The organism is Citrobacter sp. Igbk 17, from assembly GCF_028069775.1.
In the GTDB taxonomy this organism is placed as follows: domain Bacteria; phylum Pseudomonadota; class Gammaproteobacteria; order Enterobacterales; family Enterobacteriaceae; genus Citrobacter.
This window is the reverse complement of sequence record NZ_JANEWI010000002.1, coordinates 115,344-173,014: the sequence shown is the minus strand read 5'-3', so window position 1 is coordinate 173,014 and position 57,671 is coordinate 115,344. Positions and strand designations below refer to the sequence as shown.

The 57,671-nt window shown below is 51.6% G+C and carries 47 protein-coding genes (2 of these 47 cut by a window edge); 28 read left to right on the top strand and 19 right to left on the bottom strand.

Translation table 11 applies throughout. The features are described 5' to 3' along the window. From dppC to NNO08_RS01930, 4 genes are all read left to right on the top strand, one after another. A protein-coding gene (dppC, locus tag NNO08_RS01945) for a dipeptide ABC transporter permease DppC (protein WP_137382040.1) crosses the window boundary here: on the top strand, positions 1-377 show its 3' portion. It extends 526 nt beyond the left edge of the window; only the last 377 of its 903 coding nucleotides appear in the window; its start codon lies beyond the left edge, outside the window; it ends in the stop codon at positions 375-377. Positions 378-387: 10 nt separating this feature from the next. Next, positions 388-1,371, top strand: coding sequence for a dipeptide ABC transporter ATP-binding protein (dppD, locus tag NNO08_RS01940; protein WP_137382039.1), 984 nt, complete (start codon positions 388-390; stop codon positions 1,369-1,371). Beyond that, positions 1,368-2,372, top strand: a complete 1,005-nt coding sequence (gene dppF / locus NNO08_RS01935) for a dipeptide ABC transporter ATP-binding subunit DppF (protein WP_043018667.1) — start codon at positions 1,368-1,370, stop codon at positions 2,370-2,372. Before dppD ends, dppF begins: the two co-directional genes overlap by 4 nt. Before the next feature lie 176 nt (positions 2,373-2,548). After that, positions 2,549-3,751: a sigma-54 interaction domain-containing protein gene (locus tag NNO08_RS01930; protein WP_271456069.1), complete on the top strand. Its 1,203-nt coding sequence runs from the start codon at positions 2,549-2,551 to the stop codon at positions 3,749-3,751. Between the two features lie 33 nt (positions 3,752-3,784). On the opposite strand, the gene NNO08_RS01925 is transcribed toward NNO08_RS01930, so the two are convergent. Continuing rightward, complete coding sequence (locus NNO08_RS01925) at positions 3,785-5,083, bottom strand: transporter (protein WP_271454429.1); 1,299 nt, start codon at positions 5,081-5,083, stop codon at positions 3,785-3,787. 117 nt (positions 5,084-5,200) lie between these two features. Next, complete coding sequence (gene megL / locus NNO08_RS01920) at positions 5,201-6,397, bottom strand: methionine gamma-lyase (protein WP_271440395.1); 1,197 nt, start codon at positions 6,395-6,397, stop codon at positions 5,201-5,203. A 426-nt stretch (positions 6,398-6,823) separates the two neighbouring features. Here megL and NNO08_RS01915 point away from each other — a divergent pair, with 426 nt between their 5' ends. The 4 genes from NNO08_RS01915 (at position 6,824) to NNO08_RS01900 (ending at position 12,324) form a co-directional block, all read left to right on the top strand. Then, entirely contained in the window at positions 6,824-6,931 is a 108-nt protein-coding gene (locus NNO08_RS01915; protein WP_202037470.1) for a type I toxin-antitoxin system toxin Ldr family protein, read from the top strand. Positions 6,932-7,157: 226 nt separating this feature from the next. Then, positions 7,158-9,164 carry a biofilm formation regulator HmsP gene (gene hmsP, locus NNO08_RS01910; protein WP_271456068.1) on the top strand — a complete coding sequence of 669 codons (2,007 nt, stop codon included), beginning with the start codon at positions 7,158-7,160 and terminating at the stop codon, positions 9,162-9,164. Positions 9,165-9,321: 157 nt separating this feature from the next. Beyond that, on the top strand, positions 9,322-10,608 hold the full coding sequence (gene dctA / locus NNO08_RS01905; RefSeq protein WP_048213643.1) for a C4-dicarboxylate transporter DctC: 1,287 nt from the start codon (positions 9,322-9,324) through the stop codon (positions 10,606-10,608). A 222-nt stretch (positions 10,609-10,830) separates the two neighbouring features. Continuing rightward, positions 10,831-12,324, top strand: a complete 1,494-nt coding sequence (locus NNO08_RS01900; protein WP_271440397.1) for a M16 family metallopeptidase — start codon at positions 10,831-10,833, stop codon at positions 12,322-12,324. Positions 12,325-12,382: 58 nt separating this feature from the next. Here the strand turns inward: NNO08_RS01900 and NNO08_RS01895 are convergent, their stop codons facing one another. Beyond that, on the bottom strand, positions 12,383-13,312 hold the full coding sequence (locus NNO08_RS01895) for a sugar kinase (RefSeq protein WP_271456067.1): 930 nt from the start codon (positions 13,310-13,312) through the stop codon (positions 12,383-12,385). Positions 13,313-13,540: 228 nt separating this feature from the next. Between NNO08_RS01895 and pdeH the strand changes: the two genes are divergently transcribed. Together pdeH and NNO08_RS01885 are read left to right on the top strand one after the other, a co-directional pair. Then, positions 13,541-14,308 (top strand): cyclic-guanylate-specific phosphodiesterase, encoded by a 768-nt coding sequence (pdeH, locus tag NNO08_RS01890; protein ID WP_271440399.1) that lies wholly within the window; start codon positions 13,541-13,543, stop codon positions 14,306-14,308. Between the two features lie 77 nt (positions 14,309-14,385). Beyond that, on the top strand, positions 14,386-16,446 hold the full coding sequence (locus tag NNO08_RS01885; RefSeq protein WP_271456066.1) for an AsmA family protein: 2,061 nt from the start codon (positions 14,386-14,388) through the stop codon (positions 16,444-16,446). An 82-nt stretch (positions 16,447-16,528) separates the two neighbouring features. Here NNO08_RS01885 and NNO08_RS01880 read toward each other — a convergent pair whose 3' ends face one another. The 3 genes from NNO08_RS01880 to NNO08_RS01870 form a co-directional block, all read right to left on the bottom strand. Then, on the bottom strand, positions 16,529-17,851 hold the full coding sequence (locus NNO08_RS01880; RefSeq protein WP_137382029.1) for an MFS transporter: 1,323 nt from the start codon (positions 17,849-17,851) through the stop codon (positions 16,529-16,531). Positions 17,852-18,201: 350 nt separating this feature from the next. Beyond that, positions 18,202-19,200, bottom strand: coding sequence for an inner membrane protein YhjD (yhjD, locus tag NNO08_RS01875; RefSeq protein ID WP_202037475.1), 999 nt, complete (start codon positions 19,198-19,200; stop codon positions 18,202-18,204). 70 nt (positions 19,201-19,270) lie between these two features. Next, positions 19,271-20,170, bottom strand: a complete 900-nt coding sequence (locus tag NNO08_RS01870; RefSeq protein WP_271448724.1) for a LysR family transcriptional regulator — start codon at positions 20,168-20,170, stop codon at positions 19,271-19,273. A gap of 119 nt (positions 20,171-20,289) precedes the next feature. Between NNO08_RS01870 and NNO08_RS01865 the strand changes: the two genes are divergently transcribed. Both NNO08_RS01865 and NNO08_RS01860 read left to right on the top strand, forming a co-directional pair. Then, complete coding sequence (locus NNO08_RS01865; RefSeq protein ID WP_271456065.1) at positions 20,290-21,048, top strand: SDR family NAD(P)-dependent oxidoreductase; 759 nt, start codon at positions 20,290-20,292, stop codon at positions 21,046-21,048. Between the two features lie 367 nt (positions 21,049-21,415). Further along, a complete protein-coding gene (locus NNO08_RS01860) occupies positions 21,416-22,018 on the top strand; it encodes a helix-turn-helix transcriptional regulator (protein ID WP_271456064.1) in 603 nt (200 codons plus the stop codon). Positions 22,019-22,036: 18 nt separating this feature from the next. Here the strand turns inward: NNO08_RS01860 and NNO08_RS01855 are convergent, their stop codons facing one another. Next, the gene (locus NNO08_RS01855; RefSeq protein ID WP_271456105.1) at positions 22,037-22,387 is read right to left on the bottom strand and encodes a glycoside hydrolase family protein; all 351 of its coding nucleotides are present in this window, start codon (positions 22,385-22,387) and stop codon (positions 22,037-22,039) included. Positions 22,388-22,798: 411 nt separating this feature from the next. Between NNO08_RS01855 and NNO08_RS01850 the strand changes: the two genes are divergently transcribed. Beyond that, positions 22,799-24,388: an STY4199 family HEPN domain-containing protein gene (locus NNO08_RS01850; protein ID WP_271456063.1), complete on the top strand. Its 1,590-nt coding sequence runs from the start codon at positions 22,799-22,801 to the stop codon at positions 24,386-24,388. Between the two features lie 38 nt (positions 24,389-24,426). Here NNO08_RS01850 and NNO08_RS01845 read toward each other — a convergent pair whose 3' ends face one another. Next, positions 24,427-26,076, bottom strand: a complete 1,650-nt coding sequence (locus tag NNO08_RS01845) for an alpha,alpha-trehalase (RefSeq protein ID WP_271454422.1) — start codon at positions 26,074-26,076, stop codon at positions 24,427-24,429. Between the two features lie 426 nt (positions 26,077-26,502). Here NNO08_RS01845 and NNO08_RS01840 point away from each other — a divergent pair, with 426 nt between their 5' ends. Beyond that, entirely contained in the window at positions 26,503-27,897 is a 1,395-nt protein-coding gene (locus NNO08_RS01840) for a cytochrome-c peroxidase (RefSeq protein ID WP_271456062.1), read from the top strand. Between the two features lie 110 nt (positions 27,898-28,007). Here NNO08_RS01840 and NNO08_RS01835 read toward each other — a convergent pair whose 3' ends face one another. Next, complete coding sequence (locus tag NNO08_RS01835) at positions 28,008-28,730, bottom strand: hypothetical protein (protein WP_271456061.1); 723 nt, start codon at positions 28,728-28,730, stop codon at positions 28,008-28,010. 191 nt (positions 28,731-28,921) lie between these two features. Here NNO08_RS01835 and NNO08_RS01830 point away from each other — a divergent pair, with 191 nt between their 5' ends. Beyond that, a complete protein-coding gene (locus NNO08_RS01830) occupies positions 28,922-29,350 on the top strand; it encodes a hypothetical protein (RefSeq protein ID WP_271441279.1) in 429 nt (142 codons plus the stop codon). A gap of 18 nt (positions 29,351-29,368) precedes the next feature. On the opposite strand, the gene gorA is transcribed toward NNO08_RS01830, so the two are convergent. Then, entirely contained in the window at positions 29,369-30,721 is a 1,353-nt protein-coding gene (gorA, locus tag NNO08_RS01825) for a glutathione-disulfide reductase (RefSeq protein ID WP_271441280.1), read from the bottom strand. Between the two features lie 104 nt (positions 30,722-30,825). After that, positions 30,826-31,668 carry a 23S rRNA (adenine(2030)-N(6))-methyltransferase RlmJ gene (locus NNO08_RS01820; RefSeq protein WP_271441281.1) on the bottom strand — a complete coding sequence of 281 codons (843 nt, stop codon included), beginning with the start codon at positions 31,666-31,668 and terminating at the stop codon, positions 30,826-30,828. A gap of 207 nt (positions 31,669-31,875) precedes the next feature. Here NNO08_RS01820 and prlC point away from each other — a divergent pair, with 207 nt between their 5' ends. Further along, positions 31,876-33,918, top strand: coding sequence for an oligopeptidase A (gene prlC, locus NNO08_RS01815; protein WP_271456060.1), 2,043 nt, complete (start codon positions 31,876-31,878; stop codon positions 33,916-33,918). Between the two features lie 8 nt (positions 33,919-33,926). Next, positions 33,927-34,676, top strand: coding sequence for a 16S rRNA (guanine(1516)-N(2))-methyltransferase RsmJ (rsmJ, locus tag NNO08_RS01810; protein WP_271456059.1), 750 nt, complete (start codon positions 33,927-33,929; stop codon positions 34,674-34,676). A gap of 274 nt (positions 34,677-34,950) precedes the next feature. Here the strand turns inward: rsmJ and NNO08_RS01805 are convergent, their stop codons facing one another. Further along, positions 34,951-36,150: an NAD(P)/FAD-dependent oxidoreductase gene (locus NNO08_RS01805; protein WP_271441284.1), complete on the bottom strand. Its 1,200-nt coding sequence runs from the start codon at positions 36,148-36,150 to the stop codon at positions 34,951-34,953. Positions 36,151-36,381: 231 nt separating this feature from the next. Between NNO08_RS01805 and NNO08_RS01800 the strand changes: the two genes are divergently transcribed. Next, on the top strand, positions 36,382-36,885 hold the full coding sequence (locus tag NNO08_RS01800) for an RrF2 family transcriptional regulator (protein ID WP_271456058.1): 504 nt from the start codon (positions 36,382-36,384) through the stop codon (positions 36,883-36,885). Between the two features lie 86 nt (positions 36,886-36,971). On the opposite strand, the gene dtpB is transcribed toward NNO08_RS01800, so the two are convergent. Together dtpB and uspA are read right to left on the bottom strand one after the other, a co-directional pair. Continuing rightward, a complete protein-coding gene (gene dtpB / locus NNO08_RS01795; RefSeq protein ID WP_271456057.1) occupies positions 36,972-38,444 on the bottom strand; it encodes a dipeptide/tripeptide permease DtpB in 1,473 nt (490 codons plus the stop codon). A 281-nt stretch (positions 38,445-38,725) separates the two neighbouring features. After that, positions 38,726-39,163, bottom strand: coding sequence for a universal stress protein UspA (uspA, locus tag NNO08_RS01790; RefSeq protein WP_137382013.1), 438 nt, complete (start codon positions 39,161-39,163; stop codon positions 38,726-38,728). Between the two features lie 393 nt (positions 39,164-39,556). Here uspA and uspB point away from each other — a divergent pair, with 393 nt between their 5' ends. Beyond that, positions 39,557-39,892 carry a universal stress protein UspB gene (gene uspB, locus NNO08_RS01785; protein WP_003023371.1) on the top strand — a complete coding sequence of 112 codons (336 nt, stop codon included), beginning with the start codon at positions 39,557-39,559 and terminating at the stop codon, positions 39,890-39,892. Positions 39,893-39,956: 64 nt separating this feature from the next. Here uspB and pitA read toward each other — a convergent pair whose 3' ends face one another. Beyond that, positions 39,957-41,456 (bottom strand): inorganic phosphate transporter PitA, encoded by a 1,500-nt coding sequence (gene pitA / locus NNO08_RS01780; RefSeq protein WP_271454587.1) that lies wholly within the window; start codon positions 41,454-41,456, stop codon positions 39,957-39,959. Positions 41,457-41,685: 229 nt separating this feature from the next. Between pitA and NNO08_RS01775 the strand changes: the two genes are divergently transcribed. After that, entirely contained in the window at positions 41,686-42,879 is a 1,194-nt protein-coding gene (locus NNO08_RS01775) for an NAD(P)/FAD-dependent oxidoreductase (protein ID WP_271456056.1), read from the top strand. Positions 42,880-43,022: 143 nt separating this feature from the next. Further along, on the top strand, positions 43,023-43,694 hold the full coding sequence (locus tag NNO08_RS01770; protein ID WP_271456055.1) for a FadR/GntR family transcriptional regulator: 672 nt from the start codon (positions 43,023-43,025) through the stop codon (positions 43,692-43,694). 10 nt (positions 43,695-43,704) lie between these two features. Here the strand turns inward: NNO08_RS01770 and NNO08_RS01765 are convergent, their stop codons facing one another. The 4 genes from NNO08_RS01765 to NNO08_RS01750 form a co-directional block, all read right to left on the bottom strand. Further along, a complete protein-coding gene (locus tag NNO08_RS01765) occupies positions 43,705-45,177 on the bottom strand; it encodes a fructuronate reductase (protein ID WP_271456054.1) in 1,473 nt (490 codons plus the stop codon). A 105-nt stretch (positions 45,178-45,282) separates the two neighbouring features. Then, complete coding sequence (gene uxuA, locus NNO08_RS01760) at positions 45,283-46,467, bottom strand: mannonate dehydratase (RefSeq protein WP_271441289.1); 1,185 nt, start codon at positions 46,465-46,467, stop codon at positions 45,283-45,285. Between the two features lie 20 nt (positions 46,468-46,487). Beyond that, positions 46,488-47,513, bottom strand: a complete 1,026-nt coding sequence (locus tag NNO08_RS01755) for a zinc-binding dehydrogenase (RefSeq protein ID WP_271456053.1) — start codon at positions 47,511-47,513, stop codon at positions 46,488-46,490. Beyond that, on the bottom strand, positions 47,485-48,774 hold the full coding sequence (locus tag NNO08_RS01750) for an MFS transporter (RefSeq protein WP_048213619.1): 1,290 nt from the start codon (positions 48,772-48,774) through the stop codon (positions 47,485-47,487). The genes NNO08_RS01755 and NNO08_RS01750 overlap by 29 nt, the downstream gene beginning before the upstream one ends. A 548-nt stretch (positions 48,775-49,322) precedes the next feature. Between NNO08_RS01750 and NNO08_RS01745 the strand changes: the two genes are divergently transcribed. The 7 genes in view from NNO08_RS01745 to NNO08_RS01715 are tightly spaced (at most 33 nt apart) and all read left to right on the top strand, a layout consistent with a single transcriptional unit that may run on beyond the window. Beyond that, a complete protein-coding gene (locus NNO08_RS01745) occupies positions 49,323-50,813 on the top strand; it encodes an MFS transporter (protein ID WP_333908947.1) in 1,491 nt (496 codons plus the stop codon). After that, positions 50,810-52,354, top strand: a complete 1,545-nt coding sequence (locus NNO08_RS01740) for an FGGY family carbohydrate kinase (RefSeq protein WP_271448704.1) — start codon at positions 50,810-50,812, stop codon at positions 52,352-52,354. The genes NNO08_RS01745 and NNO08_RS01740 overlap by 4 nt, the downstream gene beginning before the upstream one ends. Next, positions 52,351-54,030 carry a glycerol-3-phosphate dehydrogenase/oxidase gene (locus NNO08_RS01735; protein WP_271456052.1) on the top strand — a complete coding sequence of 560 codons (1,680 nt, stop codon included), beginning with the start codon at positions 52,351-52,353 and terminating at the stop codon, positions 54,028-54,030. The genes NNO08_RS01740 and NNO08_RS01735 overlap by 4 nt, the downstream gene beginning before the upstream one ends. After that, positions 54,027-55,583: an FAD-binding oxidoreductase gene (locus NNO08_RS01730; RefSeq protein WP_271456051.1), complete on the top strand. Its 1,557-nt coding sequence runs from the start codon at positions 54,027-54,029 to the stop codon at positions 55,581-55,583. Before NNO08_RS01735 ends, NNO08_RS01730 begins: the two co-directional genes overlap by 4 nt. After that, on the top strand, positions 55,583-56,158 hold the full coding sequence (locus NNO08_RS01725; RefSeq protein ID WP_271448701.1) for a glycerol-3-phosphate responsive antiterminator: 576 nt from the start codon (positions 55,583-55,585) through the stop codon (positions 56,156-56,158). Before NNO08_RS01730 ends, NNO08_RS01725 begins: the two co-directional genes overlap by 1 nt. An 18-nt stretch (positions 56,159-56,176) precedes the next feature. Continuing rightward, positions 56,177-56,491 (top strand): putative quinol monooxygenase, encoded by a 315-nt coding sequence (locus NNO08_RS01720; protein ID WP_271456050.1) that lies wholly within the window; start codon positions 56,177-56,179, stop codon positions 56,489-56,491. Positions 56,492-56,524: 33 nt separating this feature from the next. After that, positions 56,525-57,671, top strand: the 5' portion of a protein-coding gene (locus NNO08_RS01715; protein WP_271456049.1) for an iron-containing alcohol dehydrogenase. 20 nt of this gene lie beyond the right edge of the window; only the first 1,147 of its 1,167 coding nucleotides appear in the window; the start codon lies at positions 56,525-56,527; its stop codon lies off the right edge, out of view.

Here is a 57,671-nt window from a genome sequence, read left to right as displayed (position 1 = left end):
ATGTCCGTCTGACGCGTGCCGCAGTTCTGGTGGAAGTGAACCGCGATTACGTTACCGCTTCCCGCGTAGCGGGTGCAGGTGCGATGCGTCAGATGTTCGTTAATATTCTTCCTAACTGTCTTGCGCCGCTGATCGTTCAGGCGTCGCTCGGTTTCTCTAACGCTATTCTCGATATGGCCGCGCTTGGCTTCCTGGGTATGGGTGCGCAACCACCAACACCGGAATGGGGAACCATGCTCTCCGACGTGTTGCAGTTTGCGCAGAGTGCCTGGTGGGTCGTGACCTTCCCAGGTCTGGCGATCCTGCTGACGGTGCTGGCATTTAACCTGATGGGTGACGGTCTGCGTGACGCGCTCGATCCCAAACTGAAGCAGTAAGAGGTTCGAGATGGCGTTATTAAATGTAGATAAATTATCGGTGCACTTCGGCGATGTTGGTTCCGAATTCCGCGCCGTAGACCGTATTAGTTACAGTGTGAACCAGGGTGAAGTGGTTGGCATTGTGGGCGAATCCGGCTCCGGTAAATCGGTCAGTTCGCTGGCGATTATGGGGCTGATTGACTACCCCGGCCGCGTGATGGCCGAAAATCTGGAGTTTAACGGTCGCGATCTGAAGCGTATCTCTGAGAAAGAGCGTCGTCAGTTGGTGGGCGCGGAAGTGGCGATGATCTTCCAGGACCCGATGACCAGCCTTAACCCGTGCTATACCGTGGGTTACCAGATCATGGAAGCCATTAAGGTGCACCAGGGCGGAAATAAAAAAACGCGTGTTCAGCGGGCAATTGACCTGCTAACGCTGGTGGGTATCCCTGACCCGGCCTCGCGTCTGGATGTGTATCCGCACCAGCTGTCCGGTGGGATGAGCCAGCGTGTGATGATCGCGATGGCGATCGCCTGTCGTCCGAAGCTGCTCATTGCCGACGAACCGACAACAGCGCTGGATGTGACCATTCAGGCACAGATCATTGAGCTGCTGTTGGAACTGCAACAGAAAGAGAATATGGCGCTGGTTCTGATCACTCATGACCTGGCGCTGGTGGCCGAGGCTGCGCATAAAATTATCGTGATGTATGCCGGTCAGGTGGTGGAAACCGGAGCCGCGCACGACATTTTCCGCGCGCCGCGTCATCCGTATACCCAGGCGTTGTTGCGTGCGCTGCCGGAGTTTGCTCAGGATAAAGCGCGTCTGGCATCGTTGCCGGGTGTGGTGCCAGGCAAATATGACCGCCCGAACGGTTGTCTGTTGAATCCTCGCTGCCCCTATGCAACCGACAAATGCCGCGCTGAAGAACCTGAACTGAACCTGCTGGAAGGCGGTCGTCAGTCGAAATGCCACTACCCACTTGATGATGCCGGGAGGCCTGGGCTATGAGTACGCAAAAGGCCGCTTTGCCACAGCCGCTGTTACAGGCCATTGATCTGAAAAAACACTATCCGGTGAAGAAGGGTATGTTCGCCCCGGAACGCCTGGTGAAAGCGCTGGATGGTGTTTCGTTCACCTTAGAGCGCGGTAAAACATTGGCGGTAGTCGGTGAGTCGGGTTGTGGGAAATCCACTCTTGGACGCCTGCTGACGATGATTGAAGTCCCGACCGGCGGTGAACTGTATTACCAGGGACAGGATCTGCTGAAGCACGATCCGCAGGCGCAGAAGCTGCGTCGGCAGAAAATCCAGATTGTGTTCCAGAACCCGTACGGTTCTCTGAACCCGCGTAAGAAAGTGGGGCAGATTCTGGAAGAGCCGTTGCTGATCAACTCCACGCTCAGCAAAGAGCAGCGCCGTGAAAAAGCGCTGGCGATGATGGCGAAAGTGGGGCTGAAAACCGAGCACTACGACCGCTATCCGCATATGTTCTCCGGCGGTCAGCGTCAGCGTATTGCGATTGCCCGTGGCCTGATGCTTGACCCGGACGTAGTGATTGCCGACGAACCCGTTTCCGCGCTGGATGTATCCGTGCGCGCGCAGGTGTTGAACCTGATGATGGATCTGCAGCAGGAACTGGGGCTGTCCTACGTCTTTATCTCGCACGACCTGTCGGTAGTGGAACATATTGCGGATGAAGTGATGGTGATGTACCTGGGCCGTTGTGTGGAGAAGGGCACCAAGGATCAGATCTTCAATAATCCGCGCCATCCGTATACGCAGGCGCTGCTTTCTGCGACACCACGTCTGAACCCGGATGACCGCCGCGAGCGCATTAAGCTGACCGGCGAGCTGCCAAGCCCGCTGAATCCGCCACCGGGCTGTGCGTTCAATGCCCGTTGCCGTCGTCGCTTTGGTCCTTGTACCCAGCTACAGCCACAGCTGAAAGACTACGGCGGCCAACTGGTTGCGTGCTTTGCCGTTGACCAGGATGAAAATCCGCAGCAATAAACGTGGGTTATGACCCAATAACCGGAGCCTTGTGCTCCGGTTTTTTTATAATTCGTTTTTACTCCCACAATGTGAGTCCATTGGCAGAACATTATTCCATAGTGTCTAGAATGTAGTCAGGTTGGCTTTCGTCACAGAAATATCTACTTCGCAGTTGCTAACTACCAGGAGCAAATGTGGTCACGATACGCTGGGATATTAAAACAATTGATCGTCTGTCGATGGTTGAGGATGTCCTGAAGGAATTTTCCTGCTGTGATATCAATATCATCTCCATGAAAGTTACGCCTGGACGCATTCTGATTAAATCCTGGTGTCGACAGTTGCAGGATATTTCCTGCGTACAATCCAGCTTAAGCCAACGCGCTGATATTATTAACGTTGCTTATCTGTGTGAAGAGATAAGCGAACTGTCGATGTCTGAACCGGAACGTCCGCGTTATTTTTCTGACATTATTTGCAGCAGCCAGAGTATGCAACTGCTGATAGAAAAAGCGATCAGAATAGCGGATAGCAAATATACCGTTTTGGTTCGTGGTGAAACCGGAACCGGTAAGGAGCTGCTGGCCCGGGCCATCCATAATTCCGGGTCACGGCGTTTTTATCCGTTTATTCCGGTTAACTGTTCAGCACTTCCCGAGTCGCTGATGGAAAGTGAGTTTTTTGGCTATGAGAAAGGGGCCTTCAGTGGCGCGGATTGTAAAGGCAAAAAAGGGCTGTTTGAAATGGCTGATAAAGGCACCCTTTTTCTGGATGAATTTGGTGAAATGTCGCTGAGCTTACAGGCCAAATTGTTGCGTGTCCTCCAGGATGGGGGGATCCGTCGCGTTGGCGGGGCGCAAACCATTCCGGTTAATGCGCGTATTATTGTGGCGACGAACGCAAATCTGGAAGAGATGGTGGAGCAACGTCTGCTGCGCGCCGATCTCTATTACCGCATCAACGTACTTTCACTCACCATTCCACCGTTACGCGAGCGCCCGCAGGATATCAGTCTGCTGATCCGCCACTTTGTGCAGAAATACGCGAAGGAGTTCCAACGGCGAATTATTCTGGATAAAGCCTGTTTTGACGCTTTGCACCAGCACAGCTGGCCGGGGAACGTACGCGAGCTGGAAAACACGATTATTCGTCTGATGCTGATGGCCGAATCTGATGTTATTACCCGGGAAGACCTGGGGATGGCAAATCTGTCGGCAGGCGAATTGCGCCACACTCAACGTCCGTTTAAAGAACAGGTCCAGTGCGCTGAGCGTCAGTTAATTGAGCAGATGGTGGAAGAGAATGTGTCGTCGCGGCATATTGCTAAGGCGCTGGGCGTATCGCATACCACGGTATTGAATAAAATTCGGAGTTACCAGCTTGAGAGCGTGAGTTAAGCGCCGCCAGACATTGACGGCGCTGTCATCGGATTATTCAATCAGTTTTAACAGTGGCGACAGGCACAGCAAAATCCCGTAGATCAGGATTAGCCAGGTTTTTAGCCCGCGCAGTTTTTCCAGTTGCGCCACTTTATAGATCAAGAAAAACGGAATAATACACGACACAATTCCATATAGCGGACTGCCTAACTGGAAGAATACCAGCACTGAGACGCGGAACGAAACCCAAATAACCAGCGTAATAACGATAAACGTGCAAATACCCAATGTAAGCACTAGTGGGTTTATTTTATCAACATCAATTACGCGGCTAAGCACGTTAAGGATAATTCCTTTAATCGCTTCATGGAAGCCCAGGTAAATACCGAAGAATGCGGTCAGGACAGCAAAAATATTCAATATCGTGGAGGTGATATGAATAATCTGACCAGGAATGACCTGCGCCGCCAGAGCCAGTGCAGAAATATTCTGTTCGAAGGCTGAAACCGCCTCTTCGTGGCTAATCGAAAAGGTAAATGAGAATGAGAAAAACAGGATGACTGCAATCAACGTAATGTAGCTGATGCGGTGGGTACGAATGGCCATGCGCGTTGCCAGTACCCGATCAGCCACCCGTTTGCGGTAGGCGATATTCATGGGGTTGAGCACCTGAATAAACACCGCAGAGAAGAAGCAGAATGGGATGGTCAACAGAACGTCACGAAAGAAGACCGATGCTTCAGGAAAGGCGCTGATATTGCTGAAGTTCCAGTGTGGGACCATCGCGAAGCCGAAGATAATGATAATGCCGACTTTTACCACCACCATCGGGCCGGAGATTTTGAACAGCAGCTTTTCTCCACCGGAAGCAATGGCGACCAGTACCGCAAAAATAGCCACTTTATAGATGATTGATTGCGAAAGGTCGGTGTCGGTTAGCCCGAAGGTTTTTATATATGAGGCACTGTCAAAAACAACGGATAATGAATAGATGAATATTCCATGAATAATCATCAAAAAGTAAATTACACCGAGAAATACACCCCAGTTTTTCCCAAGGTAATGACTTATAATATCGGTGTAGTCATTGCAGGTTTCACTTTCGGATAATGTTTTTAAATAAATGTCCTGCACAATATACGTTGCCGGGTAAGCGATAATAAAGGCGACAATAAAAACCCAAATGCCGGTTAAGCCAATTTGTACCGGCATCAGAACTGTACCAGCACCAATTGCCATGCCGATGCAGAGTAATACCCAGCCAAAATCGTATTTTGTAAATGGTATTTTCTTTGAGAATGGTACGGCGGTTGCTGTATTGTTGCTTAATTGTAATGTGTTGTCCTGCATAGAACCCCCTGCCCAAAATACCCGTTCTCCCCAAAAAAGGAGTGCGCGTATAGCCAGACTGTTGTGCCTTGATTCTCAACGACCTGAACCGATCGTCGTCGGTTCAGGTCGTAATGGTCAGAATGTTGCCTTTCTGATGGCGTGTTCAAGGTCGTTAATAATATCTTCTGGATCTTCAAGACCTACAGAAAGACGGATAAGTCCGTCGGTAATACCTGCTTTAAGCCGTTCCTCTGGCGCAACGGGCGAATGTGTCATAGACGCTGGGTGCTGAATGAGGGTTTCGGTATCACCGAGACTGACCGCGAGGAGGCACAATTCTACAGAATTGATCATCCGTCTGCCAGCATCGAGGCCACCGGCAATTTCAAAGCTGATAATTCCCCCGGGCAGGCTCATCTGCCGTTGGCCCAGCTCATACTGCGGGTGCGAAGTCAGACCTGGATAATACACGCGGGTAATGGAGGGATGTCCTTCCAGGAAACGGGCAATTTTCAGCGCGTTTTCACAGTGACGTTCCATACGAATGCCCAATGTTTTAACGCCACGTAGGGTTAGCCAGGCGTTGAAAGGGCTCATACAGCCACCGGTAATATCCTTCAAACCGACAAACCGCGCCTGGTCGATAAACTCCTGCTTCCCGACAATGATGCCGCCAATCACATCACCGTGTCCGTTAATGTACTTGGTTACACTGTGGACCACGATGTCTGCGCCCAATTGCAGAGGCTGCTGACAATATGGCGACATAAAGGTGTTATCCACGACCAGCAAAGCGCCCTGCTGGTGGGCAATGCCCGCCACTGTTTCGATATCGACCAATGAGAGCGTCGGGTTGGCGGGCGTTTCGATATACACCACTTTAGTTTCCGGCCGCATTGCGGCGCGGATTTCTTCCGGTTTCGCGGCGTCGACAAAACTCACGTTAATGCCGAACTTCGGCATGCTGTGCGACAGAAATGCGTGAGTACAACCATAAATTGCGCTGGCAGAAACGATATGGTCACCTTGTTGACACAGCGTCAGCAGAGTTGTGGTGATGGCGGAAATGCCGGATGCCGTTGCCAGCGCGGCTTCACCCCTTTCCAGAACTGCCAGCTTTTTCTCCAGCGCATCGGTGGTGGGGTTACCCAAACGGGTATAAATGTACCCGGACTCTTCGAGCGCAAAGCGGGCGGCACCCTGTTCGGCGCTGTCAAAAACAAACGTTGAAGTCTGGAAGATAGGCGTACTGAGCGCGCCGGTTGAAGGGTCGGGTTGTTGCCCCGCGTGAACGATCTGGGTATTGAATCCGTAAGTACGACAGTCAGACATGATATCTCCTTTAATTCGGAACAGAACAGCTCACATTCAAATAGCAATTGCTGTGCCAGAAAATTAATATTTAAATATCAATGAATTAGATAATTTTTGTTTCAGGAGAGCGTCAGGAAAGTTGCCAACTGGCAACAATCTTTCCAGCCATATCGGATTTGTAGCGCCGTAATTGCGAGGCTTCACGCAGAGTGGATGGCGCCGGGGTGCCAGGGCGAAAAGGTTACCGTAGAATCAGCGGCAAGCCGGGATATCCCGGTGAGGCGCAATGTTGCGGGGGCTTGATCCCCGGCGGCATAGGTTGCTGGAAAGAGAAAACCCCCGCACGTTGTTCGGTAAAAACCTGGCAACAAAACGGGGGCTAACTTGAACCTGAACAACTCAAGAATAGCCGTGAATAGTTGCCATTGCAACGCAGGCGGCTATATGACGCTCATGCAACTGGGTAGTGCTTTCTGGCACGATCTGGCAGCGCCGATCATCGCTGGTATTATTGCCAGCCTGATTGTGAACTGGCTACGTAACAGTAAGTAATGCTCCTTATGGGTGTCTGGCTGCCGTAATGGCAATATGCGCCCGAACCGGGCCGCAGAGGCAACTTTGCGGCCTTTTTCGCCTTAATTGCAGGTAAATCCCAGCGTCATGTGTCTAACCTGCGGCGATAATGCACACAGGGAAGTTTTCAGATACCGCCTCTCTTAATACCGCTACGATGGGGTATACTCTGACGGCAGTTTTTGTCTATCCGTGGAGAGTCAGTTTGCGTGTCAGTCGCTCGTTAACAATTAAGCAGATGGCGATGGTTGCGGCCGTTGTCATGGTGTTTGTTTTTATTTTTTGCACCGTTTTGTTGTTCCATTTGGTCCAGCAGAACCGCTATAACACGGCTACGCAACTGGAAAGCATCGCTCGCTCCGTCCGTGAACCTCTGTCGGCCGCCATCCTGAAGGGGGATATCCCCGAAGCGGAAATGATTTTAAGCCGTATCCAGCCCGCTGGCGTGGTCAGTCGCGCGGATGTGGTACTGCCCAACCAGTTTCAGGCATTGCGGATGAGCTTTATCCCTGAACGCCCCGTTCCGGTTACGGTGACTCGACTGTTTGAACTGCCGGTGCAGATTTCGCTCCCGGTCTATTCTCTTGAGCGCTCCGCCAACCCACAGCCGCTGGCGTATCTGGTGTTACAAGCGGATTCATACCGCATGTACAAATTCGTGACGAGCACGCTTTCAACGTTAGTGACCATTTACTTACTTTTGTCGTTAATCCTGTCGGTAGCCATCTCCTGGTGTATTAACCGCCTGATTGTGCACCCGTTACGCAAAATTGCTCGCGAACTGAACGATATCCCGCAGCAGGAACTGATCGGCTATCAACTGGCATTACCGCCTATGCATCAGGATGATGAGATTGGGATGTTGGTGCGTAGCTACAACCTGAATCAGCAGCTGGTCCTGCGCCACAGTGAAGAGCAGAACGACAATTCGATGCGCTTTCCGGTCTCTGAGCTGCCAAATAAGACGTTCTTAATGGGACTACTTGAGCAGATTGTTACTGGCCCGCAAACAACTGCGCTGATGATTGTCACCTGCGAAACCCTGCGTGATACCGCCGGTGTATTGACCGAGACCCAGCGGGAAATCCTGCTGTTGACGCTGGTTGAGAAACTGAGATCGGTGCTGGCACCCAGAATGGTGCTTACTCAGGTGAGCGGCTATGACTTCGCGATTATCGCGCACGGTGTGAAGGAACCCTGGCATGCAATCACATTAGGTCAGCAAGTACTCACTATCATGAATGAACGGTTGCCGATTCAGGGTATCCAGCTACGCCCGAGTTGCAATATTGGGGTGGCGATGTACTACGGCGATTTGACGGCGGAACAGCTATACAGCCGCGCGCTATCGGCAGTGCTAACCTCGCGTCGTAAGGGTAAAAACCAGATCCAATTCTTTGATCCGCAACAAATGGAAGAAGCACAGCAGCGTTTGACCGAAGAGAACGACATTCTGACCGCGCTTGATCACCAGCAATTTGCGTTGTGGATGCAGCCGCAGGTAGAGATCGCCAGCGGCAAGATGTTGAGTGCTGAAGCTTTATTGCGGATGCAGCAGGCAGACGGAAGCTGGGAATTACCGGAAGGGTTAATCGACAGGATTGAATCCTGTGGTCTGATGGTGAAGGTTGGATATTGGGTGCTGGAGGAGTCTTGTCGCCAACTTGCAGCCTGGCAGGAACGAGGTCTGATGTTACCGCTGTCGGTGAATCTGTCTGCGCTACAACTGATGCACCCTAGTATGGTGTCGGATCTGCTGGAGTTGTTAAACCGTTATCGCATTAAGCCCGGCACCTTGATTCTTGAAGTTACCGAAAGCCGGCATATCGATGATCCAAACGCCGCTGTCGCTATCCTGCGTCCGCTGCGCAATGCGGGGGTACGCATTGCGTTGGATGACTTTGGTATGGGCTATGCGGGTCTGCGACAGTTGCAGCACATGAAGTCACTGCCAGTTGATGTGCTCAAAATCGACAAGATGTTTGTTGAAGGCCTGCCAGAGGATAGCAGTATGATTTCTGCCATTATTCAGCTGGCTCATAGTCTCAATTTGCAAATGATTGCGGAAGGCGTTGAAACCGAAGCGCAACGCGACTGGTTATCACAGGCAGGGGTGGAAGTCGCGCAAGGATTCCTGTTTGCCCGTCCGGTTCCGGCAGATATCTTCGAAGAACGCCATTTAGCGAAGGAATCAGCTGATTACAAAAGTTAAAAAAGGTAGCGCTTGTGCGAGCCAGTTCAAAATTTTTAACAAATTTGTATCAATTATGATCCAGGTGCATTTCTGTCATGTTGTGTGGGTGTTACTTTAAGGCCGCAGGTTAAACAAAACCTTACAAGACCTGTGGTTTTTACTTTAAGGACACCCTATGAAAACCTCTATCTTCAAAAGCCTTTACTTTCAGGTCCTGACAGCAATTGCCATTGGTATCCTCCTTGGCCATTACTACCCTGAATTAGGCGCCCAAATGAAACCGCTTGGCGACGCGTTCGTTAAGCTCATTAAGATGGTCATCGCACCTGTTATCTTCTGTACTGTCGTTACCGGCATTGCAGGTATGGAAAGTATGAAAGCAGTAGGCCGCACAGGTGCGGTTGCACTGCTTTATTTTGAAGTGGTTAGTACGATTGCGCTGATCATTGGTCTTATCATCGTCAACGTGGTGCAACCCGGTGCCGGGATGAACGTCGATCCGGCAACGCTGGATGCCAAAGCGGTAGCGATTTACGCCGAGCAGGCAAAAGACCAGGGGATCGTGGGCTTCCTGATGGATATTATCCCGGGTAGCGTCATCGGCGCGTTCGCCAGCGGCAACATCCTGCAGGTATTGTTGTTCGCGGTGATGTTTGGTTTTGCTCTGCACCGTCTGGGCAGCAAAGGCCAGATGATTTTCAACGTAATTGAAAGTTTCTCGCAGGTTATTTTCGGCATTATCAACATGATCATGCGCCTTGCGCCGATCGGTGCTTTCGGTGCCATGGCCTTTACCATCGGTAAGTATGGCGTCGGAACGCTGGTGCAACTGGGTCAGTTGATTATCTGCTTCTACATCACTTGTATCCTGTTTGTGGTCGTGGTGCTGGGTTCGATTGCCCGCGCAACCGGCTTCAGCATCTTTAAGTTCATCCGCTATATCCGTGAAGAACTGCTGATCGTTTTGGGAACCTCTTCTTCCGAGTCAGCGCTGCCGCGTATGCTTGATAAGATGGAAAAGCTGGGTTGTCGGAAGTCCGTCGTTGGTCTGGTTATTCCCACCGGCTACTCGTTTAACCTTGATGGAACATCGATATATCTGACGATGGCGGCGGTGTTTATCGCGCAGGCCACCAATAGTCATATGGATATCTTCCATCAGATAACCCTGTTGGTGGTGCTGCTGCTCTCCTCGAAAGGTGCAGCGGGCGTGACCGGAAGTGGCTTTATCGTGCTGGCAGCGACGATTTCCGCAGTAGGGCACCTGCCGGTAGCGGGTCTGGCGCTCATCCTGGGTATTGACCGCTTTATGTCTGAAGCGCGTGCGCTGACTAACCTGGTCGGTAACGGTGTGGCAACGGTCGTTGTGGCTAAGTGGGTGAAAGAACTGGACCACAAAAAGCTTGATGATGTGCTGAATAATCGTGCGCCGGATGGCAAAACGCACGATTTATCCTCTTAATCTCGTCACTTATGCCCGTAGTCCCTTCCAGGACTGCGGGCGTTTGCGCATAATTACCCCCTGAGCCTGAAACTGTCTGTTCGACGGTTTCGGGATTTTTTCACTTCTTCCGTGACATTTTTATGTTCTTGCGGTCTAACACGAAGTGTTTTTAACGTCATATTCAGAGGGTCCTTCTCAGGGCTGTCTTTTTATTACCAGGATAGTTGATCAGGGGTTCACATGCAGGGCACAAAAATTCGACTTTTAGCGGGCGGCTTGCTGATGATGGCCTCTGCCGGCTATGTGCAGGCAGATGCGCTCCAGCCTGACCCGGCGTGGCAACAGGGCACGCTGGCGAATGGTCTCCAGTGGCAAGTGTTAGCCACCCCCCAGCGCCCCAGCGACCGTATTGAGGTTCGCCTGCTGGTAAATACCGGTTCACTCACCGAAAGTACGCAACAGAGTGGTTTTAGCCATGCGATCCCACGTATCGCGCTGACGCAAAGCGGTGGCCTTGATGCCACGCAAGCCCGTTCTCTGTGGCAGCAGGGGTTTGATCCTAAACGCCCCATGCCGCCCGTTATCGTTTCCTATGATTCCACGCTGTATAACCTTAGCTTACCCAATAGCCGGAATGACTTGCTGAAAGAGTCGCTTTCATATCTGGCGAATATCTCCGGCAAGCTGACCATTACCCCTGAAACGGTTAACCATGCGCTGAGCAGCGAAGATATGGTGGCAACATGGCCGACGGATACCAAAGAAGGGTGGTGGCGTTATCGTTTGAAAGGCTCCACGCTGTTAGGGCACGATCCCGCCGATCCGCTGAAAAAGCCGATTGATGCAGCAAAAATTCAGTCGTTCTACCAGAAATGGTACACCCCGGACGCAATGACGCTCATTATCGTCGGTAACGTTGACGCGCGCAGCGTGGCTGAGCAAATCAATAAAACCTTCGGTGAGTTAAAAGGAAAACGTGAAACGCCGGCTCCGGTGCCTACGCTCTCTCCACTGCGTGCGGAAGCGGTAAGCATTATGACCGATGCGGTACGTCAGGATCGTCTTTCCATCATGTGGGACGCGCCGTGGCAACCTATTCGTGAATCCGCCGCGTTGTTACGCTACTGGCGTGCTGATTTAGCCCGTGAAGCGCTGTTCTGGCATATTCAGCAGACGTTATCCAGGAACAACGCAAAAGATATCGGCCTCGGTTTTGATTGTCGGGTGCTGTTCCTGCGTGCACAGTGCGCCATTAACGTTGAATCGCCGAACGATAAGCTAAATGCGAACCTGGGCACGGTGGCACGTGAACTGGCGAAAGTGCGGGATAAGGGCCTGCCGGAAGAAGAGTTCAATGCGCTGGTGGCGCAAAAAAATCTGGAATTGCAGAAACTGTTTGCTACCTACGGCCGCACTGATACCGATATTTTGATCAGCCAGCGTTTGCGCTCGTTGCAAAACCAGGTGGTGGATATCGCGCCAGAACAGTATCAGCGTTTACGGCAGAACTTCCTTAATGGCCTGACCGTTGAGATGCTGAATCAGGATTTGCGTCAGCAGCTATCGCAGGATATGGCTCTCATTTTGCTTCAGCCGAAAGGGGAACCTGAGTTCAACATGAAGGATCTGCAGGCGACATGGGATAGCATCATGGTGCCAGCGACTGCTGTGGCAACGCCGGTTGAAACGGATGAATCTCACCCAGAAGTGACGGATATTCCGGCGGTACAGTAAAGCTATCGTAACGTGTAGGCCGGGCAAGCGAAGCGCCCCCGGCCTACAAGGATAATAGTTACTGCGGCATGGCGTCGCGTGGAATAATCGCCCCGCGATGCTGAATAACGGTACTTGCCGTCAGGTGACCGCGTTTAGCGGCTTCAGCGGCATCGCCACCGGTTAAACGTACTGCCAGATACCCGGCACTGAAGGAGTCTCCTGCCGCCGTGGTATCGATCACTTTCTCTTTCGGTAATTTTACAGCCGGTACGTCGATAAGTCCTTCACCCTCGATGGACACCAGGCAAGAGTCTGCGCCGCGCTTCACAACCACTTCCTTTACGCCGGCTGCGTGAGTCCGGGCAATCACGTCCTCTACGGGTTTTTCACCCCACAGCGCGTCTTCATCGTCCAGCGTCAGGAACGCAATATTGGTGCACTCCAGCATCTGCTGATACACCTGCTGAGTTTCTTCTTTGCTGCTCCACAGACGCGGGCGGTAGTTGTTGTCAAAAATGACCTTGCCGCCGTTGGCACGACACTCGCGCAGCAGCGACAGCAGTTTGTCACGGCTGGCCGGGCTTAAAATCGCCAGGCTGATTCCGCTCAGATACAGATAGTCAAATGTCGCCAGCTCTTCGCAAATAGCGGCGGATTGTTCGCTCTCCAACCAGAATTTCGCCGCTGCTTCATTACGCCAGTAGTAGAAGGTGCGCTCACCAGTACTGTCAGTCTCGATGTAATAGAGACCCGGCAGACGGTTTTCCATACGCTGGGTTAATGACGTATCGACGTTTTCGCCCTGCCAGGATTCCAGCATTTGCTGGCTGAAACTGTCAGTGCCCAGCGCCGTGACATAATGTACGGAAAGGGCCGCAGAATCGACCTGACGGGCAATATAAACGGATGTATTCAACGTGTCGCCACCGAATCCGCGCTGAACGTCAGCGCCTTTCTGTGACAGCTCAATCATGCATTCGCCAATCACGGCAATCTTCCTGGACATAGTCGTAACCTGCTCTGAAAAAAAATTAGCGTTAGTGTGCGCTGTGGGTGTTAAGTGGTCAACTATATTAAAACAACGTTCCATTATTTTTTTGAGCCAGAACGTGTTCTGTGTCGTTTTTGCTGCTGTTTTTATTTTGCGTACTGCTGAACGTAAAGTTCTGCGCCTGAGCGCCGATAACCTTTGACGAGTCCGGTCAGTCACACTCTTATTTACAGGACACCTCAGATGATAAAGCAGGTCACCCAGCAGCTAATTACGCCAGATGCGAGTATCGAATGCTTGCAGGAGCGACGCTATTGGCTGCAGTGCGAGCGTGCTTACACTTATCAGCCCATTTACCAGACCAATGGTCGGCTGATGGCCGTTGAGCTGCTAACCGTCGTGAGCCATCCTGATAACCCTTCTCAACGCATTGCGCCAGACCGTTATTTTGCTGAAGTGGCTGTTCGGCATCGCGTTGAGGTAGTGAAAGAGCAACTTGAACAACTTGAACTGAAAAGTGATTTTTTCAGAGCCCACGATCTGCTGGCCTCCGTCAATGTCGATGGCCCGACGCTCATTGCGATGCGCCAGGACCCCGAGATCCTGAAAATCATTGAATGCCTGCCCTGGTTGCGCTTTGAGTTGGTCGAGCATATCCGCTTGCCGAAGGGGTCGTCGTTTGCCTCAATGTGCGAGTTCGGCCCGCTCTGGCTGGATGATTTTGGTACCGGGATGGCCAATTTCTCGGCCCTTAGCGAAGTGAGCTACGACTACATCAAAGTGGCGCGGGATCTGTTTGTGATGCTGCGTCAGACGCCGGAAGGCCGTAACCTCTTCACTTTGCTGCTCCAGCTTATGAACCGCTATTGCCGTGGCGTGATTGTTGAAGGTGTTGAAACCCTGGAAGAGTGGCGCGATGTGCAAAACTCACCGGCGTTTGCTGCACAGGGCTATTTCCTCTCTCGTCCGGTGCCGTTGAGCACCCTTGACGAGGTGATTCTGTCGCTTTGATGCGGATGTAGCGTGCCTCCTTTTCGCCCTGCTGGACTATCTTTAGGACAGGCAAGGGAGGAAGTCAGGAGGAAAACGTGACGAAAACAAGCAAAATAACCACATCTATAGCAGGGATTTTCTTGTTGCTGATCGTCGTGCTCATTATTGTGATTGCGACATTTGACTGGAACCGGCTCAAACCGACCATCAACCAGAAAGTCTCTACTGAACTCAACCGTCCATTCGCCATACGCGGTGACCTGGGCGTCGTCTGGGAACGCCAGAAGCAGGAAACCGGTTGGCGCAGTTGGGTTCCATGGCCGCATGTTCATGCTGAAGATATTATCCTCGGCAACCCGCCAGATATTCCCGACGTCACAATGGTACATCTCCCCCGTGTTGAGGCGACGCTTGCCCCGTTGGCGTTGCTGACAAAAACCATCTGGTTACCGTGGGTCAAGCTGGTGAAACCCGATGCGCGGCTCATCCGGCTGTCGGAGGAAAACAACAACTGGACCTTTACGCTCGCTGGGGATAAAAACCGCGATCCGAATGCCACTCCCTCTGCCTGGTCATTTCGCCTGGATAACATTCTGTTCGATCAAGGGCGTATCGCTGTTAACGATAAGGTGACGCAATCTGAGCTGGAGATCCTGGTCGATCCCTTAGGCAAGCCGCTACCGTTTAGCGAAGTGACAGGCACCAACAGCAAAGAAGGGGGTGCCAGCGTTGAGGATTACGTTTTTGGTCTGAAAGCCCAGGGCCGCTACAACGGTGAACCGCTAACCGGAACGGGGAAAATAGGCGGGATGCTGGCGTTACGCGGCGAAGGTACCCCTTTTCCGATACAGGCTGACTTTCGCTCGGGCAACACGCGTGTGGTATTTAGCGGCACGATAAATGATCCGATGAATATGGGCGGTGTCGATCTACGGCTTAAATTCTCTGGGGATTCACTCGGGGATTTATACGATTTGACCGGTGTGCTGTTACCGGATACGCCACCGTTTGAAACGGATGGCCGTCTGGTGGCGAAAATCGATCCAGAAAAGTCCTCTCTTTTTGAATACCGCCATTTTAATGGTCGCATTGGCGATAGCGATATTCACGGAACGCTTACCTATACCACCGGCAAGCCGCGCCCGATGCTGAAAGGCGACGTTGAATCACGCCAACTGCGACTGGCGGATTTAGGACCGTTGATTGGCATTGATTCGGGTAAAGGGGCCGAGCGGGCAAAACAATCTGAACGACGCAAAGGTGAGAACAGCGTGCAACCCGCCGGCAAAGTCTTGCCATATGATCGTTTTGAAACCGATAAATGGAACGTGATGGATGCTGACGTGCGTTTCAAAGGGCAACGGATTGAGCACGGTAGCCGCTTGCCCATCAGCGATCTCTCCACCCATATCCTCCTGAAAAATGCTGACCTGCGCCTGCAGCCACTGAAATTTGGTCTGGCAGGGGGCAGCATTGTTTCCAGCATCCATCTGGAAGGCGATAAAAAGCCGATGCGGGGGCAGGCGGATATTCAGGCGCGGCGGCTTAAGCTAAAAGCGCTGATGCCGGATGTGGCGCTGATGCAGAAAACGCTTGGTGAGATGAACGGTGACGCCCGGTTGAGCGGCAGTGGAAATTCAGTGGCTGCGCTGCTGGGTAACAGCAACGGTAATTTGAAGCTGTTGATGAATGATGGATTGGTCAGTCGCAATCTGATGGAGATCGTTGGGCTGAATCTGGGTAACTATATCGTCGGACAAATATTCGGTGACGACGAGGTCCGGGTGAACTGCGCGGCGGCGAATCTGGATATCGTTAACGGCGTGGCGCGTCCTCAAATCTTTGCTTTTGATACGGAAAATGCGGTGATCAATGTGACCGGGACCGCGAGTTTTGCGTCGGAGCAACTGGATTTAACCATCGACCCGGAGAGCAAAGGTATTCGTATTATTACCCTGCGTTCACCGCTGTATGTTCGCGGGACATTTAAGAACCCACAGGCCGGAGTAAAAGCTGGGCCGTTGATTGCACGCGGTGCGGTGGCTGCCGCGCTGGCAACGCTGGTTACGCCAGCGGCGGCGCTGCTGGCGCTAATTTCTCCGTCGGAAAACGAAACGAATCAGTGTCGGACGATTTTGTCGCAGATGAAGCAGTGATGTCTGGCCGGATGTTTATCCGGCCTGGATTGTATGCTCAATCCAGACCGGAGAAGGGCTTACACCGCCATCCGGCAAAAAATCACAATGACTTATGCCGTGTCTCATGGGTTAACAGCAGGGCGACCAGGGTTAACGCCGCCATTGATGCCAGATAGGTTCCTACCGCCGCCAGACCGTAGTTCCCCTGCAGCCATGCGGCAATATAGGGGGCAACAGAGGCACCGAGGATCGACGAGACGTTATACGAGAATGATGCGCCCGTGTAGCGAACTTCGGTCGGGAACAACTCCGGAAGCAGTGCTCCCATCGGGCCGAATGTCAGCCCCATCAGGCTCAATCCCAGCAACAGGAAGGCGAACACCAGCACCGGGTTACCGGAACCCAGCAACGGCTTAAAGGCAAACAGTGCAAACAGAATGATAAGCGTGGTGATGATGAGCATGCTTTTGCGACGACCAAACGCATCGGCCAGCAGACCTGCCACTGGTACCATCACACCGAAGCCAATCACCGCCATCATCAGCATCCACAATACGTCATTACGCGGTAAGCCAAGACCCACAGGTGCTGCGGCGGTACTGAACGTCATCGAGTAGACGGTCATGATATAGAACAGCGTATAGGTCGCCAGCATGATGAATGTGCCGAGGATGGTCACGCGAACATGCTTTGTCAGCAGAGTGCCCAGCGGGATTTTTACCTGCTTTTTCGCTGCGGCGACTTTGGCAAATACCGGTGATTCGTGGAGCGAAACACGGACGTACAGACCGATAATAACCAGTACGGCAGAGAAGATGAAAGGTACGCGCCATCCCCAGCTCATAAATTGCTCATCAGTCAACAGCCAGGAGAGCAACAGGAACGTGCCGTTAGCGAAGAAGAAACCGATAGGCGCACCCAACTGCGGGAATGAACCGTACAGCGCACGTTTACGCGGTGGCGCGTTTTCCGTCGCCAGCAGTGCAGCACCGCCCCATTCACCTCCCAGGCCTAAACCCTGGCCAAAACGCGCCAGCGCCAGCAGCAACGGGGCGAAAATGCCGATGGTTTCATAACCCGGCAGCAGACCGATGACGACCGTTGAAATCCCCATGGTGAGCAGTGAAGCAACCAGCGTGACTTTACGTCCAACACGATCGCCGAAATGGCCGAATACGGCAGAGCCGATCGGACGGGCCACGAAGGCGATAGCAAAGGTAGCCAGCGACTGTAGCGTTGCCGCCGCTGGGTCACCCTGCGGGAAGAAGATGTGGGGGAACACGATCACCGCTGCGGTCGCGTAAATATAGAAGTCGAAGAACTCAATAGCGGTGCCGATGAGCGAAGCGACGACGACTTTATTGCGCGAGTTGACCGGGGCGTGTTCCTGTTCGTTATCGAGTGTTGTAGCGGTTGCTTGCATAATATTTTCTTATTTTGGGTCGAACGAAAGGCCATATTACGCACAGCAAAAGAGACATTTCAATCTGTAACAAACGCTGAGCTTGGTCAAAATAAAGTCAAAAAGAGGATAATTTTTAGGCTGGCGTTTTCACTTCTATGAAATGCTTCACATAATTTAAAATTTAGTTGATAAAACTGGTTTTTGGTTAAATAAAAGTTACGAGTTGGATTTATTCACTAAATCGGTGAGAGCAGACGGCATTATAATTGCCGGATGGCGCTGCGCTTATCCGGCCTACACAACTCACCCGTAGGCCGGATAAGGCGCGCGCGTCGCCATCCGGCAATTCACAACTCATCCGGCGGTGACTATTGCGTTTTCCCCGGCATGCGCGGGTCATCTTTGTATTCTGCGGTCGCAATCCAGGCCGCGCAGAACAAGGTCAGACGGGCGAAGAAGTAGAAAAATGCCATCAGCCCAAGTACAGAGCCAAATGCTGCGCCTGACGGTGATTGCACCAACGATGGCAGCGTGTACGTCATAATCATTTTGATCGCTTCAAAGCCCAGCGCGGCGATAAATGTGCCACGAATCAGCGCTCTCTTGCGCGGACGATGGCGCGGCAGGCGCCAGAAAATCCAGAAGAACAGCAAATAGTTGGCGAAAATGGAGATCGCCAGGCCAATCAACCGCCATGCGGGTTTCAGCCATTCAATGCCGTCGAGATACAGTGCCGAGATGATCATTTGCTGGGCAGAACCGGCAATGGAGGTAATCGACAGCGTAACGATCAGCGCAATCAGCAATCCAATCAATGAGACAAAATCACGCAGGTATTTAACCCATATTTTTTCCTGATCCTGCGGTGTGCGTTCCCAGACGTCCCGCGACTGTGCACGAATCGCTTCACGCAGGTTTCCCATCCAGTTGATACCAGAGTAGAGGGCGATGCCAAGCCCCACCAGACCCACGGTGGTACGTTGCTGAACGGCAGTATTGATGGTGTTTTTCAGCGTTGAGGCCAGCGTCGGATCGCTAACGTTGAGCAATATTTTGCTGAAGATATCCTGTAATAACGTGGGGTGTGAGGCGAGTATAAAACCGGCCGCCGCAAACGACACCATCAGGATAGGGATCATCGACAGAAACGAGAAATACGTGATGGCTGCGCCAAACTGATTCCCCATTCGGTCATTAAAACGCTCTGCAGCGCGGATCAGGTGGGCGATAACAGGTTGACGTTGAATTTTATCTGCGAAGGTTATGGCTGTTTTCAGCGCCTGGTTCGCTTTGGCGTTTTTCACCGGCGTTGTGGTGGTTTGCTGTTGTTCAGGCGTAGGGTGTTTTGCGTCGTGTTCCTGCGTCATCCGATCGGTAGTCCTTATTTTGTTTACTCATGACATTATAGCCGCTCAGACCCACTTCCCGGAAAATGGGCTAATCCACATAGTCTTTCATCACACCGGTCAACCATTCCATGAACAGATGTACCCGGCGGGAAAGGTTACGGCGATGTGGATACAGCAAAGAAACGGGCATGGGCTCGGCCCGATATTGCGGCAGCACTTCAACCAGCGTACCGGCGCGAAGGGCTTCACGCACCCCGACGCGTGGTACCTGAATAATGCCCAGCCCGGCAAGGCATGCTGCATGATAGGTTTCGGTGCTGTTCACCGTCAGCATGCCGCCCGTTTTTACCCATGCAGTCCCATTGTCTGTAGCCACCTCGAAACCCTGTGCGCGCGTACCCAAATTCACCGAGTAATGCACCACAGCATGTGAGGCCAAATCCTCCAGACTTTCCGGATAACCAAAGCGGGCCAGATACTGTGGACTGGCACAGTTAATCTGCGTGAGTTTCCCCAGCGGTCGAGCAATCAACCCCGAATCTTTCAGTGTGCCAACGCGTACGACGCAGTCGAAACCCTCACGAATTAAGTCTACCAGGCGGTCACTGCTGCTGAGTTCAAGCTCCAGCCCCGGATACTGATGCAAAAAGGCGGGCAGGCGGGGCATGACCAGATTTCTCGCCACGCCAACCGGCATATCGACGCGCAGCTTACCGCTGATACTGGCTGGATCGTGATGGAACAACCCATCCAGTTCATCCAGATTGCTCAACAGATCTTTTGCACGTTCGTAATAGATCATACCGTCCTGCGTCAGCTGAACGCGCCGGGTGGTGCGGTGCAGAAGTTGCGTACCCAGGTGATTTTCCAGGGCCTGAATTTGGCGCGATACGCTACCTTTAGGAAGTCCAAGGGTGTCTGCCGCACGCGAAAAACTCTCCAGTTCTGCGACGCGGATGAACAACTGCATTGCGTGAATTTTATCCATTCCCATGCCCTATTGTTGTTCTGTATGAAACAGTAATGCGCAATTAGCGATATTTATTGTTCTTCTACCACCTAATAAGCTTTGTCTCAATCATCACAACACCTGAAATGAGGTTTCTTATGACGCAACGTATCGCATTAGTGACCGGTGGCGGTCGTGGGCTCGGTAAAAACGCGGCACTTAAGCTGGCGAACAAAGGAATAGGTATCGTCCTGACGTGGAACAGCAATGAAAAAGAGGCGCAGCAGGTTGTGGATGAAATTCGGCAATCTGGTGGAAAAGCAGCGGCATTACCGTTAAATGTCGGCGATATTTCAACTTTCCCATCCTTCGTTGAACAGATGAAGCACACCTTAAAGACACAGTGGCAGAGTGAAGGGTTTGATTATTTATTGAACAATGCCGGAATCGGCATTAATGCGCCGTACTCTGCATTCACCGAAGCGCAATTTGACCAACTGTTGAACATCCAGTTTAAGGGGCCATTTTTCCTGACGCAGAGTCTTCTTCCGCTGATGAACAAAGGGGGAAGAATCCTCAATGTCTCGACTGGTCTGGCGCGTTTTGCTCTACCGGGCTACAGCGCCTATGCCGCCATGAAAGGGGCGATGGAAGTGCTCACCCGCTATCAGGCTAAAGAGTTGGGGGAACGCGGTATTACGGCAAATATCATTGCGCCGGGCGCGATTGAAACCGATTTTGGCGGAGGGAATGTGCGCGATAACGTGCAACTGAATGCGTACATTGCCTCGCAAACGGCGCTGGGACGCGTCGGGTTACCGGATGATATCGGTGCTGCCATCGCCGCGTTGCTCAGCGATGAGCTCGCCTGGATGACGGCACAACGTATTGAGGTATCTGGCGGGATGTTCCTGTAACGCTGCAACGTGCTTATTCAATAGACGCAGTATCTGTTGAATGAGCACTTAATGCTATATTGTCATTTGTAACATATTCATTGTTTGTTCAGGATTTCTTATTTTCAGCTAAAAATGTATTCTCCGAAAAATTAATATTAATAAGGAGTTCTGACCCGCGATAAATGAGGAATATCTCAGAAATCTATCCTGTTCTGCCCGCTTTGTGTAATCCTTTTTTTTGAGCTGTAACTATTCATAACTCCTGCTTCTTTATTCTTCTGTTATCGGTAGAATGACCCCTGCCAAATGGTGAGTTCTTATTTTTCCTCGTGAATAATACCCTTTCACGTCTCAAAGCCACTATTTTTCAGACGGAGAGTTAATAATGCAGGTAATAATGTTTGACAGGCAGTCAATATTTATTCATGGAATGAATGTAAGTTTGCAGCAACGAATTCCAGGAGTGAATGTTCAGGGTGTCAGTCAGGCAGATGACCTTTGGCAAAAACTGGAAAACACCCCAGATGCGCTGCTCATGCTGGATGGCGATCTCGACGGTGTGTTTTGCTGCGGCTTGTTGCAACAGATTGCACACTCTTTTTCAACGGTGAAGGTGCTGATCTCCGCCACTGATTGCAGTAAGAAATGGCTGCAGGATGCGATGCAATTAAACGTGCTGGCCATTGTGCCACGGGACTCGGATGCAGAAACCTATACCCTGGCGCTTAACAGCGTTGCGATGGGCATGTTGTTTCTTCCCAGGGATCACTTAGCGACAAACGATAGCAGTAGGCAAAATATAAAAACATTAAGCGCTCGCCAGCGAGAGATCCTGACCATGCTGGCGGCTGGTGAGTCAAATAAGCAAATTGGTCGGCTGTTAAATATCAGTACCGGAACGGTAAAAGCCCACCTTGAGTCACTTTATCAGCGCCTGGAAGTTAAAAACCGTACCCAGGCGGCAATGATGTTAAATGAATTTCTATAGTTGATATTTATTTCACGGTCAGACGCTATCTGGCTGTGAAATATTAATCGACCACATTTCTGCGTGACAAAAGCGCGTTATCCCAACACTTAGCATCCACGCAATAAAGACTTCTTGTTGAAACGGGTCGTTAAGCTGAGGTTTATTTGTGCGTATTAATGCTTTGCAGATATCCAGATCTGCGATCAGCAGGGCCTCTGCCTGCGCCATTGAAATGGGGGTAACAAAGGTTTCATCGGGTGTAATTTCATGCCCGTAGCCAATGACCCATACACCATTTTTATCCTGATACTTTTCCAGCGACAGGCCCTGCCATTGCTTGATAAATGCAATACCGGCGGGGGTAAAATGAGTGGCGCAATGCGGCATAATGATTTCTCTTAAAAGAAAAACAGTATAAAGATAATTATCAGCAGACGTAGTTGCCATATGGCCATTTTTGGCCATAAACGCCTTACGACTTAAGGGGCGGCACTCACGTTTTTACCGGCTGAACATCCTGTCATCTCAGGCACTTTTCCCGATATGCTATTGCGAATCACCAGACATAGCCAGTCACTCTCCGTCATTGTGAGGCGGTCGCGCTGTTTTCAACACAGGCACGGGTTTATCTCCAGAATTAATTTCAATGATTTTGCCGTTGTCACTGCAAAACACATTTATTTGTTATATGAATGTGTTCTAGTGTGCTGCGGCGCAATTCTGCGCAGTACCACGTTTATAAAAAGATAACGAATACATCGTGAGGCCGCACCTTTCTGGGCTCTTTTAGGGAAGATAATGACCAATAGCGCGTTACAGGCGACATGTGCGCCATTCGAACATTGTTTGGGGATCATCCGTCAGGCGTCGGTGGAAATTTTGCTGCTATTAGGCGTCCATGTGGCCGAGGGCAAAGATCCGCGCTGGTTTCTGGAGCAACTCGATCAGGCCCGACTGAATTTGGGCGGTTGGGGGGCTGTTGCCAGACGTTTGCAGATGAATGATGCGCAACTCAGCCAGTTCACGTTGCGCTTACGCCATCTTCAACAGAGTGTACCTCAGTATGAAAGTGGCCAGGATGTCAGTGAAAACCAACTGATTTCCGCGCTGCGTTTTGTAGCGGCCCTGGAGCAATTACGCCAGCAACAGCCGCTCCTGAACTATCAAACCGATATCGAAATCGGGGGGCCGGATGCGCAGATGCGGGCGCAGCGTCAGCTTCGCGCAATAGAGTTAACGCTCAAAGCCCTCGTCGCTCGGGTATGGCCAGATCAGCATCCGCTAAACAGTTTCCTGAAGCAGCACTTTGGCGCCGAACGCTTGCGCCGCTGGCTAAAGCTGGGCGAAGGGCGTGATGCGCTGGATGGCATGTTGTTTAGCGAACTGGCGTTGATGGTGGTCGATAAGAAGCTATTTGTTCGTCACTTTACGCAGATTTTTAATGATACGTCAGTGTTGATGCTGTTTGTCGAACCGCGCTTAACGCTGCGGATGTTTCTGGATGATTGCCGACTGGCACGAAACGCGGTCATTGCTCAGCAACCGCTGACGTCAGTACAGCTGATGCTGTTAAATTACCAGTACCAACAAATTACGCATTCTGTGCAGCGGGCGTTTGAAGAGCGCCGAACACGTATCAATCCCGCATCATATCTGGACTCTGATGAGTCGACAGTTCGTCAATTCTGGGAAACGGCAAGGCAAAAAGACGAGCAGGCTGGAGGCGATAAAAAGGAAATAGCCGACAGTATCGATCCTCCTGAAAAACGAGCGCAGCGCACGGCCGAAGAGCGCGAACAACTGATTTCCGGCATGCTGTGGGTGGCTGTCGGTGTCATGGTACTGGCGATCTCGCTGGGTGCTTTCTGGCTATTCAATGCACCCGCACCGCAAGCATCTTCAGGGCAAGCTGTTGAGATAGTACAGGAGGAGCCGCGGCGTGATGCACCTTCCGCGCGAGAATCGGTGACCCGAATGGGCATTACATGGGATACCTTTAATATGCGAGCGGCTATCGATCGCAACGATACCCGCGTCACGTCACTGTTCCTGCAAGGGGGTATGGACTGGAAGCTGGCGTGGACGGAGCAGGCATTTTCCGCGGGGAATACCGCCGTTCTGAAGCTGCTGCTGCGATATCCCTCACAGATGGATGAGGCCAGGCCCTGCCAGCAGTTTATGAATACGCTCAGCCATGCCATGTCGAATGGCGCATCACTAACGTCACTGCATAAAAGCTACCTACACAGTTTCTGCTCTACACCGGAGGTCGTTGCTCGTCAGCAGTATGATGTGGAACAGGCCCAACTGCGTGTGCGTGCAGATCCCAATGCAGAGAACAAGAAATGGCAGAAAATCCACACCGCGCTGTACGATGCCATTAACTAACGGCCCGATGCATTTCGTGGCATCAGGCCGTCAGACATTTACGGTTCACCGTACAAACCGATTAATCGGCGCACCACGCCATTCGTCCAGCCAAATCCGTCCTGCAGCGGATATTCCCCACCGCCGCCTTCGCGCGGCGTGCCGTCAGCGATATGGTACTTTTCAATTAGCTTGTGGTGTTCCTGATAAAAAATATTAACCGTCTTCAGCCAGTTACGGGCAATCTCATCGCCGAGATGGTCATCGCCATACAGTTTAAACCCCTGAATCGCCATCCACTGCAACGGTGCCCAGCCGTTGGGTTTATCCCACTGTTCACCGGTTTCATACTCGGTTGCTAAAATGCCGCCTGGCGTGAGTAAGCGACTGCGTACCGTGTTGGCGAGTCGGTCAGCTTGTTCATGGGTCGCCATGCCGACATACAGCGGAACGATGCTGGCAGCAGAGAAGAGGGCCATCTGCTCACGTCGCCAGTCGTAATCGCGATAGCAGCCATTTTCATCGTCCCACAAATAGCGGTTCACGGCGGCACGGCGGTCGCTGGCTTTCTGGCGAAACAGTGCTTCGGTATCTCGCTCTCCCTTTAATGCAGAAATGTTCGCAATCGTACTTTCCAGTTTGTAGAGAAATGCGTTCAGGTCAATCGGGATGAACTGAGTGGTGCGGATGCTGGCGAGGCGACCGGTATCGCGCAACCAACGTGATGAATAATCCCAGCCGGAGGCCGCACCCGCACGTAGATCCCGATAAACCTCATTTGGTGGTCGACCTGAATGCTTAGCCGTTTCTACATCTTCAAGCCAGGACTCATCGCGCGGGGTATCACGATCGTCCCAATAGCGGTTGAGCAGAGAACCGTCCGGCATTCTGATAACATGACGGTACGCCTGATTAAGTACCAGCGAGTCGGCACCATCCATCCAAAACGCGTACTCCATTTTGAGATGATCAAGATAGCGACGAGCGCCGCGTACGCCATCTTCTTCGAACAGTTCGACCATTAGCGCAAAGACCGGTGGCTGGGAGCGGCTCAGGTAGTAGGTGCGGTTGCCGTTCGGGATGTGACCATAGTTTTCGATCATCCAGGCAAAGTTATCTGCCATGCATTTCAGTAAGTCTTCCCGGCCACTCTCTGCAAGACCCAACATGGTGAAGTAGGAATCCCAATAGTAGGTTTCGCTAAAGCGTCCGCCTGGCACGATGTATGACTGCGGTAGCGCCAGCAGTGAAGACCAGGGAATATGATCCTGCGGCTCGCGAGTCAGCACTGGCCACAGTTGATCAATATGCTCTTTCAGCGAGCTTTCAGGGTCGGAAACATATTCGCTGGTGGGGGTTTCCGGCAGCCAAAAGTGGTTCTCGACAAAGCGTTGTAGGTCAAAGTCCCGGTGTCGTTTGACTTTACGATAGCGAATCAAAATATCCAGTGGGTCCATTCTGGGGGCGCAGTCGGGAAAGGTTTTGCTATCAGCAAACAGTTTTGAGGACTGGACGTGCTCGAACAGTTCGAGGTAACGATCGGCGGGGGTTAACGCGTCCGAGGCGGGAAGTCCCTCAATCATTTCCGGTTCAGGCTCCGCCTCAATCATTTCATCCAGCTTTAACTCGCACGGATCCATTTCATAAAGTAGATCGACGTCGATCGTCAGTTCTTCTGAAGGGGCGTGGGGTAGTTTCTGGTTGAGCATAATGAGAAAGACCTCCGGTAACGGTTGAAATGCTAAGGCTATTGCCTGGTCGTCTGTTAAGCGTAGACATTCGCTTCGGTGCCGGGTGAGTAAAGCGTGCGGTCGATCACGTTTTTATGCTTATCAATAATAAAGAAATAAAACTATCCCAATGATAACAATGGGAAAATTATAATTCTTCGCAATCTAAAACGATTTCATTTTCAGAACATTCGATTGCAACGAGGTGTGAATAGAACCAGGTAACGGCTCATTCTTATAATAGGCGCAGGCTATTCTATCGATAGTTCCCGCCCATGTAATTGATTGATACTTATCAAAAAAGTAATCCCTCCATTTCCTATGATGGTCAGGTCTGACAAAGACTGTGCATTAATTATTCTAATTTTCTGGGTCACAATAACTCACAACAGTGAGGGTAAAATAATGAAAATCATTACCCGTCTTACCGCGATTGCTATAGCAGGCATCGTGATTTGTTATTTTGGATTATCCGGTTATGTGTGGTATCACGATAATCAACGTAGTAAACAAGCTGATGTTCAGGCTTCTACGCTGGAAGAAAATAATAAAGTATTAGGGTTTTTACGCGAAAAAGGATGCGATTATTGTCATACCCCTTCAGCGGAATTACCTTTCTATTCTTCTTTTCCTGTCGCTAAACAGTTGATGAATTATGATATTCAACTGGGCTATAAATCCTTCAATCTTGAAGCCGTACGTGCGGCACTGGTCGCGGATAAACCCGTTTCGCAAAGCGATCTGAATAAAATTGAATGGGTGATGCAGTACGACACCATGCCACCAACGCGTTATACCGCGCTGCACTGGGCCGGTAAGGTTAGTGATGCTGAGCGCAAAGAGATTCTTGGCTGGATCGCAAAACAACGCGAGCAGTACTACGCCAGCAGTGATACGGCAGCGCAACATCGCAACGAACCGGTGCAACCGATACCGGAAAGTATCCCGACAGATGCCCGTAAAGTGGCGCTCGGTTTCACGCTCTATCATGACCCACGGATTTCTGGCGACAGCACGATTTCTTGTGCGCACTGCCATGCCCTGAATGCGGGCGGTGTGGATGGCAGAAAAACGTCAATTGGCGTAGGCGGAGCGGTCGGGCCGATCAATGCGCCGACGGTATTTAACTCGGTGTTTAATGTGGAGCAATTCTGGGATGGACGTGCGCCGACGTTGCAAGCTCAGGCGGGTGGCCCGCCGTTAAATCCCATTGAAATGGCATCGAAATCCTGGGATGAAATTATCCAGAAACTGGATAAAGATCCGCTTCTGAAGCAACAATTTATCGCGATTTATCCACAGGGATTTAGTGGTGACAATATTACTGATGCGATTGCTGAGTTTGAGAAAACGCTTATTACGCCAAATTCGCCATTTGATAAGTGGTTACGTGGTGATGAAACGGCGTTAACAGCCCAGCAAAAACAGGGTTATCAGCTGTTTAAGGAAAATAAGTGTGCGACCTGTCATGGCGGTATTATTCTAGGTGGACGCTCATTCGAGCCTCTGGGGCTGAAAAAGGACTTTAATTTTGGCGAAGTCACCGCGGCAGATATTGGCCGGATGAACGTCACGAATGAATTACGTGACAAGCTGCGTCAGAAAGTACCGGGTCTGCGTAACGTTGCGCTAACTGCACCTTATTTCCATCGTGGCGATGTACCGACGCTCGATGGCGCGGTGAAACTGATGCTGCGTTATCAGGTGGGTAAAGAACTGCCACAGGAAGATATCGACGATATCGTGGCGTTCCTTGAAAGCCTCAACGGGGTATATACGCCGTATATGCAGGGTAAATAATTCCTGGCGTTATCCAGCCTGACATGTATTGCAGGCTGGATAATTTTCCTCAATGAACGGGTATAACATGCCCGCTCGGTTGCAACAGCACGTCGATATCAGGCGATAAGTTAAGCTATTTCTTGCTCTTCTTCCTGCACGTAGCCTTCCTGTGCTTGTGCAAATATTTCGTTGGAGGAAACGAGAGCATGGTATCCCTGACCTTCAGGTTGAATAACAATCTTCAACGATTGAGAAAGGGGAACGCCGTTGTCTTTTTTGTTCTGGCCGATGATTGCGCCGGGCGCAAAAGGCGCGACGGCAGCAGCGAAAGCCTGAACCATTTTCTCGCGACTAGCGTAATGTGATTTCTTGATGCTGAGGGCGTTACTGATGATAGCGCAGTCAATCATCGTTCCGGTCAACCAGTCGCATGATGAAGAGTAACCTGCACACCAACGCAAACCACTTCCCTGAGTGTGCTCTTTCAACAGTTGAGTTTTGGTTCCTGCAAAACACGATCCCAGCATCAACCCGCTGATGTTATTGTCTGCGGCTTTTTCTCTGACTGCTTGAAGAATATCTTTGAGCAGAATGCCACTGATGTGTGATTCGCTACCATGTGCTGCCACGTAAACAATCGCATTGCGAAAAACCTGCATACAAAGGCATTCAAGGGCAATTTCGAAGCTCTTTTTATTGTAGAAATTCAGAAAATAGACCTCAGTATCGCCCTGAAGTCTGGCGATCCCTTGAATAAAGGGAACGACCGAAGAACGATTTGAATCATGATCATCCAGTTTCCAGGGGGATTCAATGACCAGGATACAATTGCTGCTTTTACTTTTTGGCATGAAATATACACCTAAGTGAAATTATTCTTTTTTATTTGTGTAATAACTGTGTTTTTGAACTTTTATCTCGCCAGGCAACTCTGCAAATAATTGGACAAAAACGGTCTTGTTTCCAGGTAGTTAAACAGGTCATTTAAAGGTCCCTCTTATTTGTTATCCGTCCGGATAACGTCACAATTATTGGAATCTTTATGAACCTTAACGCTAAGCGTCAGGGGGCTACCCCTTTGTATTTGCAAAATACTCGTGAGAAGAATACTTTGCAACATCAAGGAGATAAACCCACGAAATTTGCTGTGTATGGCTTGCAAGAACACCAGCAATTTATAGACCAGCATATTCAGAGTCAGCCCGTAAAAGCGATTTTCTTTCGCAGTAATTTAATTAACAGTAGTTTCAAAAATATTCTTTTCGCAAATTTAACACTTAATCGTTGTTATCTCGAAAATCTTATTTTCGAAGATTGTGTCATGCGAAATGTTTGGTTTTCATACTGCGTGATCACACAGCCTGTGGTTTTACGACGTTGCAATGTGGCGGGAATGCGTCTGCTGAATGTGCATCGGAGGATGTTTGTTTTTGAAGAGTGTACCGGTGTCGGGGAATTACTCATTTCCTGACACCGGCCATTCGGGCGCTTAACGCATGGTGACGAATTCTTCAGCCGCAGTTGGGTGGATCGCTACGGTGTTGTCGAAATCTTTCTTGGTTGCGCCCATTTTCAGTGCCACCGCGAAGCCTTGCAGCATTTCGTCCATGCCAAAGCCGATGCCGTGAATACCGACAATCTTCTCTTCTGGTCCAACGCAGACCAGCTTCATGCGGCACGGTTGGCGGTGAGAGGTAACGGCGGTATACATCGCGGTAAACGATGATTTATACACTTTTACCTGATCATCACCGTGCTGTTCGCGTGCCTGCTGCTCGGTTAACCCTACAGTACCAATTGGCGGATGGCTGAAGACCACGGTTGGAATGTTGCTGTAGTCCAGATGCTCGTCCGGCTTGTTATTAAACAGACGTTCGGACAGACGACGGCCTGCGGCAACCGCAACCGGCGTCAGTTCAACGGCACCGGTATTATCGCCGACCGCATAAATACCAGGAACGCTGGTATTCTGGTATTTATCAACAACGATGTACCCTTTTTCGTTGGTTTTCACACCTGTTGCCGCCAGGTTGAAGTTGTCGGTTGCCGGTTCACGTCCAATCGCCCAGATCAGGCAATCTACCGTTTCGCTACGACCATCTTCCAGTTGCAGAGTCAGGCTGCCGTCTGCATTTTTAACCACAGCTTTTGGGATAGCGTGGGTATGCAGAGTTGGGCCTTCAGTGTTCATCACTTCAACCAGTGTCTCGACAATCATCGGATCAAAGCTACGCAGCGGTGCGTGTTTACGCACAAAGAGATGTGTTTGCGCGCCCAGACCGTTGATGACACCCGCCAGTTCAACGGCGATATAGCCTGCGCCAACGACTGCCACGCGTTTCGGCAGTGCTGGCAGTTCAAAGAAACCATCGGAGTCGATGCCGTATTCCACACCCGGAATGTCTGGATGGCTTGGGCGGCCGCCGGTGGCAATTAAAATATGATCGGCAGTGATCGTTTCACCGTTCACTTCAATGGTTTTAGCATCAACGAAGCGGGCAAAGCCTTTAATAACATCGACATTATTTTTACCCAACACATTATCGTAAGAGGTATGAATGCGATCGATATAGGCGGTACGGCTGGCGATCAGTTTATCCCAATCGAACTTATTAATAGTGGTGTCGAAACCATAATCCGGGCCATACATATGAATAGCTTCGCGGATCTGCGCGGCATGCCACATCACTTTCTTCGGTACGCAGCCAACGTTGACGCAAGTGCCGCCTAACGCTTTGGCTTCAATCAGTGCGCATTTCTGGCCGTACATTGCCGCACGGTTAATGGAGGCAATACCGCCGCTGCCGCCGCCGATAGCGATGTAATCATAGTGCTTGGTCATGACCGCTCCTTCATGTTCATTGTAGGGCGGAGAAGCGTTATGCCATCCGCCAAAATATTCGCGATTGTATACCTGAAATTAAAAGGTTCCACCGATGGCTGCGATTACTCCGGCACGATCCAACTGACGGACGTGTGCCCGGTTCCTGCCGGAACCAGTTTGCTGTGTAGCCACGGCAGGACGTTGTTCATCTGCTGTTCCAGCTTCCACGGCGGGTTAATCACAATCATGCCGGAAGCCGTCATACCGCGCTGATCGCTGTCCGGGCGAACCGCCAGCTCAATTTGCAGGATGCGACGAATGCCGGTGTCTTCCAGATCATGAATCATACGTTTGATTTGCTGACGCAGGACTACCGGATACCACAGTGCATAGGTACCGGTTGCGAAACGTTTGTAACCTTCGCTGATGCCGGCAACGACGGCCTGATAGTCGGACTTAATTTCGTATGGGGGATCGATAAGGATCAATCCGCGGCGAGAAACCGGCGGTAATTTTGCTTTTAACTGCTGATAGCCGTCGGCTTTAGCGACGCGCGCACGTTCGTCTTTCTGGAACTCGGAACGCAGTAGCGGAAAATCGCTCGGATGCAGTTCTGTCAATTGCAGGCTGTCCTGCTCACGCAATAACTGGCGGGCAATCAGCGGAGAACCCGGGTAGTAGCGCAGCTGACCACTCCGGTTGAAATGTTGCACGACAGAAATATAGGGTTCCAGTTCAGCAGGTAAATCGTCCTGCTGCCAGATACGGGCGATGCCTTCCAGATATTCACCGGTACGTTCGGCATGCTCACTGCTCAGCTGATAACGGCCAGCCCCGGCATGGGTGTCCAGATAGAGAAACGGTTTTTCTTTCTCTTTGAGCGATTCAATGATCAGGCTCTGAACGGTGTGTTTAAGGACGTCGGCGTGGTTGCCTGCGTGATAACTGTGGCGATAACTGAGCATGGGTAATGAAATTCCGCTGAAATGACGATTTGCCACAGTTTACAGCAGATCGGCACAGATTACCCGTAGGCCCGGTAAGCGCAGCGCCACCGGGCGTCTTTCCATCACGGTTAGCATTGAAATCCTCTACACTTAACCCCATTCTACAAATAATATGCACAGCGCCGGATACGCGCTTCATTCACTCTTTTCAACAGGACCGCGCTAATGACCAATCCATTGCTGACTCCCTTCGAACTGCCACCGTTTTCTAAAATTCAGCCTGAGCATGTCGTGCCCGCTGTGACTAAAGCGCTAAACGATTGCCGCGAAAACGTTGAACGCGTGGTTGCGCAGGGTGCGCCGTATACCTGGGAAAATCTCTGCCAGCAGTTGGCGGAAGTGGACGATGTCCTGGGACGTATTTTCTCTCCGGTCAGTCACCTGAATTCGGTGAAAAACAGCCCGGAGCTGCGCGAAGCCTACGAACAAACGCTGCCGCTGTTGTCTGAATACAGCACCTGGGTTGGGCAACATGAGGGGCTGTACAAAGCCTACCGCGACCTGCGTGATGGCGATCATTACGCCACCCTGAACACCGCACAGAAAAAAGCGGTCGATAATGCACTGCGTGATTTTGAGCTGTCTGGCATTGGCTTGCCGAAAGAAAAACAACAGCGCTATGGCGAAATCGCGACCCGTCTGTCTGAACTGGGTAACCTGTACAGCAACAACGTGCTGGATGCGACTATGGGCTGGACCAAACTCGTCACCGACGAATCTGCGCTTGCCGGGATGCCGGAAAGTGCGCTGGCCGCTGCAAAAGCCCAGGCCGAAGCCAAAGAGCAGGAAGGCTATCTGTTAACGCTGGACATCCCGAGCTACCTGCCGGTAATGACCTACTGCGACAACCAGGCTCTGCGCGAAGAGATGTATCGCGCTTATTCCACCCGCGCATCTGACCAGGGGCCAAACGCGGGCAAATGGGATAACAGCCCGATAATGGAAGAGATCCTCGCGTTGCGCCACGAACTGGCTCAACTGCTGGGCTTTGAAAGCTACGCCTTTAAATCTCTCGCCACGAAAATGGCGGAAAACCCGCAGCAGGTGCTCGAATTCCTGACGGATCTGGCCAAACGTGCGCGTCCGCAGGGTGAGAAAGAGCTGGCCCAACTGCGCGCCTTCGCAAAAGCAGAATTTGGCGTTGATGAGCTGCAGCCGTGGGACATCGCGTACTACAGCGAGAAGCAAAAACAGCACCTATACAGCATCAGCGACGAGCAGTTGCGTCCTTACTTCCCGGAAAACAAAGCGGTTAACGGCCTGTTTGAAGTGGTTAAGCGCATTTACGGCATCACCGCGAAAGAGCGTACTGATGTAGACGTCTGGCATCCGGAGGTTCGCTTCTTTGAACTGTACGATGAAAACAACGAGCTGCGCGGCAGTTTCTATCTGGATCTGTACGCGCGTGAACACAAACGCGGTGGGGCGTGGATGGACGACTGTGTCGGCCAGATGCGTAAAACCGACGGTACGTTGCAAAAACCGGTCGCTTATCTGACCTGTAACTTCAACCGTCCGGTGAACGGTAAACCGGCGCTGTTCACCCACGATGAAGTGATCACCCTGTTCCACGAGTTTGGCCACGGCCTGCACCACATGCTGACCCGCATCGAAACGGCCGGCGTTTCGGGTATCAACGGTGTGCCATGGGATGCCGTTGAACTGCCGAGCCAATTTATGGAGAACTGGTGCTGGGAGCCAGAAGCGCTGGCGTTTATCTCCGGTCACTATGAAACCGGTGAACCGCTGCCGAAAGAATTACTGGATAAAATGCTGGCGGCGAAAAACTACCAGGCGGCGCTGTTTATTCTGCGTCAGCTGGAATTCGGCCTGTTTGATTTCCGTCTGCATGCTGAGTTTAACCCGCAGCAGGGGGCGAAAATCCTTGAAACCCTGGCAGAGATTAAAAAGCAGGTTGCTGTAGTGCCAGGGCCGACATGGGGCCGTTTCCCACACGCTTTCAGCCATATTTTTGCCGGCGGCTACGCAGCGGGTTATTACAGCTACCTGTGGGCCGACGTGTTGGCAGCGGACGCGTTTTCCCGCTTTGAAGAAGAAGGTATCTTCAACCGCAAAACCGGACAGTCGTTCCTCGATAGCATCCTGACTCGCGGTGGTTCGGAAGAGCCGATGACGCTGTTCAAACGCTTCCGTGGCCGTGAACCTCAGCTCGACGCCATGCTGGCGCATTACGGCATCAAGGGCTGATTGTTCGCGTGAAAATTTGTTTACTGGATGAAACAGGCGCCGGAGACGGCGCCTTATCTGTTCTTGCTGCCCGCTGGAACCTTACGCACGATGAAGATAACCTGATGGCGTTGGTGATGACGCCGGAACATCTGGAACTGCGCAAGCGAGACGAACCTAAACTCGGCGGCATCTTCGTTGATTTTGTCGGCGGGGCGATGGCGCACCGACGTAAATTCGGCGGCGGTCGCGGCGAAGCGGTGGCGAAAGCCGTCGGCATTAAAGGCGATTATTTGCCGGACGTGGTTGATGCGACCGCCGGGCTGGGGCGCGATGCGTTTGTGCTGGCCTCTGTTGGCTGCCATGTACGGATGCTGGAACGTAATCCGGTGGTGGCGGCGCTGCTCGACGATGGCCTGGCCCGTGGTTATGCCGACCCGGAAATCGGGCCGTGGTTGCAGGAGCGATTACAACTGATCCATGCGTCCAGTCTGACGGCGTTGACCGATATCACGCCGCGCCCGCAGGTGGTGTATCTCGACCCGATGTTCCCACATAAGCAGAAAAGTGCGCTGGTGAAAAAAGAAATGCGCGTGTTTCAGTCGCTGGTGGGGCCAGACTTAGATGCCGATGGGTTGTTGATGCCAGCACGTCAGCTGGCGACTAAACGTGTTGTGGTGAAGCGCCCGGATTACGCGCCGCCGCTCGCGGATGTGGCGACACCCAATGCGGTAGTCACCAAAGGGCATCGCTTTGATATTTACGCCGGGACGGCGTAACGTGTTGGCCGCATCCTGTTTGATGCGCTGAATCGCCTGATGGCGCTACGCTTATCAGGCCTACGGCTGAGTGTGGTTTGAAAGCCGGATAAGGTGTTACCGCAGTGGTGTCGATAATCGCCTGATAGTTTGTAGGCCGGATAAGGCGTTACCGCAGTGGTGTCGATAATCGCCTGGTAGTTTGTAGGCCGGATAAGGCGTTACCGCAGTGGTGTCGATAATTGCCTGGTAGTTTGTAGGCCGGATAAGGCGTTAGCCGCATCCGGCGATTCGACTACACGAATGGAGCCAGCGGATCGGCAATCTCAAACGCCACGGTCTTGTCAGCCTTCGGTGGATATATCAACTCACTGACAATTGAGACCTTCAGTTTTTTCGCCTCTGCACGCGTCAGTTTCACTTGCTGATCCCACCCTTCGGTATACACCGCGCCCCATGCACCAAGATCCAGACAGGTAACGTAGTTTTCCTGACGGTACGGCAGTGGCGCAACGTTTAGCAAGCTGGCTGCCGCGTTATTTCCGGCAAATTTGCCCAGTAAAATAGCGTGCTGACAGGTCATTAGCGCGTGATTGCCTTTGTCATCGGTGGCGGCGTAAGCCACATCGCCGGTGGCATAGATATCATCATGGCCGATGACCTGAAGGTTAGCGTCCACATGCAGGCGACCCTGGCGATCGCGCGGTGCGTCAATTTGCGCCGTTAACCCGTTTGCCTGGACGCCAACCGTCCAGATAACGGTCTGTGAGGCGATGGTCTGCCCATCTTTCAGCGTGACGCCGGAGGCATCCACGCACTCCACTTCCGCATTGACCCGCCATTCGACGCCCAGTTCAGCGGAGGCTTCGATAATGACGTCACGTAATTCCGGGCTCCAGCGCCCGCCTGGTTGAGCGCCGCGTTCAACTACGACAACTCTGGTCTTAGCATCAGCACCCAATATTTCGCGCAAACGCCCCGGTAATTCCAGCGCCATCTCAATCCCGGTAAAACCGCCGCCGCAGACTACCACGGTATTGCGCGCGTCACTTTCCGGTTTCTGTGCCAGATCTTTCAGGTGTTGTTCCAGTACAGCTGCGCTTTCCAACTGATCGAGGTCGAAGGCGTGTTCGGCAGCACCGGTAACCCTGGTGCGGTCGACATGGCTACCGCTGGCGAGAACCAAACGGTCGTAATGGCGCAAGTGGGTTTCACCGTTGACGTCTTTCCAGCTGACTTCTTTAGAGGCCGGGAGGATCTGCTCAACGTGACCTTGCAGGAAGTTAACGCCGGTAGCGTCGAATAAGGGTTGCAGCGGGGCGACCAGCGTGTGGACCGCGCTTTCATAAAAACGCGGGCGTACACGCAGCTCTGGCTGTGGCGCAATCACCGTAATATCAATGGTCTGCTGGTTTTTCTCCGCCAGACGTGCGGCGCTCAATGCTGCCCACATACCGGCAAAACCGGCACCCACGATCAGAATTTGTTTCTGCATTAGTTTTATCTCACTGGTGACTACGATTTATTTACTCGGATTTTATTGGTCGTAGTTGTGGATTGCAATGCGATCCTGATCCTTTTTTCATTATTGTGTCGGAATGTTTTATTATCTATTTAATAAATATCTATTTATATTTTTATTCCCATGCGGGGTTACTCTGTTCTCTGGAATGCATTAGATGAAAAAGCTACAATAAACTCAGATTCATTTTGGCTGAGATAAAAAATGGCATTTTACAGTTCCGGGGTTGAGTACGGCATCCATAGCCTGATGTGTATGGTCGACAGCAAGGGCGACGCGCGGGATATGAGCGTGCGAGAAATTGCCGAACTACAAAGCGTGCCGTATGACTATCTGGCAAAAATCTTCACTCGTCTGTCGAAAGCAGGTCTGGTGCGCAGTATCGAGGGTAAGGGCGGCGGGTTCCAGTTGGCCAAACCCGCGGAAGACATCACCGTGCTGGATGTGGTCAATGCCATAGATGGCGATAAGCGTATTTTTGAATGTCGTGAAATTCGTCAGCGTTTAGCCGTTTTTGAGGAGCATCCGCCAGAGTGGGCTTGTGAAGGCATTTGCGGCGTACGTTCAGTAATGGACATGGCGCAACAGCGCATGGAAGAAGCACTTGGCCAGCATACCATTCTGGATTTGGCTCGTAAGATGTACCGCAAAGCGCCAGATACCTTCGTGGTGGAAGTGCAGGAGTGGATAAACGCACGCAAAGGGTAATGCATTGAAAATGCCCAATAGCGCAAAGCGATCGGGCATGTTGAATGTAGGCCGGATAAGGCGTAAGCCGCATCCGGCACTGAAGATTATTGCTCGGTACTCGGCGTATTAATCATCCGGTTCAGCCATGGCACCATAATCGCCATCACAACCGTTACCGCCAGGGTCACCAGGCCTATCTTACTGAACACGTTGGTGTAGATAGGCAGGGTCTGGAGTGGATCGGTAATGTTTTCCGGTACGGCTGTAAACGTTGCGACGTAACCCCCCATCAGGAAGGCTGCTGCCTGCGTCAGGAACCACATCCCAAGAATAAAGCCCATCAGGTGTTGTGGCACCAGCGCGGCGACCATTGCCAGTCCCAGGGCGCTAATCAGCAGTTCACCCAGACTCTGGAACAGGTAGACCAGCACGATAAACCACGGAGACGTCAAACCCTGAGCATCGGCAAACCACATTCCGGCTGCGGCGGCAGTCAGGAAGCCTAGTGAGCACAGGAACATGCCAAGCGTAAACTTCATCGGCATGGTCAGATCTTTGCCTTTGTTACCCAGACGGGTATAAATCGCGGCCAGGACCGGGCTTGCCAGTACTACCCAGAACGGGTTCAGTGCCTGGAAGCTTACTGGGTTGATGGCGAAACCAAGAATTTCATGGTGCACGTTATTGATGGCAAAGAAGTTAAGTGACGTAGGCATCTGTGCGTACAGCACATAAAACACTACCGCTTCCAGCATCAGGATAAAGGCCACGAACATCTTATTGCGCCCGGTTTTATCCAGTTTGAAGGCCTGACGAAAGAAGATGATCGTCACGGCAATCGACAGGACGATCAGCACCAGGTTGGCAACTTTAACGTTGTGCATCAGCCAGGCGCAGATAAATACCATCACTATCGTACCGGCCAGCACGTAGAATAGATTACGGAAATTCAGCGGTTTATGGTCTGGCTCCGAGCCGATATCCTTCACCATCCCACGGCAGGCAAAGTAGACCAGCAGCGCGACGATAAGCCCAGCCCCGCACAGGTTGTAGGTCACAGCATAGCCAAACTTATCGGCAATCACCGGTGCCAGCGACAGTGACAACAGCGAACCGATGTTGATCGACATATAAAACAGGGTAAAAGCACCGTCCAGTCGGGCGTCTTTCGGGGGATAGCATTTTGACAGCAGGCTTGCTGGGTTGGCTTTAAACAACCCGTTACCCACGGCAATGGTACCCAGTGCGACAAAAATCAGGTCGGGCTTGAGCAGTGACATCCCGGTCATGAAGTAACCAAGTGCCAGCACGATAGCGCCGAGCACCAGCGTGCGTTTGGTCCCTAAAAGATGGTCGCCGACATAACCGCCGATGGAGATCAGGCCGTATACCAATGCAGCAAACGCGCCAAAGGTGACAAATGCCTGTTCCTGAGAAAATCCAAGTTGCTTAACAAAAAATACCGCCAGGATGCCCTGAACGCCGTAATAGCCAAATCGTTCCCATAATTCCACAAAGAAGATCATGAAGAACGGACGAGGTTGCTGCAGCAAGCCCGTAGGTGCAGTTTTATTCATATTCCATCGCCTTTCAAAGCCATCCCGAAAAGTATGAACGCGTATGCTTAAACGCGCCGAAAAAGTCTTGTTTTGTTATAGACTGCGGCGATTAGCCGTAAGGGTAGATTATTATAGAGATAGTTTTCGATCCAATTAGTTGATCACACTAATTATGATTTATTTGTTGGATTGATGTACTAATTGTGTCCGAATGATAAAAACAAAAACGCCCGCATAGGCGGGCGTTTACAGGCTTTAATGCTTGCAGTGGGCCGGATTATTCCCCGGCAGCAAGTATTTTATGCTTCTTCTTCGTCACGCAGCGGAACAATCAACATGTCGACGTGAACGGTGTTGATCAGTTGACGCGCGGAGGACATCAGTTTGCTCCAGAAATCCTGGTGGTGGCCACAAACGACGAGATCCATGTCGTATTTTTTGATGGCATCGACCAGGACCTGGCCCAGGTCACCGCTACCGCTCAGGGTTTCGGTGATTGGGTAGCCTGCATTGGTGGACAGCTCGGTTAACGCGTGGTGGGTTTCTTCAGAAATGCGTTTCTGCATGTCGCCCAGATTCACGTCGATTAGCCCGGTGTACAGGTCGGAATAGTTTACGTCAACGTGGATAAGGGAGACTTTCGCATTGTAAGGCCGCGCCATAGAGACCGCTTTTTCAACCAGAACTTTGCTTTCTGGAGAAAGATCAACCGCGATAAGAATGTGTTTATAAGCCATAGTGTTACTCCTTCCATAAGTTGTCGATGACTAGCCTGCTGGCGTTCATTTGCCGCCGCGTCATCCGCGTCCTGCGAACGTTGTGCGCGGGGCTAGCCCAGTCGTAAAAACGTACCTTTTAAGGACTATCCTTACATTATAGCGACCGGGATAATCCGTCAATCCGCCTTGCTTGCCAAGTAGTTAAACAAATTTTTTAGTTAATTGCATTGATAGTGATTAACCTTCTGGCAAAAAAATTAACTAATCTCCTACACTATTTAGAGAGGCGTTCGGATGCGTGACACTAACACGAGCGGTTTCGGTTGTACTCTTCACTGAATGGTTTGGCAGGGTATCGGGGAGCGGTAGTCCCGGAAAGGAGTTCCGTGGGCGGGTCGCCGGGGAGGAGATATGATAAGCACCATTGCGTTATTCTGGGCTTTATGTGTCGTTTGCATTGTTAATATGGCGCGTTATTTTTCTTCGCTACGCGCACTGTTAGTGGTACTTCGTGGTTGCGATCCATTACTTTACCAGTATGTCGATGGGGGCGGCTTTTTTACCTCGCATGGGCAACCTAACAAGCAGATGCGTCTGGTGTGGTATATCTACGCTCAGCGTTACCGTGATCATCATGACGATGAGTTTATTCGCCGCTGTGAGCGGGTTCGCGGTCAGTTCATCCTTACCAGCGCGTTATGTGGGCTGGTGTTAATCAGTATGGTCGCGCTGATTATCTGGCACTGATTTCTACGACAGATATAAAAAAAGCGGGTCAGTTTCCTGACCCGCTTTTTTACTGTGCATGCGCTTAGATTAGCTTCAGGGAGAGCCAGTACAGCACCCCGGAAAGGATAATCGCTGCTGGCAGGGTGAAGACCCAGGCCATCAGAATGCTGGTTACCGTTTTACGCTGCAAACCGCCACCGTCAACAACCATCGTCCCTGCAACAGAAGAGGAGAGAACGTGAGTGGTGGAAACAGGCATACCGGTGTAACTGGCGAGACCGATAGAGACTGCGGCAGTCATCTGTGCCGACATCCCCTGAGCATAGGTCATGCCTTTCTTACCGATTTTCTCACCGATAGTGGTCGCCACGCGACGCCAGCCAATCATCGTACCGCAGCCCAGAGCCAGAGCAACAGCCATGATAATCCAGACGGGGGCGTACTCGATGGTGCTCAGCATGTCGGTTTTCAGTTTCTTCAGCAGGCGCTGATCGTCGCTGCTTACGCCAGGCAGTTTCACGACTTTATCGGTCGTATCAGAAATGCACAACATAATGCGACGCAGCTGGCTACGCTGCTCAACGCTTAACTTGTCGTAGGTTTCCAGGTTCGCCAGCATACCTTTCGCACGCTCAAGCGCGTTGATGGTATTTGCCGGGTGACAATGGAACTCTGCCGGTGTCGTTGTCGTCGTTTCCGTCGGAGACGGAATCAACTGATCAACGCCGGTCGCCTGTTTGAGCAGATCAGGACGCTGCTGGAAGTAGGTTTCGACGTTATTGATAGCATCACGGGTACGCGTAATTTCGTAACCAGAAGCATTCATATTCACCACGAAGCCTGCAGGCGCTACGCCAATCAGTACCAGCATTACCAGACCAATACCTTTCTGCCCATCGTTAGCGCCATGAGAGAACGCCACACCAATAGCGGAGAGGATCAGCGCGATACGCGTCCAGAACGGCGGCTTTTTCTTACCGTCTTTCTTTTCACGCTCTGCTGGAGTCAGGTGAATACGCGCCCGCTTCTTGGTGCCGTTCCAGTAACGACGCAGCAAGAAGATCAGACCGCCAGCGAACACCAGACCGACAATAGGGGAAATGATCAGCGAACCGAAAATATTGAGCACTTTCGGGATGTTAAGTGCATCCACCACTGAAGTCCCGTTCATCAACGCATTGGTTAAACCAATACCGATGATCGCGCCAATCAGCGTGTGGGAGCTGGATGCAGGCAGACCAAAGTACCAGGTACCGAGGTTCCAGATAATTGCCGCCAGCAGCATGGAGAACACCATGGCGAGGCCATGTGAAGAACCCATGTTGAGCAGCAGATCCGTTGGTAGCATATGCACGATGGCATAAGCTACGCTGAGACCACCCAGCAAAACACCAAAGAAGTTGAACAACGCAGCCATGACCACCGCCAATTGCGAACGCATTGCACGGGTATAGATCACGGTTGCGACAGCATTGGCTGTATCGTGGAAGCCGTTAATTGCTTCGTAGAACAGCACAAAAGCCAGAGCAAGCAATAATAAAAGCCCGGTATGTAAATCCAGGCCAGCAAACAAATGTAGCATAGGACGTTACGCCATTTTGAGGACATGAACGCGGCGCATTATCAGTGACTTTGGCGGCGCGGGCAAAGTGAAATATAGAGTTTTTTTGATTTGTCTCCTGCTTTGTTTTACACCACTAAAGAATTATCCTATAGAATTCAGATAAATACCTATTATTGATAGTTTGGTGCTGGTGCGACCACTGAGGAATCTTTACAATTCACGCCCGCTTTTTAGAGAGGATCGCAACGTGGAAAGGTTTGATACCGTTATTATAGGCGCTGGCGCAGCGGGTATGTTCTGTGCCGCGCAGGCAGGGCAAGCAGGCAGTCAAGTACTGCTGATTGATAATGGTAAAAAGCCTGGACGTAAGATCCTCATGTCCGGCGGAGGGCGCTGCAACTTTACCAATCTTTATGTGGAACCGGCTGCATATTTGAGTCAAAACCCGCATTTTTGCAAATCGGCGCTGGCTCGCTATACGCAGTGGGACTTTATCGATCTGGTGGGGAAACACGGCATTGCCTGGCACGAAAAAACGCTCGGTCAGCTGTTCTGCGATGATTCGGCCCAACAAATCGTCGATATGCTGGTTGCCGAGTGCGAAAAGGGTAACGTTACGATGCGGTTACGTAGCGAAGTCCTGAGCGTCGCACGAGATGATAACGGCTTCATTCTGGAACTGAACGGGATGACGGTCGGGGCGAAGAAATTGGTTATTGCCTCCGGTGGGCTTTCCATGCCGGGTTTGGGGGCAACGCCGTTTGGTTATAAAATTGCCGAACAGTTTGGACTGAAGGTGTTGCCGACGCGCGCAGGCCTGGTGCCCTTTACGTTGCATAAGCCACTGCTGGAGCAGCTTCAGGTGCTCTCTGGTGTGTCTGTTCCTTCCGTTATCACCGCTGAAGATGGCACCGTATTTCGTGAAAACCTGCTCTTTACGCACCGTGGGCTTTCAGGTCCGGCCGTTTTGCAAATTTCCAGTTTTTGGCAGCCCGGCGAATTTGTCAGCATTAATTTGTTGCCGGATGTTGACCTTGCGAGCTTTCTCGACGAACAACGAAGCGCACATCCAAATCAGAGCTTAAAGAACACGTTAGCGATGCAGTTGCCGAAACGTCTGGTGGAGTGCCTGCAGCAATTAGGGCAAATCCCGGATGTGACGCTGAAACAACTTAACGTACGCGATCAGCAAACGCTGGTGGAGACGCTAACTGAATGGCGGGTGCAGCCGAACGGTACCGAAGGGTATCGCACAGCGGAGGTCACGCTGGGTGGTGTAGATACCAACGAACTGTCTTCGCGCACGATGGAAGCCCGCAAAGTGCCAGGGCTGTACTTTATTGGTGAAGTGATGGATGTCACCGGCTGGTTGGGTGGGTATAACTTCCAGTGGGCGTGGTCGAGCGCCTGGGCATGTGCACAGGATTTGGTGTCTGAATAAGTGAAAGACTCTGTCTGCACACAATAAGAAAAAATATCATAGTGATGTGTGATACATGAACTGACTCTGACGTGCGTTTCTTAACTCCAGGAATGATATGATAAATCAGTTAAAAATCGCACAGATAAGAGAACGGGAGGCACATGGTTATTCCTGAGGTAAAACAGGAGCGGCTCTATCAAAAGATAGCCAATCTCATCATTAAGCTCATCAATGATGGTATTTTTCCGCCGGGAAGCTTCTTACCACCCGAACGTGAGCTGGCGAAGCAACTTGGTGTAAGTCGCGCATCGCTCAGAGAAGCGCTGATTGTGCTGGAGATTTCCGGATGGATCACCATCCAGTCAGGTAATGGTGTGATTGTTGCGGATAAAAAGCATTCCACCAGTGATTATTCGATTGAAGAAATTCTCTATTCACGTGAGTTGGTTGACAGCCATTGCGCGCGTCTTGCTGCTCAGGCCGGGAAAGATGATCTCATTAGCCAGCTTGAAGCACTGCATCTCAGCATGGAAAAGGCCATTAGCGAAAACAATGTGCATGGTTTTTATTCCCTCGATAAGCAATTCCATCTGATAGTATCAGAGGCCAGCCAGAACCGCGTACTGCTTGATATGTCGCGAATGCTGTGGGAACAGCGCGTTAATATCCCGTATGCCGGACTGGACAAACGTTCCGGCAATCGGGATGTATTAACCAGCATGAATACACAGCATAAAGCGATTGTGGATGCGATCCGCCAGGCTGATGCTGACGGTGCTTACCAAAAATCGCTGGAACATCTGGCCTATGTCAGACAGATTGTGGGTCTTTAATAACACCACGCTATTGGCTTAGAGCGGCTACCGCTGCACGTGCGCCTACGCTGTGCAATTGCTGACAGGCAGCGGTTACGCGTTCGATAAAGTCTGCGTTATCGCAAAGGTCTCGCCCAAAGATAGTGTCAATGGCTAACAGCGCCCGGACACGTTCTTCTATTGATGGATACTGTTGATAAATAGCCTGATACTGTGCTGACAGCGGATCTATCACCTCAATCGGATGACCTTGTTCATCCACACCGCTGATGTAGCGCATCCAACCGGCGACTCCCAACGTCAGATGGCGAGCGTCTTCGCCTTTTTTCAGATGGAGTCGAATGGGGTCCAGCAAGCGTTGCGGTAATTTTTGGCTGCCATCCATCGCAATTTGCCAGGTTCGGTGCTTCAGTGATGGATTAGTAAAGCGCGCGATCAACAGCTCTGCATAAGCCGCAAGGTCTGTTCCTTCCGGCATCGACAGCGTCGGCGCTTGTTCATTGAGCATCAAAGCCAGCGCAGCGTTGCGATACGCCGGGTTGGTCATCGTATCGGCAATCGTTTCATAACCGCCCAGATAACCAAGATAGGCCAGGAAAGAGTGGCTGCCGTTGAGCATGCGTAACTTCATCATCTCAAATGGCACCACATCTGCTACAAACTGTGCGCCCACGCGATCCCAGTCAGGGCGTCCATTGACAAAGTTATCTTCAATCACCCACTGACGGAACGGCTCACAGGCAATGGCACAGGGATCATCTACCCCAAGCTGTTCAGCGATTTGCGCTAACGTCTCTTCTGTTGCTGCCGGAACGATGCGGTCGACCATTGTGCATGGGAACGTTGCCTGTTCGGCAATCCACTCAGCCAACTGCGGATCGCGCTCGGCGGCTAAACCCAGGACAGCGGTTTTTGCGACGTGACCATTTTCTCGAACGTTGTCGCAGGACAGCACAGTAAAAGCTTTCAATCCCTGCTGACGGCGAAGAGCGAGGGCTTCGACGATATAACCCATTGCTGATTTGGGGGACTGTGGGTGAGCAATGTCGTGCTGGATAAACGGATGATTCAGATCCAGCTCGCCGCTGGCGGCATCCGTGCAATATCCTTTTTCGGTGATGGTCAGCGAAACGATGGCCGTTTCTGGACGGGCCATTGCGTGGATAATGGCTTCACAACCGTCAAATTCAGGATGCAGCGCTTCTTTCATCGAGCCAATGATTTTAAGCTCTGTCGTTTGTGCTCCGCGCTCGGCAACGGTGTACAGCAGATCCTGCGCCTTCAGGTTTTGAATCAGTGTGGCATCGTTTCCGGGCATCAGGTTGACCTCACAGATACCCCAGTCGCTGTCACTGCTTTCCAGCAAATGATGTGTATAGAGCGCCTGATGAGCGCGGTGAAAAGCACCGCAACCAAGATGTACGATGCGCGAAACAAGGCGTGAACGATCCCAGCGTGGGCGTGGGGTGGAAATCTGGGCGGTGGCGAGATTCTTGTCCATGACAAACTCCTGTCATTGATGATCTTCTTTGATAATGCGCTATCAAAGACCGGTCCTGACTGAAAGTGAAAAACCGCATGGCGGGGATACCATGCGGCAATGTGGTTACTGATTGAAGAAGGCGCGCTGGATAGCCAGTTCAACACCGCGTACTTCAGCCAGGCCTTTAAGGCGACCAATAGCGGAATACCCTGGGTTGGTTTTCTTTTTCAGGTCATCAAGCATTTGATGACCATGGTCTGGTCGCATGGGGATAAGTGAGGCGTTGCCTTCCGCTTTACGTCGCTGTTCTTCTTCGACTATCGCTTTCACGACGCTGTACATATCGACATCCCCGGAAAGATGCGCCGCCTCATGAAAGGTTTTGGGATTATCTTCGCGTTGTGTGGAACGCAGGTGCGTAAAGTAAATCCGCGGGCCGAACTGTTTGATCATATCAACCAGATCGTTGTCTGCGCGTACGCCGTAAGATCCTGTACACATCGTAAAACCGTTGGCAGTACTGTTTACGGTATCCACCATCCACTGCATATCTTCTACAGTAGAAACGATGCGCGGCAGGCCAAGAATTGGGCGCGGCGGATCGTCCGGATGAACCGCCATACGTACACCTACTTCTTCCGCTACCGGGATAATGGCTTTCAGGAACCAGGCAAAATTTTCCCGTAAGGCCGCTTTGTCGATATCTTTATAGGTTGCAAGGTGGCTACGGAATTGGTCCAGCGTATAGCCTTCCTCGGCACCTGGCAGACCGGCAATGATATTTCGCGTCAGCCGGGCTTTGTCCTCTTCGCTCATATCCGCAAAACGCTGGTGAGCCTGTGCAATTTCCTCCGCGCTGTAGTCCGCTTCCGCACCGGGACGCTTGAGGATATGCAGTTCAAAGGCGGCAAACTCAATCTGGTCAAAACGCAGAGCCTTTGAACCATCGGGTAGCACATACTCCAGGTCGGTACGGGTCCAGTCCAGAACCGGCATGAAGTTGTAGCACACGGTAAAGATGCCGCAGTGGGCGAGATTGCGCAGCGTTTGCTGGTAATTCTTGATCCATAGATCGTACTGGCCCGTGTGGGTCTTGATGTCTTCATGGATCGGCACGCTTTCCACGACCGACCAGACCAGACCCGCTTTTTCCACGATCGCTTTGCGTTTGAGAATTTCTTCTACGGACCAGACTTCACCGTTTGGAATATGGTGCAGCGCAGTTACCACACCCGTTGCACCGGCTTGACGAACATCGGACAACGACACGGGATCGTTCGGGCCATACCAACGCCAGGTTTGTTCCATCGCTTTATCTCCTGGAAAAATTAATGAAAGGTCGCATTGATCTTCAGATAGCGTTCCGGATATTGATCGAGTTCCTTCACGGCGTCAGGCACATCATCAATATTCACCACCTTGCTGACGACATCCGCAGGATTAATGTTCAGCGTAGCCAGCATCTGTAACGCTTCTTCGAATTCGCCAGCACTGGTACGTGATCCGCGTAGATCCAACTCTTTAAACGTGATCAGGTTAGTGGGTAACGATGTCTCCTGTTTTGGCCAGCCGGTGAAAGCAATACGACCCGCAAACGAAGCAAGATCCAGCGTTTCGCGAATTGCGCTGTTGGCACCAGATGCTTCGACGACAACCTGTGCCATCGTCCCCTGCGTGATATCTTTTATCGCCTCAACAACCTGGGTGTTCGACGGATTGATGACGTAAGGCACGCCCAGCGATTTTGCGTACTGAAGTCGTTCGTCCACGATATCGATCAGAATTGGCGTCGCACCGTAGCGCAATGCGCTCAATGCAGCCATCAGACCAATCGCACCGGCTCCAATAATGGCGATATGCTCCCCGGCCGTCAGTTTGGCGCGATGTAACGCATGCAGTGCGATAGTCAATGGTTCAGCCAACGGAGCCATCTCAGTGGCGACGTCATCCGGGATTTTGTGAATCAAATGCGCGGGGTGAGCAACCACCTCCTGCATTGCACCATCAATATGTACGCCAATGACCTTCAGGTTTTCACAGCAATTTGTTCTCCCCACTGAACAGGGGTAGCAATGACCACAATAAATATAAGGATCAACGATAACGCGGTCACCTTCCTTAATATTTGCTGGCATGCCATTGCCTTGTTTAATAACAATACCCGTGACTTCATGTCCAATAATACGTGGATAGGTCACCAGGGGGTTAGTGCCGCGAAATGCACCTATATCAGAGCCGCATATTCCAGTAGCATCAACTTTTATTAATACTTCATTATCTTTCTTTTCTGGGTAATCAACCCAACGGGTTTCAATTTCACCAGGTTTATTGATGTAGACAGCTTTGACTTTCATTTGTTTTTAATCCTTTATTTTTGACAAATACGAATACCAGACAGCTGGAAACAATCGCAATAGCACCAGCCAGATAGAATGCGTAATCATATTTACCGCTGAACTGAACAATAAATCCGGTGACCAGAGGGCCAATAATTCCGGATATATTTGCCAGCCCATGCATGGCGCCACCGACGCTACCCACTTTATCTTTGTGCACGACATCCTGAATAACTGCCCAATAAATAGGTCCAGTCAAATACAGCAGGAATAACGAGACTGACATCAATCCAACGGCACTGCCGATAGTGGTAACCGTTCCAGAAACCGCCACACAGATTGCCGCTCCAGCCAGGCAAACACCGAGAATGAGACGGCGAGAAAGCAGGGCGTTGCCCGTTACCCGATAGATAAAGTCAGAGCATACGCCACCCAATACCATGCCGATTGCACCAATTACCCAGGGGATCACCGTTGCAATACTGATTTCTTTAATATCAAGGTGTAGCGAGTGGTTCAGATAGCTTGGGAACCAGGTCAGGAAGAAAAAGAGTATGTAGTTATAGCTGAAGAAGGCCAGCGTCGTTGCCCACACCATCGGTTGCTTCATGTAGTAGCCGAGAGAAGGCATCGCTTTACCGTCATCCGCTAAAATGATGTCATCATGGTTTTCAAAATCGACACGTTCTTCCGGGGCGAGGTGTTTACTTTTTGAGGGTTTATCACTGGCAATGAAATACCAAAGTAATACCCAGGCTAAACCAAACAGGAAAATAATACCGAATGCCGGACGCCAGCCTAATGAAAGAGCCAGCAGGCCAACCACTGGACCGGAAATTGCGCCACCCAACGGCGAGCCTGCGCTGAAAATACCGATGGCAGTGGCAGATTCTTTACGCGAAATCCAGTTATTGATTATTTTATTACCTGCAGCACTGACCGGCCCTTCAGCCATGCCGAATAATACGCGAACAGCCAGCATAGTCCATAAGCCAGTAACCAGACTGGTCATCCCACAAAATACTGACCAGAGTAATGCGGCGACCAGAAATACTGTTTTGGGGCCAAATCGGTCACTGGCCCAGCCACCGATAAAGTTAAATAGTGCGTAACCAACAAAGAATGCGCTGAATATCATACCCATCTCAGCAGCATTGAATCCTAATTCCTTTTCGATGAGTGGAGCGGTGATCGACAATGCTGAACGATCCATATAGTTAAGCATGTAAACTATAAAAAGAAGAAAAACGATAAGCCATCCCATTGTTTTTCTTTTCATGATATATCCTCTTATTGTGGTCTAGCGGCCTGACCACAATATTTAAAACCTATTTTAAGATCACCATTCTTTTGATACGAATGTGATCAACATAACGAAAAATTAGCGCGTTAAATAATCACGATCAAATGCGTGTTTGCATATCTTTATGAATTTTAAGGTTTTTAATGTTAGCGGTGAAATTTAGGATAAAAACGAGCTCCGTATTCAACACCTATTTTGGGTGGATATTGCAATAGCGTCGTACAGGGAGAACGGCGAACGTTCAGCGCAAATCAGTCAACCAGCGCAGCGACCAGGTACAGTCACAGTGGTATCCCACCCGCTGAGAACGGAAAAAGGGTTCATAATGACCTCTTTTTGTAATGTTTCATTAACATTTGGGCTACATGTCACAGAATCAACGATGGGACTAAAAGTCGCTTTGACACGCTTTGGGTTACCTTCTAGAGTGGAAAAATACAGATTTTAGATAAGAGACTATCTGTGAAATTAAGATGGTCTCTTATTGCATTTTTTTAGCTAATGGCGACCTTCTTCCGAATATTATGAAGGGGAAAGCCATGTCCGCATGTTCATTCTCAAATCCGATAAAAATCCGCGGTGTAGATGATGTCATTAATTGCATCGATGCCAGGGGAAAAATCAGTGGCAGAGCTGGTGTTATTTGGTGGTTGGCACTAGGCGGTCTTTTTCTTGATGCTTTTTCAAATTCAGCCCTCAGTGCTGGATTAAACCCAATGACCCGCAATTTAAATCTTACTGCGACCGAAGTTGCACTACTCACCTCATTTTCATCGTGGGTTGCCATATTATTTAATCCGATTGGCGGCTGGATTGCCGATCGCTGGGGGCGTGTGCCACCGCTGATTATTGCCAAAATAATGGCGGTGATTGGTGCTTTGTTGGTGATGTCATCTTCCAGTTTTAGCACGATTATCGTAGGTCGCTTCTTTGTTGGTGTCTCTTACGGGATGGACTTTGCTGTGGCAATGGCCATGCTGGCAGAGTTCACGCCTGTGAAACTCAAAAGCCGTCTAAATACCTGGCAGGGTGTCTGGTATGTTGCCGTTTGTTTAAATTTGGTATTAGCGCTGATGTTTTACTCATGGGACGTAGGTGATGCCATCTGGCGTTATTCTATTGCTGTAACGGCGTTATGTGGACTCATCGTTCTATTTTTCCAGTTCCGCTATTTAGTGGAAAGCCCGGTTTGGCTGGCAAGGAAATCCCGATTACCTGAAGCTATCGTTGCCATGAATAAAATATACGGTGACCAATTTATTCTGGCGCCGAAAGCAGAACAGAAACCCGTTATTGGGCAGGCTGAAAAAGGTGCAAAAAATGTGCTGTTAATATTTCGTGGCGTCTATTTACCACGTACGATTCTGGCTTCGACCGTTCAAATCTGTCAGTCGATCCAATATTTCGGTGTGGGCTGGTATTTGCCGGTTATTAGCGCCGCGATGTTTGGTAAAAACTTTGTTTATGCAACCTTATGTTCACTATTTTTTAACGTTTTCGGTATCGTCGGCGGTTTCTTATCTCCCGCGATTGGCCGCCGTCTGGGGTTGCGCCGCTCCTCGGCGATCGGCTTTGCCGTGGCCTTCCTCGTGCTACTCACGCTGGGTCTGTTCAGTGACACTATGCCACTTTGGGCCTCTTTGTTGGTCCCTGCACTGTTTATTCTTTGCCACTCTGGCGGACCTGGTGCAAACGGGAAAAGCCTGTCGTCACTCTCTTTTCGCAGTGAACTGCGGGCGGGTGCGAACGGCGTGGTCGGTGCGCTCGGAGCAATAGGTGCGGCGCTTGGGCTGTTTATTTTCCCGGTCTTCCGTGATTTGTATGGCCTGCAAACAACCTTCCTGATCATGTCTGCCGTGCCGCTGTTTGCGAGCATTATCTGTTTTGTTATTCCGTGGGACCCCACTCGCACCACTATTCAGCCGGATAACGAGCCAGGTGCACCGCAGTTCGAATCACCCCATTCACCTTATCCAGAGTCGATGGCCCCAGAATCAAACAGGAGTACGAAATGAGTGAATACGAAGATGTCATCCTGGCTATCGATGAAGGTACATCGGGGACCCGTGCGGCAGTTGTTGCACAAAATAGCCAGGTTCACTGCCTGGAATACCAGCCGCTTCAGGTCAGTAGTCTGCGTCATGGTGTGGTGGAACAAGATGCTGACGAAGTCTTGCAGGCCACTATTGAGGTTTGTCGCAAAGCGATAGCTAACGCGCAATGCAACAAGATGCGCATTGTGGCGCTGGCGATTGCGACCCAACGCTCAACGGCAGTGCTGTGGGATGCGCAAACGGGCAAGGCATTAACTCCGGCTATGGTCTGGCAGGATGCGCGTTTCACCGATGAACTGGCCCAGCTAGCCCCTGAATGGGATGCAAAACTGCTGCCGCTGATTGGGCGACCGGTTGGGATACGCTCTCCTTATCTTTGGGCGTCGCACCATCTTGCCAATACGCCTGCGGTGGCGAAGGCGTATCAGGCTGGAACACTGGTCTTTGGTACCGTTGATAGCTGGTTGCTTTGGCATTTGGCGCAGGAGAAAAAAAGTGTCACCACACCGACAAATGCCACCTCTGCTGGCGCGTATTGCCTCAAAGAGCATCACTATCATTTGCCATGGCTACAGACCCTGGGCTTCCCGGCGTCATTGTTGCCTGAATTACATGACGATGCCGATGACTTCGGCACCACGCGTGAAGATATTCTGGGGATTAGCGTGCCAATCCTGGCCTGTGCAGGGGATCAGTTTGCAGGGGCGATTGGGCTGGGGTGTACCGAGCGAGGGCAGGCTTTTTGTATGCATGGCACTGGCAGCTTTGTTGATTTAATGATGGGGCCAACGGTACCAACATTGCAAAAGGGCTGTGAAAGTACACTCACCATGACGGCGCGCCGCCAAAAAGGGCTTTCGCATTTCTCTGTCGAAACCTTTGTCCCCACGACCGGTTCGGCACTCAACTGGGTGTGCGAAAAACTGCATTGGTTTGACTCACCTGAACACATCAGCGAGCTGGCCGCGCAGGCCAGCGACGCGGGTGGCGTAAGTTTTATTCCGGCGCTAACGGGGCTACGCGTACCCCATCTCCAGCCTCATGCCCGTGCGTCCCTGAACGGTATCTCAATCTCGACCACGCGCTCGCAGGTGGCCTACGCGATTCTGGAAGGGATTGCGCATTCGGTCGCGGCCTGTATTCGCGCAAATGAAGCGGCAACTGGGATCCCCACAAAAGAGTTGGTGGTCGGGGGAGGGTTATCAAATAGCGATACGTTATTGCAAATCCAGGCCGATCTTAGCGGTATTCCCGTGCGGCGAATGGCCGAAACGGCGCGGGCAAGCTTACGTGGCGTTGCGTTTTTGGCCGGTGCCGATGGGCTGCTGTGGGACTCGCTGTCGGATGCCTGCGCCATGCTAAAAACCGCGCGGCTATTTGAGCCAAAAATCAGTCATGACCTCCGCGAACAAAAAATTAACCGCTGGGCGATGCGTATTGCACTCGAAATGGAAGCCGCCGACAGCCTCACCTCAGCTAATCAGGAGCACACTTACTCATGAAGTTTTTCCCTTCGCGAAAGCCCAACAAAACCTGTAGTGAGATGTACGGTGCAGAGCCATTACGTCTCCAGCGTGCTGAACAACTGGATCGACTGGAAAGCGACACCTACGACATTCTGATTGTCGGTGGTGGCGTAACCGGAGCCTACGCGGCGTTGGATGCCAGCCTGCGTGGCTACCGGGTGGCGCTGATTGAGAAAAGTGACTTTGCCTCAGGCACTTCATCAAAGTCATCGAAAATGGTACACGGCGGTCTGCGCTATATCGAACAAGGAAATCTGGGACTGGTTCGCCACTCTTTACTCGAACGCCAGCGTATGCGGAGGAATGCCCGTCATCTGGTGCAACGGTTACCCTTTTTATTCCCGGTGCTCGATAAAAATGGCGTATTCGACAAGCGGATGTCCGCTGCATTTGAAAGCCTGCTCTGGACCTACGACCTTGCGGGAGGATGGCGGGAAGGCATCCTTCACCAAAAATTGACCCCTGCGGAAGTGCTGTCGCATTGCCCGACGCTCAAAGAAGAACAGCTATCCGGTGGTTTTATGTATTTCGATGCCCGCGTCGACGATGCCCGACTGACGTTGGCATTGGTGCGCACGGCGGCGTTTCATGGCGCGGTGGTGACCAACCACGCGGAAGTCATCGAAACCACGCGTGACCGGCACGGCAAAGTGAATGGGGCCATCGTTTATGCCGATGGCAGAGAAATTCAGGTCAACGCGCGGGTTGTCATCATGGCGACGGGCGTCTGGCTGCGTGACTGGAATGGACTGAAAAAAGGTGATGCATCGCCGCTGAATATCCGTCCTGCCAAGGGGGTACATGTTGCTATTCCGTGGATGAAGATCCGCAATGATTGCACGGTGACGATCCCGGTTGCCGGGCGCAGTCGCCGTGCGACGATCACCCGTTGGGGCAACGTTTCCTATTTGGGTACCACGGATGAAGATTATCAGGGCGATCTCAATGATGTTCACTGCAATCGCGCTGAACTGGACTTTCTGCTGGAAGGTGCGAATTCGGCATTGAAAACCGATCTCCGCCCGGAAGACGTGGTGGGAAGTATCGCCGGTTGCCGCCCTCTTGTGGGGACGGCGGGAGGCAAGACCGTTGAGATGAAACGTAATCATGAAATCACGGTTGCGGCAGATGGTCTGATTACGATTGTCGGCGGCAAACTGACGACATCACGTCATATGGCAGAAGAGACCATCGATGCCGCCAGCAAAATACTCGGCCGTAAAAAGGCCTGCTCAACCAAAACCGCCTGGTTGCTGGGGGCGGCGGGCTATGACCCGCAGGCGATTCTGGCATCGGGCGGTTTGTCTGCGCACCTGGGGGAGCGCTACGGGACTGAAGCGCATTTTGTCAGTGACCTTATCCAGTCCAATCCCTTACTGGCAAAGCCAATTGTGGAAGGTCTCCCCTATACCGAAGCGGAGGTGGTGTATGCCGTGCGCCATGAACTCGCCAGTACCATTGATGATGTGTTATCGCGCCGAATTCGTGCCCGCCTGATGGCTCGTGATGCGTCAGCGAATGCTGCGGAACGCGTGGGGGAAATTCTGCAACAAGAGCTCAAGCTTCAGCCTGAACAGGTGGCCCGGCAGGTAGCCAGCTATCGGGCGGCAATTAAACATGAAAAATCAACTCTTATGGGGACATCCGAATGATCAGTAAAGAAGCGATTAAACGCGGTTACAACCGTGGAAATTATACGGTAGGTGCACACACACGCCCGGCATGGGCGACGGATATCAAAAGCAGTGGTGGCGCGAAAGGGATGCAGATTGATCCGGTAGTGATGAGCGAGGCAACGTTTGATCGACTGCGGGTCATTGCAGATGAGGTGCTGACGTCGGAGTCTGATGTTATTACCTGGACCCGCGACTGGTGGGCCGGATCGATGATTGCGGAAACCCAGGGCGCGCCCGCCACCTCAAAAGGCGTGATTGTACGCGTTTCTACCGTAGAACAGATTCAGGACGTAATGCGCCTCGCCAGTGAATCCGCTATTCCGGTCACAGTTTCTGCCGGGCGCAGTAACGTCACTGGTGCCGCATTGCCGTTGCGGGGGGGCATCGTACTGGATGTTTGCGAACTCAACAAACTTATCGACTTCGATCCACAAAGCCAGATTGTTGACGTTGAAGCCGGCATGTTCGGCGATATTTTTGAACAAACTATCCAAAAAGAGTACGGCATGACGATGGGCCACTGGCCGTCATCGTTTGGTATCAGTACCGTGGGCGGTTGGGTGGCCTGTCGTGGCGCGGGACAGCTGTCGACCCGCTACGGCAAAATTGAAGATATGGTTTATGGGATGGATGTCGTCCTTGCCGATGGCCGCTTAATCACCGTGGGTGGCTATGCGCGTAGCGCAACGGGGCCTGATTTACAGCAGATTTTTATTGGTTCTGAAGGCACATTGGGTGTGATTGTCCGTGTGCGTCTGAAACTGCATCGATTACCTGACTATGGCCGTGCCATCGCCTGGGGATTCTCCAGCTTCGCCAGTGGACTGGAGGCATGCCGTGAAATTTTACAGCATGGCGCGAACCCCGCAGCGTTGCGCCTGTACGATAACCTGGAAAGTGGCGTGCAGTTTGGTCTGCCAGAGACCAATGTCCTGTTGATTGCGGATGAGGGGGAGCCTGAGATTGTCGATGCGGTGCTGGCTATCAGCGAACGTGTGTGCCAACGCAGCGGACAACAACTCGACGGCGAGGCTATTTTTGAACGCTGGCTGGACACCCGATATCTGACCGGAAAAAGTGCTGAAGGCTTTAAAAAGAGCCCAGGTCTGGTGGCGGATACGCTGGAAATGGTGGGTCGTTGGCGCGATCTGAGCGACGTGTATGATGATGTGGTGGCTGCGATTAACGCCGTACCCGGCACGCTGGCCGGTTCGGCGCATCAGTCTCACGCCTACATTGACGGCGCATGCCTCTATTTCTCATTGCGCGGTGATGTGGCGATTGAGCAACGTGCGGCCTGGTACCGTGCAGCTTGGGATGCAGCGAATGCGGTGCTAATTAAGCACAACACCTCCCTTAGCCACCATCATGGTGTTGGTCTCCTGCGTTCGCCTTATATGCAGGCTTCTTTAGGCGAATCGCTTTCCGTTCTGGCGGATATCAAATACGCGCTGGATCCGAAAAACATCCTTAACCCTGGCAAACTGGGGTTAAGCGTCGATCTTCCTTCACATCAGGCAGGTCAATAATGATCAAAAATCTTGGCGTGCTCCTGGCACGCCAGCCCGTCATCATGGCGATTTACGGTATTGAGCAATTGAAAACCGCGCTGTCCAGCAAGGCGGAAGTCTGCATTATTGCCAATATTGACCTGATTAAGCTCCATCCGGTGATAGAACTGCTGTCGAAGGCGGGGAAGTACGTCATCGTGAATATCGACAGCTGCAATGGGCTGTCCCAGGATAAGGGCGGCATTGATTATGTGGCCGAAACGGGAGCGATGGGGTTGCTTTCGACGCGTTTACAAACCGTGCAGCGTGCGAAAAAGTGTGGACTGGTGACGATGCAGAAAATCTTTGTCACCGACCGTTCCACCTGGTTACGTAGCCTGAAAGCCGTAGAACAAAGCGAACCCGATTACGTGCAACTGATGCCCGCGCAGATGTTGCCGCTACTCTCACAGGCTGACCGTAATGTGTTGCCGCCGATAGTGGCATCAGGCTTCGTCTGTAACGAGGAACATGCTCAAACGGCGCTGTTACACGGCGCGATAGCTGTTTCGAGCAGTGATAGCGCGTTATGGGATATAGACCTTCACCGTTAGAACACCGGGAGCCCGACTATGGAAAATTCACAACTTTTTGTTATTGCACATTACTATTCTCGTCAGGGAATGGGCGGCAAAGTCAATGATGCGCTCAGACTGCTTGCGGATGCCTCGCGTCAGGAGCCTGAAAACATCACCTATGAGTTTTTCCGTTCCACGGAAGACGGCGATCGCTTTGTGATTATTGAGACTTATCGTTGCGCACAAGGTCTCGAAATTCACCGACAAACGGAGCATTTTCAACGTATTGGCGTTGGGATTATCAACCCGTTGCTTGAGCGTAAAGAGGTGAAAAGCTTTCTCACTCATGCCGATGCACCGCGTAGTTAAAAGCTGGTCATTTTTACTACCAGGAGTACATCAATGAACACTGTCATGAAGGATTTTACGTTTTCAACTGTACCGGAAATTATCGTCGAGTGGGCGGGAGCATCACGAGCAGGGGAGATTATTCAGCCGCGATTTAGCGCGCGTCGCGTGTTGGTGGTGACCGACCCCGGACTGGTCAAAGCCGGGATTCTGCCGCCTGTTTTGCATAGCCTGCAAGCGGCAGGGTTTCAGGTGACGGTCTATGATCGGGTCCAACCCGATCCGCAGGAACGTCTTGTCCGGGAAGCTTTACAGGTTGCTCGTGATGACCATTGCGACATGGTCATTGGTCTGGGCGGCGGCTCCTCGCTGGATGTCGCGAAGCTGGTGGCCGTGTTAATCCACTCAGAGCAAGATCTGCAGGCGCTTTACGGTATTGGCAAAGTGTCCGGGCAGCGTCTGCCGTTGATTAACATCCCTACCACGGCAGGGACGGGATCAGAAGTCACTAATATTTCGATTTTGACGACCAATGATGACAGCAAAATGGGGATTGTCGCACCACAGCTATATGGCGACCTGGTGCTGCTGGATGCGCAATTGACGCTTGGACTTCCTCCGGTTCATACGGCGGCGGCTGGCATCGACGCGATGGTTCATGCCATTGAGGCTTATACCGGTAAACATAAGAAGAACCCGATTTCGGATGCGCTGGCACGGGAAGCATTACGCTTAATTAGCCGTCATCTGGTGACGGCCTGCCGTGATGGCCACAATCGGGAAGCCAGAGAGAGTGTGTTGTTGGGGGCAATGCTGGCAGGTCAGGCTTTCGCCAACTCTCCCGTGGGGGCGGTGCATGCGTTGGCATATCCATTGGGGGCTCGCCATCATATTCCACATGGTTTGTCGAATGCGCTGATGCTGATTCCGGTGCTGCAGTTTAATGCGCCAGTCGCTGCGCCGTACTATGCCGAGTTGGCTGCTGTCATTGGCGAGGAGGTGTCGGGGGATACGGAGAAAGATGCCGCGGTATTTATTGCTGCGATGGTACGCATTATTGCTGAATCTGGTGCACCGAAAAGGCTGCGCGATGTCGATATCCCTGCTGAAACGCTGGCGATATTGGCTCAGGATGCCATGCAGCAGACTCGTCTTCTGGATAACAATCCCGTTCCGCTCACGGCAGACGATGCGTTGCGGC

Excerpts from the sequence above, each read along its gene's own strand:
- dppD (WP_137382039.1), top strand. The coding sequence starts at position 388 with ATGGCGTTATTAAATGTAGATAAATTATCGGTGCACTTCGGCGATGTT.
- dppF (WP_043018667.1), top strand. The coding sequence starts at position 1,368 with ATGAGTACGCAAAAGGCCGCTTTGCCACAGCCGCTGTTACAGGCCATT.
- NNO08_RS01925 (WP_271454429.1), bottom strand. The coding sequence starts at position 5,083 with ATGCAGGACAACACATTACAATTAAGCAACAATACAGCAACCGCCGTA.
- megL (WP_271440395.1), bottom strand. The coding sequence starts at position 6,397 with ATGTCTGACTGTCGTACTTACGGATTCAATACCCAGATCGTTCACGCG.
- NNO08_RS01915 (WP_202037470.1), top strand. The coding sequence starts at position 6,824 with ATGACGCTCATGCAACTGGGTAGTGCTTTCTGGCACGATCTGGCAGCG.
- dctA (WP_048213643.1), top strand. The coding sequence starts at position 9,322 with ATGAAAACCTCTATCTTCAAAAGCCTTTACTTTCAGGTCCTGACAGCA.
- NNO08_RS01900 (WP_271440397.1), top strand. The coding sequence starts at position 10,831 with ATGCAGGGCACAAAAATTCGACTTTTAGCGGGCGGCTTGCTGATGATG.
- NNO08_RS01895 (WP_271456067.1), bottom strand. The coding sequence starts at position 13,312 with ATGTCCAGGAAGATTGCCGTGATTGGCGAATGCATGATTGAGCTGTCA.
- pdeH (WP_271440399.1), top strand. The coding sequence starts at position 13,541 with ATGATAAAGCAGGTCACCCAGCAGCTAATTACGCCAGATGCGAGTATC.
- NNO08_RS01880 (WP_137382029.1), bottom strand. The coding sequence starts at position 17,851 with ATGCAAGCAACCGCTACAACACTCGATAACGAACAGGAACACGCCCCG.
- yhjD (WP_202037475.1), bottom strand. The coding sequence starts at position 19,200 with ATGACGCAGGAACACGACGCAAAACACCCTACGCCTGAACAACAGCAA.
- NNO08_RS01870 (WP_271448724.1), bottom strand. The coding sequence starts at position 20,170 with ATGGATAAAATTCACGCAATGCAGTTGTTCATCCGCGTCGCAGAACTG.
- NNO08_RS01865 (WP_271456065.1), top strand. The coding sequence starts at position 20,290 with ATGACGCAACGTATCGCATTAGTGACCGGTGGCGGTCGTGGGCTCGGT.
- NNO08_RS01860 (WP_271456064.1), top strand. The coding sequence starts at position 21,416 with ATGCAGGTAATAATGTTTGACAGGCAGTCAATATTTATTCATGGAATG.
- NNO08_RS01855 (WP_271456105.1), bottom strand. The coding sequence starts at position 22,387 with ATGCCGCATTGCGCCACTCATTTTACCCCCGCCGGTATTGCATTTATC.
- NNO08_RS01850 (WP_271456063.1), top strand. The coding sequence starts at position 22,799 with ATGACCAATAGCGCGTTACAGGCGACATGTGCGCCATTCGAACATTGT.
- NNO08_RS01845 (WP_271454422.1), bottom strand. The coding sequence starts at position 26,076 with ATGCTCAACCAGAAACTACCCCACGCCCCTTCAGAAGAACTGACGATC.
- NNO08_RS01840 (WP_271456062.1), top strand. The coding sequence starts at position 26,503 with ATGAAAATCATTACCCGTCTTACCGCGATTGCTATAGCAGGCATCGTG.
- NNO08_RS01835 (WP_271456061.1), bottom strand. The coding sequence starts at position 28,730 with ATGCCAAAAAGTAAAAGCAGCAATTGTATCCTGGTCATTGAATCCCCC.
- NNO08_RS01830 (WP_271441279.1), top strand. The coding sequence starts at position 28,922 with ATGAACCTTAACGCTAAGCGTCAGGGGGCTACCCCTTTGTATTTGCAA.
- gorA (WP_271441280.1), bottom strand. The coding sequence starts at position 30,721 with ATGACCAAGCACTATGATTACATCGCTATCGGCGGCGGCAGCGGCGGT.
- NNO08_RS01820 (WP_271441281.1), bottom strand. The coding sequence starts at position 31,668 with ATGCTCAGTTATCGCCACAGTTATCACGCAGGCAACCACGCCGACGTC.
- prlC (WP_271456060.1), top strand. The coding sequence starts at position 31,876 with ATGACCAATCCATTGCTGACTCCCTTCGAACTGCCACCGTTTTCTAAA.
- NNO08_RS01805 (WP_271441284.1), bottom strand. The coding sequence starts at position 36,150 with ATGCAGAAACAAATTCTGATCGTGGGTGCCGGTTTTGCCGGTATGTGG.
- NNO08_RS01800 (WP_271456058.1), top strand. The coding sequence starts at position 36,382 with ATGGCATTTTACAGTTCCGGGGTTGAGTACGGCATCCATAGCCTGATG.
- dtpB (WP_271456057.1), bottom strand. The coding sequence starts at position 38,444 with ATGAATAAAACTGCACCTACGGGCTTGCTGCAGCAACCTCGTCCGTTC.
- uspA (WP_137382013.1), bottom strand. The coding sequence starts at position 39,163 with ATGGCTTATAAACACATTCTTATCGCGGTTGATCTTTCTCCAGAAAGC.
- uspB (WP_003023371.1), top strand. The coding sequence starts at position 39,557 with ATGATAAGCACCATTGCGTTATTCTGGGCTTTATGTGTCGTTTGCATT.
- pitA (WP_271454587.1), bottom strand. The coding sequence starts at position 41,456 with ATGCTACATTTGTTTGCTGGCCTGGATTTACATACCGGGCTTTTATTA.
- NNO08_RS01770 (WP_271456055.1), top strand. The coding sequence starts at position 43,023 with ATGGTTATTCCTGAGGTAAAACAGGAGCGGCTCTATCAAAAGATAGCC.
- NNO08_RS01765 (WP_271456054.1), bottom strand. The coding sequence starts at position 45,177 with ATGGACAAGAATCTCGCCACCGCCCAGATTTCCACCCCACGCCCACGC.
- uxuA (WP_271441289.1), bottom strand. The coding sequence starts at position 46,467 with ATGGAACAAACCTGGCGTTGGTATGGCCCGAACGATCCCGTGTCGTTG.
- NNO08_RS01755 (WP_271456053.1), bottom strand. The coding sequence starts at position 47,513 with ATGAAAGTCAAAGCTGTCTACATCAATAAACCTGGTGAAATTGAAACC.
- NNO08_RS01750 (WP_048213619.1), bottom strand. The coding sequence starts at position 48,774 with ATGAAAAGAAAAACAATGGGATGGCTTATCGTTTTTCTTCTTTTTATA.
- NNO08_RS01745 (WP_333908947.1), top strand. The coding sequence starts at position 49,323 with ATGAAGGGGAAAGCCATGTCCGCATGTTCATTCTCAAATCCGATAAAA.
- NNO08_RS01740 (WP_271448704.1), top strand. The coding sequence starts at position 50,810 with ATGAGTGAATACGAAGATGTCATCCTGGCTATCGATGAAGGTACATCG.
- NNO08_RS01735 (WP_271456052.1), top strand. The coding sequence starts at position 52,351 with ATGAAGTTTTTCCCTTCGCGAAAGCCCAACAAAACCTGTAGTGAGATG.
- NNO08_RS01730 (WP_271456051.1), top strand. The coding sequence starts at position 54,027 with ATGATCAGTAAAGAAGCGATTAAACGCGGTTACAACCGTGGAAATTAT.
- NNO08_RS01725 (WP_271448701.1), top strand. The coding sequence starts at position 55,583 with ATGATCAAAAATCTTGGCGTGCTCCTGGCACGCCAGCCCGTCATCATG.
- NNO08_RS01720 (WP_271456050.1), top strand. The coding sequence starts at position 56,177 with ATGGAAAATTCACAACTTTTTGTTATTGCACATTACTATTCTCGTCAG.